Origin of the sequence: Roseovarius tolerans (genome assembly GCF_900109855.1) — a bacterium.
GTDB lineage: Bacteria > Pseudomonadota > Alphaproteobacteria > Rhodobacterales > Rhodobacteraceae > Roseovarius > Roseovarius tolerans.
In genome coordinates, this window is record NZ_FOBO01000013.1 from 1 (window position 1) to 57671 (window position 57671).

Annotated in this window: 51 protein-coding genes and 2 pseudogenes (1 of these 53 running past the window's edge); 18 read left to right on the forward strand and 35 right to left on the reverse strand. The window is 64.6% G+C overall.

Annotated elements, in window-relative coordinates:
* The 4 genes and pseudogenes from BMX04_RS12955 to BMX04_RS12965 form a co-directional block, all read right to left on the reverse strand.
* Positions 1-226, reverse strand: a pseudogene (locus tag BMX04_RS12955) (IS256 family transposase); the annotation flags it as partial.
* A gap of 447 nt (positions 227-673) precedes the next feature.
* Complete coding sequence (locus BMX04_RS19095; protein ID WP_139194553.1) at positions 674-1147, reverse strand: hypothetical protein; 474 nt, start codon at positions 1145-1147, stop codon at positions 674-676.
* 191 nt (positions 1148-1338) lie between these two features.
* Positions 1339-2505: pseudogene (locus BMX04_RS12960) on the reverse strand (Zn-dependent hydrolase); the annotation flags it as partial.
* 619 nt (positions 2506-3124) lie between these two features.
* Positions 3125-3766 carry a LuxR family transcriptional regulator gene (locus BMX04_RS12965; protein ID WP_074787157.1) on the reverse strand — a complete coding sequence of 214 codons (642 nt, stop codon included), beginning with the start codon at positions 3764-3766 and terminating at the stop codon, positions 3125-3127.
* A 227-nt stretch (positions 3767-3993) separates the two neighbouring features.
* Between BMX04_RS12965 and BMX04_RS12970 the strand changes: the two genes are divergently transcribed.
* The 5 genes from BMX04_RS12970 (at position 3994) to BMX04_RS12990 (ending at position 9399) form a co-directional block, all read left to right on the forward strand.
* Positions 3994-5199, forward strand: coding sequence for a pyridoxal-phosphate-dependent aminotransferase family protein (locus tag BMX04_RS12970; protein WP_074787158.1), 1206 nt, complete (start codon positions 3994-3996; stop codon positions 5197-5199).
* Between the two features lie 12 nt (positions 5200-5211).
* Positions 5212-6153, forward strand: a complete 942-nt coding sequence (locus BMX04_RS12975) for an HpcH/HpaI aldolase/citrate lyase family protein (protein WP_074787160.1) — start codon at positions 5212-5214, stop codon at positions 6151-6153.
* A 15-nt stretch (positions 6154-6168) separates the two neighbouring features.
* Positions 6169-7362 (forward strand): malate--CoA ligase subunit beta, encoded by a 1194-nt coding sequence (locus BMX04_RS12980; RefSeq protein ID WP_074787162.1) that lies wholly within the window; start codon positions 6169-6171, stop codon positions 7360-7362.
* Positions 7362-8243: a succinate--CoA ligase subunit alpha gene (gene sucD / locus BMX04_RS12985; RefSeq protein WP_139194554.1), complete on the forward strand. Its 882-nt coding sequence runs from the start codon at positions 7362-7364 to the stop codon at positions 8241-8243. The genes BMX04_RS12980 and sucD overlap by 1 nt, the downstream gene beginning before the upstream one ends.
* Before the next feature lie 106 nt (positions 8244-8349).
* Positions 8350-9399 carry a zinc-dependent alcohol dehydrogenase family protein gene (locus tag BMX04_RS12990; protein ID WP_074787164.1) on the forward strand — a complete coding sequence of 350 codons (1050 nt, stop codon included), beginning with the start codon at positions 8350-8352 and terminating at the stop codon, positions 9397-9399.
* Between the two features lie 288 nt (positions 9400-9687).
* Here the strand turns inward: BMX04_RS12990 and ndk are convergent, their stop codons facing one another.
* The gene (gene ndk, locus BMX04_RS12995; RefSeq protein WP_050663838.1) at positions 9688-10110 is read right to left on the reverse strand and encodes a nucleoside-diphosphate kinase; all 423 of its coding nucleotides are present in this window, start codon (positions 10108-10110) and stop codon (positions 9688-9690) included.
* Positions 10111-10245: 135 nt separating this feature from the next.
* Here ndk and BMX04_RS13000 point away from each other — a divergent pair, with 135 nt between their 5' ends.
* Positions 10246-12093, forward strand: a complete 1848-nt coding sequence (locus BMX04_RS13000; protein ID WP_074787166.1) for an ABC-F family ATP-binding cassette domain-containing protein — start codon at positions 10246-10248, stop codon at positions 12091-12093.
* Between the two features lie 77 nt (positions 12094-12170).
* Here BMX04_RS13000 and BMX04_RS13005 read toward each other — a convergent pair whose 3' ends face one another.
* Positions 12171-12491 carry a hypothetical protein gene (locus BMX04_RS13005; RefSeq protein ID WP_139194555.1) on the reverse strand — a complete coding sequence of 107 codons (321 nt, stop codon included), beginning with the start codon at positions 12489-12491 and terminating at the stop codon, positions 12171-12173.
* A gap of 165 nt (positions 12492-12656) precedes the next feature.
* Between BMX04_RS13005 and BMX04_RS13010 the strand changes: the two genes are divergently transcribed.
* A complete protein-coding gene (locus BMX04_RS13010) occupies positions 12657-13283 on the forward strand; it encodes a MarC family protein (RefSeq protein ID WP_074787170.1) in 627 nt (208 codons plus the stop codon).
* Between the two features lie 17 nt (positions 13284-13300).
* Positions 13301-13879: a retropepsin-like aspartic protease family protein gene (locus BMX04_RS13015; RefSeq protein ID WP_074787316.1), complete on the forward strand. Its 579-nt coding sequence runs from the start codon at positions 13301-13303 to the stop codon at positions 13877-13879.
* Between the two features lie 266 nt (positions 13880-14145).
* Here BMX04_RS13015 and rsmA read toward each other — a convergent pair whose 3' ends face one another.
* From rsmA to lptF, 6 genes are read right to left on the reverse strand one after another with little or no spacing between them, the layout of a single operon-like run.
* Complete coding sequence (gene rsmA, locus BMX04_RS13020) at positions 14146-14997, reverse strand: 16S rRNA (adenine(1518)-N(6)/adenine(1519)-N(6))-dimethyltransferase RsmA (protein WP_074787172.1); 852 nt, start codon at positions 14995-14997, stop codon at positions 14146-14148.
* On the reverse strand, positions 14994-15965 hold the full coding sequence (pdxA, locus tag BMX04_RS13025) for a 4-hydroxythreonine-4-phosphate dehydrogenase PdxA (RefSeq protein ID WP_074787174.1): 972 nt from the start codon (positions 15963-15965) through the stop codon (positions 14994-14996). Before pdxA ends, rsmA begins: the two co-directional genes overlap by 4 nt.
* Entirely contained in the window at positions 15962-17209 is a 1248-nt protein-coding gene (locus BMX04_RS13030; protein WP_175477365.1) for a peptidylprolyl isomerase, read from the reverse strand. The genes pdxA and BMX04_RS13030 overlap by 4 nt, the downstream gene beginning before the upstream one ends.
* Positions 17210-17214: 5 nt before the next feature.
* Complete coding sequence (locus BMX04_RS13035; RefSeq protein ID WP_074787178.1) at positions 17215-19386, reverse strand: LPS-assembly protein LptD; 2172 nt, start codon at positions 19384-19386, stop codon at positions 17215-17217.
* The gene (gene lptG / locus BMX04_RS13040) at positions 19383-20474 is read right to left on the reverse strand and encodes an LPS export ABC transporter permease LptG (protein WP_074787179.1); all 1092 of its coding nucleotides are present in this window, start codon (positions 20472-20474) and stop codon (positions 19383-19385) included. Before lptG ends, BMX04_RS13035 begins: the two co-directional genes overlap by 4 nt.
* Positions 20471-21598, reverse strand: coding sequence for an LPS export ABC transporter permease LptF (gene lptF, locus BMX04_RS13045; protein WP_074787181.1), 1128 nt, complete (start codon positions 21596-21598; stop codon positions 20471-20473). Before lptF ends, lptG begins: the two co-directional genes overlap by 4 nt.
* A 150-nt stretch (positions 21599-21748) precedes the next feature.
* On the opposite strand from lptF, the gene BMX04_RS13050 reads away from it, so the two are divergent.
* Positions 21749-23221, forward strand: a complete 1473-nt coding sequence (locus tag BMX04_RS13050) for a leucyl aminopeptidase (RefSeq protein WP_074787183.1) — start codon at positions 21749-21751, stop codon at positions 23219-23221.
* Entirely contained in the window at positions 23221-23679 is a 459-nt protein-coding gene (locus tag BMX04_RS13055) for a DNA polymerase III subunit chi (RefSeq protein WP_074787185.1), read from the forward strand. The genes BMX04_RS13050 and BMX04_RS13055 overlap by 1 nt, the downstream gene beginning before the upstream one ends.
* Before the next feature lie 102 nt (positions 23680-23781).
* On the opposite strand, the gene modC is transcribed toward BMX04_RS13055, so the two are convergent.
* The 4 genes from modC to BMX04_RS13075 form a co-directional block, all read right to left on the reverse strand.
* Positions 23782-24867: a molybdenum ABC transporter ATP-binding protein gene (gene modC, locus BMX04_RS13060; RefSeq protein ID WP_074787187.1), complete on the reverse strand. Its 1086-nt coding sequence runs from the start codon at positions 24865-24867 to the stop codon at positions 23782-23784.
* A complete protein-coding gene (modB, locus tag BMX04_RS13065; RefSeq protein ID WP_074787189.1) occupies positions 24867-25562 on the reverse strand; it encodes a molybdate ABC transporter permease subunit in 696 nt (231 codons plus the stop codon). The genes modC and modB overlap by 1 nt, the downstream gene beginning before the upstream one ends.
* A gap of 4 nt (positions 25563-25566) precedes the next feature.
* Positions 25567-26346 carry a molybdate ABC transporter substrate-binding protein gene (gene modA / locus BMX04_RS13070; protein ID WP_244888548.1) on the reverse strand — a complete coding sequence of 260 codons (780 nt, stop codon included), beginning with the start codon at positions 26344-26346 and terminating at the stop codon, positions 25567-25569.
* 62 nt (positions 26347-26408) lie between these two features.
* A complete protein-coding gene (locus tag BMX04_RS13075; protein WP_074787192.1) occupies positions 26409-26792 on the reverse strand; it encodes a winged helix-turn-helix domain-containing protein in 384 nt (127 codons plus the stop codon).
* 29 nt (positions 26793-26821) lie between these two features.
* Here BMX04_RS13075 and mnmH point away from each other — a divergent pair, with 29 nt between their 5' ends.
* Entirely contained in the window at positions 26822-27964 is a 1143-nt protein-coding gene (gene mnmH / locus BMX04_RS13080) for a tRNA 2-selenouridine(34) synthase MnmH (RefSeq protein ID WP_420876408.1), read from the forward strand.
* On the opposite strand, the gene selD is transcribed toward mnmH, so the two are convergent.
* Together selD and BMX04_RS13090 are read right to left on the reverse strand one after the other, a co-directional pair.
* Positions 27955-30147, reverse strand: coding sequence for a selenide, water dikinase SelD (gene selD / locus BMX04_RS13085; protein ID WP_074787195.1), 2193 nt, complete (start codon positions 30145-30147; stop codon positions 27955-27957). The genes mnmH and selD overlap by 10 nt on opposite strands.
* 166 nt (positions 30148-30313) lie before the next feature.
* Entirely contained in the window at positions 30314-30583 is a 270-nt protein-coding gene (locus BMX04_RS13090) for an usg protein (protein ID WP_074787197.1), read from the reverse strand.
* A 229-nt stretch (positions 30584-30812) separates the two neighbouring features.
* Between BMX04_RS13090 and gyrA the strand changes: the two genes are divergently transcribed.
* The 3 genes from gyrA (at position 30813) to BMX04_RS13105 (ending at position 36033) form a co-directional block, all read left to right on the forward strand.
* The gene (gene gyrA, locus BMX04_RS13095) at positions 30813-33509 is read left to right on the forward strand and encodes a DNA gyrase subunit A (protein ID WP_074787199.1); all 2697 of its coding nucleotides are present in this window, start codon (positions 30813-30815) and stop codon (positions 33507-33509) included.
* A 14-nt stretch (positions 33510-33523) separates the two neighbouring features.
* Positions 33524-34372: an NAD-dependent epimerase/dehydratase family protein gene (locus BMX04_RS13100; RefSeq protein ID WP_074787318.1), complete on the forward strand. Its 849-nt coding sequence runs from the start codon at positions 33524-33526 to the stop codon at positions 34370-34372.
* A gap of 149 nt (positions 34373-34521) precedes the next feature.
* Positions 34522-36033: a UDP-N-acetylglucosamine 4,6-dehydratase family protein gene (locus BMX04_RS13105; protein ID WP_244888549.1), complete on the forward strand. Its 1512-nt coding sequence runs from the start codon at positions 34522-34524 to the stop codon at positions 36031-36033.
* 280 nt (positions 36034-36313) lie between these two features.
* Here the strand turns inward: BMX04_RS13105 and BMX04_RS13110 are convergent, their stop codons facing one another.
* From BMX04_RS13110 to prfA, 6 genes are all read right to left on the reverse strand, one after another.
* Positions 36314-37780, reverse strand: coding sequence for a carboxypeptidase M32 (locus BMX04_RS13110; protein WP_074787201.1), 1467 nt, complete (start codon positions 37778-37780; stop codon positions 36314-36316).
* On the reverse strand, positions 37777-38925 hold the full coding sequence (gene ctaA / locus BMX04_RS13115) for a heme A synthase (RefSeq protein WP_074787203.1): 1149 nt from the start codon (positions 38923-38925) through the stop codon (positions 37777-37779). Before ctaA ends, BMX04_RS13110 begins: the two co-directional genes overlap by 4 nt.
* Positions 38926-38980: 55 nt before the next feature.
* Positions 38981-39724, reverse strand: coding sequence for an RNA methyltransferase (locus BMX04_RS13120; RefSeq protein WP_074787205.1), 744 nt, complete (start codon positions 39722-39724; stop codon positions 38981-38983).
* 165 nt (positions 39725-39889) lie between these two features.
* On the reverse strand, positions 39890-40519 hold the full coding sequence (locus BMX04_RS13125) for a DUF4167 domain-containing protein (RefSeq protein WP_074787209.1): 630 nt from the start codon (positions 40517-40519) through the stop codon (positions 39890-39892).
* Between the two features lie 229 nt (positions 40520-40748).
* Positions 40749-41594, reverse strand: a complete 846-nt coding sequence (gene prmC, locus BMX04_RS13130) for a peptide chain release factor N(5)-glutamine methyltransferase (protein WP_074787212.1) — start codon at positions 41592-41594, stop codon at positions 40749-40751.
* Complete coding sequence (gene prfA, locus BMX04_RS13135) at positions 41591-42637, reverse strand: peptide chain release factor 1 (RefSeq protein WP_074787214.1); 1047 nt, start codon at positions 42635-42637, stop codon at positions 41591-41593. Before prfA ends, prmC begins: the two co-directional genes overlap by 4 nt.
* Before the next feature lie 66 nt (positions 42638-42703).
* Between prfA and BMX04_RS13140 the strand changes: the two genes are divergently transcribed.
* On the forward strand, positions 42704-42991 hold the full coding sequence (locus tag BMX04_RS13140) for a hypothetical protein (protein WP_074787216.1): 288 nt from the start codon (positions 42704-42706) through the stop codon (positions 42989-42991).
* Here BMX04_RS13140 and BMX04_RS13145 read toward each other — a convergent pair.
* From BMX04_RS13145 to BMX04_RS13155, 3 genes are read right to left on the reverse strand one after another with little or no spacing between them, the layout of a single operon-like run.
* The gene (locus tag BMX04_RS13145; protein ID WP_074787320.1) at positions 42926-43327 is read right to left on the reverse strand and encodes a DUF1499 domain-containing protein; all 402 of its coding nucleotides are present in this window, start codon (positions 43325-43327) and stop codon (positions 42926-42928) included. The genes BMX04_RS13140 and BMX04_RS13145 overlap by 66 nt on opposite strands.
* Positions 43328-43356: 29 nt before the next feature.
* Complete coding sequence (locus tag BMX04_RS13150; protein WP_074787218.1) at positions 43357-43752, reverse strand: cell division protein ZapA; 396 nt, start codon at positions 43750-43752, stop codon at positions 43357-43359.
* A complete protein-coding gene (locus tag BMX04_RS13155) occupies positions 43752-44249 on the reverse strand; it encodes a hypothetical protein (RefSeq protein ID WP_074787220.1) in 498 nt (165 codons plus the stop codon). Before BMX04_RS13155 ends, BMX04_RS13150 begins: the two co-directional genes overlap by 1 nt.
* Before the next feature lie 213 nt (positions 44250-44462).
* Between BMX04_RS13155 and tkt the strand changes: the two genes are divergently transcribed.
* On the forward strand, positions 44463-46478 hold the full coding sequence (gene tkt, locus BMX04_RS13160) for a transketolase (RefSeq protein ID WP_074787322.1): 2016 nt from the start codon (positions 44463-44465) through the stop codon (positions 46476-46478).
* Between the two features lie 128 nt (positions 46479-46606).
* Here the strand turns inward: tkt and BMX04_RS13165 are convergent, their stop codons facing one another.
* The 6 genes from BMX04_RS13165 to BMX04_RS13190 form a co-directional block, all read right to left on the reverse strand.
* The gene (locus BMX04_RS13165) at positions 46607-47740 is read right to left on the reverse strand and encodes an ABC transporter substrate-binding protein (RefSeq protein ID WP_074787222.1); all 1134 of its coding nucleotides are present in this window, start codon (positions 47738-47740) and stop codon (positions 46607-46609) included.
* Positions 47741-47855: 115 nt separating this feature from the next.
* Positions 47856-48350, reverse strand: a complete 495-nt coding sequence (locus tag BMX04_RS13170) for a hypothetical protein (protein WP_074787224.1) — start codon at positions 48348-48350, stop codon at positions 47856-47858.
* A 71-nt stretch (positions 48351-48421) separates the two neighbouring features.
* The gene (locus tag BMX04_RS13175; protein ID WP_074787226.1) at positions 48422-49291 is read right to left on the reverse strand and encodes a sulfotransferase domain-containing protein; all 870 of its coding nucleotides are present in this window, start codon (positions 49289-49291) and stop codon (positions 48422-48424) included.
* Positions 49288-50121: a sulfotransferase domain-containing protein gene (locus tag BMX04_RS13180; RefSeq protein ID WP_074787228.1), complete on the reverse strand. Its 834-nt coding sequence runs from the start codon at positions 50119-50121 to the stop codon at positions 49288-49290. Before BMX04_RS13180 ends, BMX04_RS13175 begins: the two co-directional genes overlap by 4 nt.
* 104 nt (positions 50122-50225) lie before the next feature.
* Positions 50226-51344: a porin gene (locus tag BMX04_RS13185; RefSeq protein WP_074787230.1), complete on the reverse strand. Its 1119-nt coding sequence runs from the start codon at positions 51342-51344 to the stop codon at positions 50226-50228.
* Positions 51345-51561: 217 nt separating this feature from the next.
* A complete protein-coding gene (locus tag BMX04_RS13190) occupies positions 51562-52782 on the reverse strand; it encodes a pyridoxal phosphate-dependent aminotransferase (RefSeq protein WP_074787232.1) in 1221 nt (406 codons plus the stop codon).
* 163 nt (positions 52783-52945) lie between these two features.
* Between BMX04_RS13190 and BMX04_RS13195 the strand changes: the two genes are divergently transcribed.
* Entirely contained in the window at positions 52946-53833 is an 888-nt protein-coding gene (locus BMX04_RS13195) for a LysR family transcriptional regulator (protein ID WP_074787234.1), read from the forward strand.
* A gap of 123 nt (positions 53834-53956) precedes the next feature.
* Positions 53957-54820 (forward strand): DUF2189 domain-containing protein, encoded by an 864-nt coding sequence (locus BMX04_RS13200; protein WP_074787236.1) that lies wholly within the window; start codon positions 53957-53959, stop codon positions 54818-54820.
* Positions 54821-55091: 271 nt separating this feature from the next.
* Here the strand turns inward: BMX04_RS13200 and BMX04_RS13205 are convergent, their stop codons facing one another.
* Both BMX04_RS13205 and BMX04_RS13210 read right to left on the reverse strand, forming a co-directional pair.
* On the reverse strand, positions 55092-57185 hold the full coding sequence (locus BMX04_RS13205; RefSeq protein ID WP_083398185.1) for a capsular polysaccharide biosynthesis protein: 2094 nt from the start codon (positions 57183-57185) through the stop codon (positions 55092-55094).
* A protein-coding gene (locus BMX04_RS13210; protein ID WP_082237502.1) for a polysaccharide biosynthesis/export family protein crosses the window boundary here: on the reverse strand, positions 57095-57671 show its 3' portion. 572 nt of this gene lie beyond the right edge of the window; 577 of the gene's 1149 nt are visible here — the last part of the coding sequence; its start codon lies off the right edge, out of view — the gene reads right to left on this strand; the stop codon is at positions 57095-57097. Before BMX04_RS13210 ends, BMX04_RS13205 begins: the two co-directional genes overlap by 91 nt.

A 57671-nucleotide genomic window follows, 5' to 3' on the forward strand; every position in this document is an offset into this window, starting at 1 on the left:
TGCCAATCCCGGTCATAACCTCGCGCTCCGGCAGAAACCCGTGGCGCACCAAACGCTGGCGGCCCTCGTCGTCCAAAAGGTGCGCGTGACCGCCCATGAATTCGGACACCTCCGCGCGCACCGCAGTAGCCAGAAGTTCCTGCGCACCTGCTCGCAGAAGATCCGTCAGCGGATCAGGTGAAAAATCGCTTGGTTTTGCGAAGTCGATAACTGTATTCTTGGTCATGTGGCATATCCTTTTCTCAATGAGAATTGCGGCGCTTCAACAACGCCATGATATGCCGCCCATTCGGGCCGTCACCAACTTTCGGTTATAACTCTTGCTGTGAGCAAAAACGCTGTAGCGGATAGGTACAACCAAGTCTTAGTCATTATTCAATCTCCCCGAATAACGCGCCTGCATAATTTCGAAATCAACAGGCCTCCACAATGTGAACACATTATAGCCGAGAAGTTACCGCATTTTCGCAAAGAAAGAGGAATCCTGAGCAAACGACCCGAGTTTGCTCGGGATTGGGAAACAATCCAAATTCGAAGAAAGTATAACCCGCTTTTGTGAAACAGTTTACAGCGAATCGGCAGTGTTGATTGCTAAACATTGAGGCAATCTAGTGCAATCTTGTGCCTGTACTGTGAGACACCTTCTCCGCACGTAGTCATGTGATTAATCGCGTCAGCCCGAGACGTCACAAATGTATGCTACTTTTTTTCCATCATTTCCGAACCAAGTCGCCTGACCCGAACTTCTCTCAAGTGCAAATTTCCATCGGTAATCAAGTTTGTTGCCAATACCCTCTCCCGAATGAGCATTAAAATAGGCTCCTCGCTTTCCGACTGACGCCATCACTTTTCCCGCCTCATGATTGTGAGCGGTTTTCCAATCATTGGTCACGCCAATCAGTTCAGCCATATCGTCGTCACTGCCTAACCCCCAACCGCCTTGTGGTGCGCACGCCACCATTTCAGAGGAAAAACTTGCGTGTAGACAATGCAAAGCGACGCCGAATTGCGATGGTCTCCATAGCTCAAGCACAATTATACTGTCGTCCATCCCTCGACAAAGCACCTTCTCGTCGATGTTCTGTCCGCTGGCTAACGCATAGATTGGGGCGGTTGCCAATAATAAGGAAAGGCTCAACTTTTTCATCTGAAACTCCAAGTAAACCCGGCTTTAGCATGACGCCTGAGGATAATATGCCAACACCAAAATACGTTGAGCCAGGTCATTTTTGCGACGATAAATTTGCTTGATAAGAGCTACTGGCGATACATCCAGTTAATTTGGTCAGATGACCGCTCTGGCCCGCTTGGCCGACCTTTATGCACGCCGCAGCGAACGTCGGCATTCACGCGAAGCAACCCATCCTTGCACGGGCACATGATCATGGCCGTCGGGTAGATACCGTTGATGCGGCACGCATCATGCCCCGCCCCCGAGATGACATCCATATGCGCATGCCCGAGGCGGTCTGCCGCATCGCGAATGCGGTCTACGAGCCGTGCATCAAAAGCAGGAGGATCAAAGGCCCCGACGATCTCGGCACTGAACTTGACACCGATGTCGGCACAAAGACCCGGCGCGGTCTCGTTCAGCTCCGTGACCATCGCCTCCAACGTCTCGAGCACATGGCTTCGGAAATCGACGGTGAAGACCACCTTTTCGGGAATGATGTTGCGGCTGTTGGGATAGACATCGATATGGCCGATCGCACCAACTGCGTTCGGTTGATATTGCAGCGCTATTTCATGAACCAGCTCGGTTATCCGCGCGAGGGCGCGCCCCGCATTGCGGCGCATATACATTGGCGTTGATCCGGTATGCTGTCCCTTGCCTGTGACGGTACATTCGATCCAGCGCAGCCCCTGCCCGTGTGTGACCACTCCGATCGGCTTGCCTTCTTCCTCAAGAATTGGGCCCTGCTCGATGTGCAATTCGAAAAACGCATGCATCTCGCGGGCACCTGCGGGTTCGGAGCCTTTCCAGCCGATCCTCTGCAACTCATCGCCAAACCGCTTGCCCGCAGCATCTGTGCGGTCATAGGCCCAATCCTTTTCGAGTACCCCGGCGAAGACACCAGAGGCCATCATCGCCGGTGCAAAGCGCGATCCCTCCTCGTTGGTCCAATTGGTCACGACGATCGGGTGCTTGGTTTGAATGTCCAGATCATTCAGGGTGCGGATGATCTCCAGCCCGGCCAGCACGCCCAGAACACCGTCATACTTGCCGCCTGTCGGCTGCGTATCGAGATGGGACCCGACATAGACCGGGCGCGCATCCGGATCACCGCCCGCCCGGTGCGCAAACATGTTTCCCATGTCATCGACCCCGACGGTACAGCCCGCCTCCTCGCACCATTTCTGAAAAACGGCCCGGGCCTGACCATCCTCGTCGGTCAACGCCTGCCGGTTATTGCCGCCCGCAACACCAGGACCGATTTCGGCCATTTCCATGAGGCTTCGCCAAAGCCGTTCGCCATTGCTTTTCAGGTTTTCACCGCTTGCCATAGTCGCACCATCTCTTCCAGAGTTCTGAATTTGCTGGCTAGCATGCGTAAAAAAGTAAGAAGAACAACGTCAAAATGACCTTGCGGATCAACTCGCCGTCTGACCTCGGCACTATTGGGACAGGTTCACTCCCATGCCGTCACGATGACAGCACCCTGCGCCCCGAACCGTGCCCCCGACCGATTGTCGAGGGCCCGGAGATGGCGGTGGTGGTCGGCTACGGCGGGATCGACTGCGACGAATTCGGTCGCATTATCGTGCGCTTCCAACGGGATCTTGATGGCGCGCATTCGATGCGCTGCCGGGTCAGTCAGACCTGAGCCTCGCGCGGATGGGGCGGTATGGTGGTTTCGCGCGTCGGCATGGAGTTGATCGTCGAGCACCTGCAAGGCGCACCCCGCCACGCCGATCGTAACTGGCTGCGTCTATAACGGCATCAACGCTCCACCCTCCCCGCTCACAGAAGACGCTCGATCTGCAAAATCAAGTGCCATCATGGCGAAGCCTTCAACGAACTCAGGCCCACCGCCCATATCGGCTCCACGAACGCGCCTATCCGCTGCTGCGGGCCGCTCGGCCCGGTTGCGCGAGATGTTGGCAGCCCCGACCCGTCACCGCCTCAGTAGGTGCCCGCCACGTATTTTGCGATCGCGCCACCGCGCGAATTGACGTCGAGTTTCTGATAGATCGCCTTGAGGTAATATTTCACCGTATTCTCCGACAGGCCAAGCCGCGCGGAAATCTGGAAATTCGTCAGCCCGTCGACCAGCAGCCCCAGAATTTCGTGCTCGCGCCGGGTCAGGCTATCGCCCTGCTCGCCCATCAACCGCTTGAGGATCTCCACTGGCAACAGGCTGTGCCCTTCCACGAGGTTCCCCAGAATGCGCGGCAGGCTGGTCAGCACCTGCCCCATCATGCAGACCGCATGCGCCCCCGCCTTCACGGCCGTGCGGATAAACGCGAACTCGCTCTCCTCGGCCACCACCACCACCATCACGCGCGGATGATCGCGGCGCAGCGTCTCCAGAACCCGGCCCAGATCGGCATCTGCAAGCCGCACGCCCAACACCACGATGGCAGGACCGTGGCGCGCCCCCAAAGCTTTTCGCAGGCTGGCCAGATCAGTCGCGAAAGAGCCAAGCCGCACCTGCGCCATCTGTGCCACGAGCGACCCCAATCCCTGACAGACAATCAATTGCCGGTCGGCCACGATCACCTCGGGCACACCCTGTTCCGCGTCCTGAGCGGTCGCTTCCGTCATGTCTCGCACGGTCTCCTCCTCCGTAAGGATCAAGTAAGACCAATGAACACTCTGAAATCAAACAATTTTTCAGCATGCAACCGCATGCCGGGGCTGCCCCACCGGGTAGGGCACCCCTACCCGCAGGGGCACAACGCCCCCCGCATGGCCGCGCTTTCCCATGCGCGCGGGCATTACCGGGCAGACATGCGACAGCAATAAAAGGGGCAACCTGAGAGGAGGACCCCATGAACGGCAACACCCATCTATTCATCCCCGGCCCCACCAATATCCCCGAGGAGGTGCGTCGCGCGATGAACGTACCGATGGAGGACATGCGCGCCCCCGATTTCGGTGATTTCGTATCACCGCTGCTGGCGGATCTGAAAAAGGTGTTCCGCACCGAGACTGGCCGCGTCTTCGTCTTCCCCGGCTCCGGCACCGGCGCGTGGGAGTCCGCGATCACCAATACGCTCAACACCGGCGACCGCGTGCTGATGTCCCGTTTTGGCCAGTTTTCAATGCTTTGGGTCGATATGGCCGAGCGGCTCGGCCTTGATGTGGACGTGATCGACGTCGACTGGGGCAAGGGTGTGCCGGTCGAGGATTATGCCGCCCGCCTCGCCGCCGACAAGGGCCACACGATCAAGGCAGTGTTCGCCACCCATAACGAGACCGCCACAGGTGTCACCTCCAATATCGCCGCTATCCGTGCCGCGCTCGACGCCACCGATCACCCGGCGCTTCTCTTCGTCGATGGCGTCAGTTCCATCGGCTCGATCGAGTTCGAGATGGAGGACTGGGGCGTCGATCTTGCCGTCGCCGGGTCGCAAAAGGGCTTCATGCTTCCTGCCGGGCTTGGCTTGCTCGCAGTGAGCGAAAAGGCTCTCGCCGCCCATGAGCGCGCCAATATGCCGCGCTGCTATTTCAGCTTCGCCGACATGATCCGCCTGAACGACACCGGCTATTTCCCCTACACGCCCCCCACTCAGCTGCTGCGGGGCCTGCGCGTCTCGCTCGACATGCTGCTCGGTGCCGGGATCGAAAGCGTATGGGACCGCCACCACCGCCTCGCCTCGGGCGTGCGTGCTGCCGTCGCCGAATGGCAGGGCTGCCGCCTCGTGGCCGACGGCCCCGAATTGCACTCTGACACCGTGTCCGCGATCTACGCCCCGGACGGCATCGACGCCCGCACGGTGATCGAGACGGCGTATCACAAATACCAGACCTCGCTCGGCTCCGGCCTCGCAAAACTCGCCGGTCGCGCCTTCCGCATTGGCCACCTCGGGTCACTCAATCCGGTGATGCTCTGCGGCGCGCTGTCGGCCGCTGAAATGGCGCTCTGCGACGCAGGCGCGGCCATCACCCCCGGTCAGGGCGTGGCCGCCGCCCAAGAGGCGTTTCGCCAGACCCCCCCCCCGGTGCAGGCCCGCACTGCCATCCGCGCCGCGTAAAAGGATCACACAATGAGCTACACCCTGCACCCGCTGAAAAAGCAACGCCTGCAACGCTCGGAACTCGCCGTGCCCGGCTCCAATCCGACGATGATCGAAAAAGCGGCGGACTCGGATGTCGATTACATCTTCTTCGACCTTGAAGATGCCGTCGCGCCGCCCGACAAGATTCAGGCCCGCGCCAACATCGTTCAGGCCCTCAATGACATCGACTGGAAGGCCAAGGGCAAGACCATCTCGATCCGCATCAACGGGCTCGACACCCATTACATGTATCGCGACGTGGTCGAGATCGTCGAACAGGCGGGCCAGCACCTCGACACCATCCTCGTGCCCAAGGTGGGCGTGCCCTCCGATCTCTATACCGTAGAAACCATGGTCAGCCAGATCGAGGAGGCCATGGGCTTCACCCACCAGATCGGGCTTGAGGCGCTGATCGAGACCGCGCTCGGCATGGCCAATGTCGAGGCGATCGCTGCCGCCCCAAGTCGGCTTGAGGCGCTGCATTTCGGGGTGGCCGATTACGCCGCCTCGAACCGGGCGCGCACCGTGGTGATCGGCGGGCTCAACCCCGACTACCCCGGCGATCAGTGGCATTTTGCGCTGTCGCGCATGACCGTCGCCTGCCGCGCCTATGGGCTGCGCGCCATCGACGGTCCGTTCGGCGATTTCAGCGACCCCGAGGGCTACACGCTCAGCGCCAAACGCGCCGCCACCCTCGGGATCGAAGGCAAATGGGCCATCCATCCCAGCCAGATCGCACTGGCCAACGATGTCTTCTCACCCCCCGACGCCGAGGTGACCCGCGCCCGCCGCATCCTTGAGGAGCTCAAGAAGGCAGCCGCCGAAGGAAAGGGGGCCGCCAGCCTCGACGGCAAGATGATCGACGCGGCGAGCGAACGGATGGCCAACAACGTGCTCAGCGTCGCCGACGCCATAGCCGCCAAGGGATAAAGGGAGGAACATCTAATGGATATCCATGAATTTCAGGCCAAGGACATGCTCAAGCGTTTCGGCGTGCAGGTGCCGCGCGGCGGCATCGCCTACAGCCCCGAACAGGCGGTCTATCGCGCCTCGGAACTGTCGGGCGACAAATGGGTGGTCAAGGCGCAGATCCACTCCGGAGCGCGCGGCAAGGCGGGCGGCGTCAAGATCTGCAAATCCGAAAAAGAGATCAGCGAGGCCGCAAGCTGGATGCTGGGCCGGATGCTGGTCACCCATCAGACCGGACCCCAAGGCAAGATGGTCAGCCGCCTCTATGTCGAAGAGGCCACGGACATCGCGCAGGAAATCTATCTCGGCTTCGTGATGGACCGCAAGGAAGAGCGCGTCGTCGTTGTCGCGTCCGGTCAGGGCGGCATGGAGATCGAGGAAATTTCCTCGCAGGAACCGGAGTCGATCATCCGGTCCGTGGTCGATCCGGCGGTCGGCATGCAGAGCTTTCAGGCCCGCGAGATCGCCTTTTCCCTCGGCCTCGACGCGGCCCTCATCCCGCAGGCGGTCAAGACCATCATCGGCTGCTACAAGATGATGGAGGAAACCGACGCCAACATGGTCGAGATCAACCCTCTCGTCGTCACCGGCTCGGGTGAGATCATGGCGCTTGATGCCAAGGTCAGCTTTGACGACAACGCCCTTTTCCGTCGCCCCGAAATCTCGGAACTGCGCGACAAGAGCCAGGAAGACCCGCGCGAGACCTTCGCCAGCGATCGCGGCCTCAGCTATATCGGGCTCGAGGGCGAGATCGGCTGCATCGTCAACGGCGCGGGGCTCGCCATGGCCACGCTCGACATGATCAAGATGGCGGGCGGCGAACCTGCAAACTTTCTCGACGTGGGCGGCGGGGCCAGCCCCGAACGCGTGCTGATGTCGTTTCAGGCGGTTCTCAACGACCCCAATGTAGAGGCGATCCTCGTCAACATCTTCGCCGGGATCAACCGATGCGACTGGATCGCCGAAGGCGTCATCCGCGCGGTCAAGGAACTGGAACTGACCATGCCGCTCGTGGTGCGCCTCTCGGGCACCAATGTCGAAGAGGGCAAGCGCCTGATCGCCGAAAGCGGCCTGCCGATCCACACTGCCGAAACACTCGCCGACGCCGCCGATCTGGTGGTGCGCGCCTGGTCCGACACCAAACCCAACTCCGCGAAAGGAGCCGCATGATGGCCATTCTCATAGATCAGAGCAGCCGCGTCCTTGTCACCGGCCTGACGGGCCGCATCGGCAGCTTTCACGCCGAGGACATGATCAAGCACGGCACCAACGTCGTGGGCGGCGTCACCCCCGGTAAGGGCGGTACCAAGCATAACGGCCTGCCCGTCTTCAACACGGTCAAAGGAGCCGTGGCCGAAACCGAGGCCGACCTCGTGATCTGTTTCGTGCCGCCCCCCTTTGCCGCCGACAGCATCATGGAGGCAGCGGATGCCGGCATCACCACCTGCGTCTGCATCGCCGACGGCATCCCCGCGCGCGACATGATCAAAGTGAAACGCTACATGCGCCGCTACAAGGCCGAGCGCCGAATGCGCCTCATCGGCCCCAACTGCGCCGGGATCATCACCCCCGGCCAGGCATTCGCCGGTCTGATGCCGCCGCATATCTACGCACCGGGCCGCGTCGGCATCGTCGGGCGCTCCGGAACCCTCGGCTATGAGGCCGCAAGCCAGATGAAGGATCGCGGCATCGGCGTGTCGACCTCTGTGGGCATCGGCGGCGACCCGATCAACGGCTCGTCTTTCCGCGATATTCTCGAGCTTTTCGAGAATGATCCCGATACCGACGCCGTTGTCATGGTCGGCGAAATCGGCGGCCCACAGGAGGCCGAGGCCGCCGCCTATATCCGCGACCACATGACCAAGCCGGTCGCCGCCTATATCGCCGGTCTCTCGGCCCCCAAGGGGCGGCGCATGGGCCATGCCGGGGCCATCGTCTCGGCCTTCGGCGAATCGGCGCAGGAAAAGGTCGAGATCCTGTCTGAGGCCGGCGTCACCATCGTGCCGACACCCTCGTCCTTCGGCGAGGTGGTCGAGCGCATGGTCGCCTGATCCATCGAAAACCGGGGCTGTTCGCACCTTGCGGCGGCCCCGATCCGGCCTTGCCGCCACGCGCACCCCATCCTAGGCTCCGGCAAACTCCAGCCAAAGGTGCCCGATGCGCGCAGCCCTCCTCTCCCGCTACAACACGCCCACCGACATCACCGACGTCCCCGACCCCGCCTGTCCCCGCGACGGCGCGGTCATTGCCGTGCGCGCCTGCGGCGTCTGCCGCTCGGATCATCACGCGTGGAAAGGGGCCGATCCGGATGTCGAGCTGCCGCATGTGATGGGCCATGAGTTCGCGGGCGACGTCCTTGAAACCGGACCGGAATGTCATGCCTTCACCGTGGGCGAGCGGGTCACCGCCCCGTTCATCCTCGGCTGCGGCACCTGCCCCGATTGCCGAGGCGGAGAGCCCACCATCTGCGACCACCAACAGGTGATCGGCTTCAGCCAGTGGGGGGCCTTCGCCGAGCGCGTCGCCATCCCGCGCGCCGATTTCAATCTCGTGCGCCTGCCCGACGCCATGGAGTACGCCGCCGCCGCCGGCATGGGCTGTCGCGTCACCACCTCGTTCCGCGCCGTGGTTGACCGCGCAAAAACCCAACCAGGTGAATGGCTTGTCGTGCACGGATGTGGCGGCGTCGGCCTCTCGGCGATCATGATCGGGGCTGCCATCGGCGCGCAGGTTCTGGCCGTCGACGTCAATGACGAGGCGCTGACCCTCGCCCGCAGCCTCGGCGCCAACGCCGCCCTGAATGCGAGCGACGTGCCGGACGTGGGTGCGGCCGTGCGAGACGTGACAGGCGGCGGCGCGCATGTCTCGCTCGACGCGCTCGGGATCACCGCGACCTTCCACAACTCTCTGAAAAGCCTGCGAAAGATGGGGCGTCACGTCCAGATCGGCATGCCCCTCGGTCCCCACGCTACGCCCGACCTGCCGCTGCTCGATCTGGTCTATTCACGGCAGATCACCCTGCACGGCACCCGCGGCATCGGTGCGGACCGCTTCGCCGCCCTCTTCGATATGATCGCCGCAGGCAGGCTCGACCCCGCGCGCCTCGTGACCCATCGCATCGGGCTTTCCGGCCTCAACACGGCTCTTGCCGCGATGGACGGCTATACCGGCGCGGGCGTCACGGTGGTGGACGACATGACCGGCTAAGCCGCCTTGATTTCGCCACAATTCCGCCACGCCCATGCCCATTAACCCTGGTTTCCTGAAAGGATTATCCAAGGCAGGGGCCGGTCCCGCCGGTGGCCCTGTCCCATAAAAAGGAGCAGGCAGATGCCACAGGCAACATCCCCGAAGAGCGGCGCAAAAACCGCCCCGTACCCCCGGCCACCGCGTCAGGACCCGAAACCGATCTTTTGCGACTTCGCAAGCATATAGACACGGAAAAGGCCGCGATCCCATAAGGATGCGGCCTTTTCTTAAAGTATCGACCGAGGTTTAGCCGACCAGTTCGAGCCCCGAGAAGTAATAGGCGATCTCGGCTGCCGCTGTCTCCGGCGCATCCGAGCCGTGGACCGAGTTTTCACCAACCGATTCCGCAAATTCCGCGCGGATCGTGCCCGGTGCCGCATCCGCAGGGTTGGTCGCGCCCATCACTTCGCGGTTCTTGGCAATCGCGCCTTCTCCCTCGAGAACCTGCACCACGACCGGTCCAGACGCCATGAAATCGCACAGCTCGCCATAGAACGGGCGCTCCTTGTGGACCTCGTAAAAGACACCTGCCTGCGCCGGGGTCAGCTGAATGCGCTTTTGCGCGATGATGCGCAGACCGGCATCCTCGAACTTGGCATTGATCTTGCCGGTCAAGTTGCGCTTGGTCGCGTCGGGTTTGATGATGCTCAGCGTGCGTTCAACAGCCATTTCAGCCTCTTTTCAATTAAAATCACCGGTCCGGCCCCTTGCCCGACCTTGTTCGATCGCGGCTCCGATAGCATGAGGGGCACAGCTTGAAAAGCCGCGATTGACGGCGACGCGCGCTTGCGGCATGCGGGGGGCATGTTGCGCATTGATGATATCACCTATTCGGTTGCAGGCCGTACCCTGATCGAGCAAGCCTCGGCCACCATCCCCGAGGGCCACAAGGTCGGCATTGTCGGGCGGAACGGCACCGGCAAGACCACGCTCTTTCGCCTCATCCGGGGTGAATTGGCACTCGAAGGCGGGAGCATCACCCTGCCACCCCGCGCCCGCATCGGCGGTGTCGCGCAAGAGGTGCCCGGCAACGATGTCTCGCTGCTGCAAACCGTATTGAGCTATGACACGGAACGCACTGAACTCATGGCAGAATCCGACCATTCCAGTGATGGCACACGGATCGCCGAGATTCAGACGCGGCTCGCCGATATCGACGCGTGGAGCGCCGAGGCGCGCGCCGCGAGCATCCTAAAGGGCTTGGGCTTCGACGACGACCAACAGCTGATGCCCTGCTCCGCCTTTTCGGGCGGCTGGCGGATGCGCGTGGCGCTCGCCGGTGTGCTCTTCTCTACGCCCGACCTCCTGCTGCTCGACGAGCCGACCAACTATCTCGACCTCGAAGGCGCACTCTGGCTGGAAACCTACCTCGCGCGCTATCCCCATACGGTGCTGATCATCAGCCATGATCGTGGCCTGCTCAACCGCGCCGTGGGATCGATCCTGCACCTCGAGGCCAAGAAACTCACGCTTTATCAAGGCGGTTACGAGACATTTGCGGAAACACGTGCCGCCCGTCTCGCCGTCGCCGCCTCCGAGGCCAAGAAGCAGGATGCGCGGCGCGCCCATCTCCAGAGCTTTGTCGATCGCTTCCGCGCCAAGGCGAGCAAGGCCGTGCAGGCGCAATCGCGCCTCAAGATGATCGCCAAGCTCAAACCGATCACGACGCCGCAAGAAGCTGCACTCAAACGCTTTACCTTCCCCAAGCCCGAAGAACTCTCGCCACCTATCCTGCGGATCGAGAGCGGTTCGGTCGGTTATGATGGTGTCCCGGTTCTGCGCCGGCTCAACCTGAGGATCGACCAGGACGACCGGATCGCGCTCCTGGGGCGAAACGGCGAGGGCAAATCTACTCTTTCCAAGCTATTGTCGGACAAACTTCAACTGATAGAGGGGCAAGTTCACAAAGCCTCCAAGCTGCGCGTCGGCTATTTCGCGCAGCATCAGGTGGACGAGTTGCACATCGACGAAACCCCCATCGACCATATCCGCCGCCTGCGCCCCACCGAAACACCCGCCCGCCTGCGCGCGCGGCTTGGCGGCTTCGGCATCGGCGCCGAGCAGGCGGAGACAACGGTCGGTCAGCTTTCGGGCGGCCAAAAGGCGCGGCTCAGCCTCATGCTCGCCACGCTCGACGCGCCGCATATGCTGATCCTGGACGAACCCACCAACCACCTCGACATAGAAAGCCGCGAGGCGCTGGTGGAGGCGCTAACCGCCTATTCTGGCGCAATAATTCTGGTCAGTCATGACATGCATCTGCTCAGCCTCGTGGCGGACCGGCTTTGGCTGGTGAACAAGGGCGAGGTGCGCCCTTATGAGGGTGACCTTGACAGCTATCGGGCCATGCTGCTCACGGGTACGGATAGCGCAAAACCCGCTCCCAAACCCAAGATCGAAAAGCCCAAACGCCCCTCGCGCGACGCCGTCTTGAGACTGCGGCAGGAGGTGAAGAAGTGCGAGCAACGCGTTGAAAAACTGACGGAAATGGAAGGCCGGGTGGCCAAGAAACTGGCCGATCCCGCAATCTATGACGACGTGCACGGCGTGACCGAATGGCAAAAGAAATATGCCGAGATTGAGGATGGTCTGGCCTTGGCCGAGCGGCTCTGGATGGAGGCGCTCGAGCGTCTCGAAGAGGCCGAGCGCTAAAAGCCGCCTCGTCTCGGGCGCAGGTTCCGTTTCAAACACATGCCTCGCGTATGTTGGCCCCTTCTCCGTGGCCGGGGTCAATCCTCCCTCGGTGGGCTCTGAATCATGTAGATCACCCAGAAGAAAACACCCGCCAAAAGACCCAACACGCCCCATACGGCACCGTTGGCAACGGCAAAGCGAACGGTTTCACCAAATGTGACACCACCGTCGAACAAGTTGATCAGGATGTAGATCAACGGAACGGCAAAGAGGCCAAAGCCAGCGCCACCGGCGGCCCCGAAGAGCGCCCAAGTCATGTAGGAATTTGCGTTCATGTGCACGTCCTGCCTGTGGATTTCATCTTTCAATCGCCTCTTTTCACGAGCATCAGCGTCGTTGCCGCCGTCTCCCGTCATGGCAAGACAAGCTGCCACCCGCAGCGGGCGTCAGGATGCGCGCCCTGCCTTGGCGACACATAGCGACCATCGGGTAGAAGTCAGTAGATCGGGGAAACTTTTTTCGCGTGTATAACCACATTGCGCGCCATGGTGCACCGCGCAAAACCGCGATAGGCTGCTGCCATGGATACCGCATTCCTGATCACCGCCTTCGTCACGCTCTTCGTGATCATCGACCCGATCGGCATGACGCCGCTCTTCGTGGCGCTGACGCAGGGCATGGGCAACGCCCGCCGCCGCGCCATCGCGATCCGCGCCTGCATCACCTCGGCGCTGCTACTCATTGTCTTTGCGGCCTTCGGCGAGGCGGTGCTGGGCTTCATCGGCATTTCCATGCCCGCCTTTCGCATCGCCGGGGGGATGCTGCTGTTCCTCACCGCGCTCGACATGCTGTTCGAACGGCGCGGGCAGCGGCGCAAGGGTCAGGCCGATGCCGCCGAAGAGGATGAGGGCGACGATCCGTCGATCTTTCCGCTGGCCATTCCGCTCATCGCCGGGCCCGGCTCCATCGCCTCGGTGATCCTTCTTGCGGGACAGAAACCGGGGGTCGAGGGGCTGGCCATGGTGATCGGTGTGATGCTGTCGGTGGTGGCGCTGGTCTTCGTCATGTTCCTGATGGGCAGCCTGCTGGAACGCGCGCTTGGCAAGGTCGGGATCAACGTGGTCACGCGGCTTCTCGGCATGCTTCTGGCGGCCCTCGCGGTACAATTCGTGCTCGACGGGTTGCGCGGCTTTGGTCTGACGGGTTGAGCGCCTATATCGGGATCATGCAACAGATCGATTTCGCACATCTGACCTATCTGGTGATCCTCGGCTCGGTGCTGGTGCTGTGGTTCGTGGTGCAAAACCGCGATTCCATTGGCAAGCTGATGCAGCAGGCGCTGATCTGGGTGTTGATTTTTGTCGGGGCCATCGCGGTGGTCGGGCTTTGGGACGACATCCGCCAGACCGTGCGCCCGATGCAGAGCGTGGTGTCAGAGGACCGCATCGAACTGCCGCGCGCACAAGACGGGCATTACTACCTGACGGCGCAGGTGAACGGCGAGCCGATCCGATTTGTCGTCGATACCGGCGCGAGCCAGATCGTGCTGGGCCAGAGCGATGCGGAGCGGATCGGCATCGACACCGGGCGCCTTGCCTATCTGGGGCGGGCCTATACGGCCAACGGAGAAGTGCGCACCGCACCGGTGCGACTGAAGACCGTCGAGGTGGGCCCGGTGCGGCACGAGGATGTGCGTGCGGTGGTGAACGAAGGCGAGATGAGCGGCTCGCTTTTGGGGATGAGCTACTTGCAGCGGTTTTCCAGCATCGAGATCACCGGGGGCAAACTCGTACTGACGCGGTAAGAGTGTCGGCGAGGGTCGAAGAATAATTAGCCTGAAGCGGTCATTGAACGATCCTTAGAAGGTGCCACGTTATCGCAGGGCCGGGGACTGGCGATGCAACGCTCGTGGCCGGTGCGTTATGCCAGCCAAGTCATTGTAACTCCGACACGTTGCGCACCCTATCAAATCGCCAGGCCGCGGGACGGCCCGGCGATCGCGCGGCACCTTCGGTGCGTTTCGCGCGGGCAAGCTTCAAGGGTCCGCTCAAAGCCAAAAGCCCCCCACCCTCACGCCTCGGACCCGCCCGGCATACGCCGGGCAAGGGCGCAGAACCGTTCGAGGTCGACCGTCTCGGCGCGGTCGGTGGGTTGGATACCAGCAGCCAGCAACCGATCCTCTATATCCGGTGCGGCACCCTTGAGCGCCGCACGCAGCATCTTGCGCCGTTGGTTGAAGGCGCGCGCAACGACCTGTTCGAGGATCTTCGGATCCGCCGGATAGCGCGGCTCAGCCAAGGCCGTCAGATGCACCACCGCGCTCGACACCTTGGGCGGCGGGGTGAAGGCCCCGGGCGGCAAATGCATCACGATGCGCGGCGTCGCGCGCCACCCGGCCAGCAGGGCCAGCCGCCCGTAGGCTTTCGATCCGGGCACCGCCACGATCCGCTCGGCCACCTCGCGCTGGAACATCAGCGTCAGCGATTGCCAGAACGGCGGCCAGTCGCGCGGCGTAAGCCAGCGGATCAGCAACTCGGTGCCGACATTGTAAGGCAGGTTCGCCACCACCCGGATCGGCGGCGTCAGGTGTGCCAGCGGGTCGATGTCGAGCGCATCGCCGTTGATCACCTCCAGACGCCCCTCTGCGACCTCGGCGATCTCGTTCAGCGCGGGCAGGCACCGCGCGTCCTTCTCGATGGCGAGCACCCGGCGGGCACCTTCCAGCAACAGGCCCCGAGTGAGCCCACCGGGGCCGGGCCCGATTTCGAGCACATCGCAGCCCGAAAGATCGCCTGCCTGACGCGCGATCTTGGAGGTCAGGTTCAGATCCAGCAAAAAATTCTGCCCCAGAGACTTGCGCGCCGACAGGCCATGCGCCGCGATCACGCGCGCCAGCGGCGGCAGGCTGTCGAGTCCACTCATCCGTGACGTGCCCGGCCCATGGCCTGCGCCATGCGCAGCGCTTCGATGAGCGAGGTCGGATTGGCCATCCCCTGCCCCGAAATGTCGAGTGCCGTGCCGTGATCCGGCGAGGTGCGGATGAAGGGCAGCCCGAGCGTGACATTCACGCCCCGGTCGAAATCGAGCGTCTTGATCGGAATGAGCGCCTGATCGTGATACATGGCGATGGCCGCATCATAGCCCGAACGCGCCGCCGCATGGAACATCGTGTCGCCCGACAGCGGCCCGCGCAGATCGAACCCCTCGCCGCGCAACCGCTCCAGCACAGGGGCGATCATCTCGATCTCCTCCCGCCCCATGCGCCCGCCCTCGCCCGCATGCGGGTTCAGCCCGGCCACCGCGAGTCGCGGCGCGGTCAAACCGAAATCACGGATCAGGGCAGCATGGGTGATGCGGATCGTCTGCTCCAGCAGGTCGGCGGTCAGGACCTGCGGCACGTCATTGAGCGGGATGTGGATGGTGGCGGGCACGACGCGCAGCTGATCCGAGGCGAGCATCATCACCACGCGCCCGACCCCTGCCAGATGCGCGAGGTATTCGGTGTGGCCGGGAAAAGCGAACCCCGCCCCCTCCTGCAAGGCCTGCTTGTGAATGGGCGCGGTGCAAAGCGCAAGCGCCTCGCCCGCCTGCACCAGACCGACGCCGCGCGCGATCACGTCGATCACGGCTTGGGCCTGCGCGGGGTTCGGCGTGCCGGGGCTACGCACCCCGTCAAAGGCATGGCGCAGCACAGGCAGGGCCTGAGCGCAGGCCGCCCGCGCCTCGGCGGGGTGGTCGATCACCACATGCGGCGTCTCTGCGGGCAGATGCGCAGGATCACCGATCAGGAAAAACGGCAAATCTCCGCGCAACGCGCCCCATGCAGCCGCAGCAATTTCAGGGCCGATGCCGGACGGCTCGCCACAGGTCAGCGCGACCGGGGCGCTCACTGCTCGACGATCCGCGCCTCGGCGCGCAGTTGCTCCAGAAAGCCGTTGGCAAAAGACTCGATCCGCTGGTTGCGGATGAAGTTCGACAGATCCTCGACCGTGGGCTGCTCACCATCCAGCTTGGGCGTGCGACCACAAAGCATCAGAAAGACTAGCGTCTGCCCATTGGAGCGCGTGACATTGGCTGAACTTTCGCCGGGATCGAGCCGCGCCAGTTCCGAGGCGATGTCGGCGGGAATCTCTTCGGGGGCCTTTGCGCCGCGTTCCAGGACCTCGGGCGGCTGGCCTTGGGCCACACCGTAGAGGTCATCGCATGTATCGACCTCGGCGCGCACACGGGCCGCGCGTTGCAACGCCTCTTCGCTGCGCCCGCCCGGGATGTAGTAGGCGGCGTATTCAATGGCCGAGAACTCTCGGGGCGACACGGATGTCTCTTCGATGTCGCGCATGAAGAACAGCGCGAGCGCGCCTTCGATGGGCAGCGGGTCGGAGACTTCTCCGGGGGCAAGCCCAAGCACGATCCGGCGAAGGGCCGGTGGCAGATCCGAAACCTGTGTCCAGTTCATCCGCCCGCCGCGCCCCGCAGAGCCTGCGGCGGAATGCTGCCGGGCGAAGGCCGCGAACGCGCCCTCGGTATCCGCAGTGGCGATGCGCGCAGCAAGACTTTGCTGCGCCTCGGCCTGTTCGATGCTGCTGATCGGCAGAATGATCTCGGACAGCAGCACCCGCACCGAAGAACCACCGGTCAGCGTCCGCGTCGCGCGCTCCAGATCGTCCTCGCTGACAGAGACCCGCGAGGCAAAGCGTGCGCGAGTGAACTCCCGCCAGGTGATGCCCGCGCGCACGAACTCGCGAAACGATTCCTCGGAGACCCCCGATTGCCCGAGGGCGGCGATCATTTGCTCGGCATCCATGTTGGCGCGCGTTGCGAATTCCGCCATGCCGGTGCGCACCGCGTCGTCGTCGAGGGTGAGCCCTGCCCCGGTGGCGGCGTCGAGCTTGATCCGTTCCTCGATCAGTTGCTCACGGGCCAGTTGCTGCGGATCGCCGGGCGCGCGAAACAGGGTCAGCATGCGTGCGCGCTGCTGGATCTCGTAGCGGGTAATCGCCTGATCATTGACGAAGATGACCGGCGCGAACAGGTTTTGCGCCAGAGCCGGGCCCGATGGCAGCGCCCCGCCCATCAGGGCCGCGAGAAGAAGAGAGGCCACGAGGGCCGGTATGCGGCGAAGGCTGGGTGTCATTCTGATCAGTTCCTGCATGTCCGAGTAAAGCTCTTGTCCTGGGTCGCGGCGGAAAAACCCCGTAGTGCCACGGTAAAACCGATGTTGGTCTCGGGTTCAAGGATAGTCGATGAGGTGAAGCGGCGCGAGACGGAAAGCGTGATATCGACACATTCGTTGGTATATGTCAGTCCCGCCCCGGCCCGGACGCTGCGATCCGTGCTCGCGTCATAGCGCCATTCAGCGCTGGCCGTCCAGTGGCGGGCAAAGCGGTAGTTGCCCTCGATGGCCCATTCGGCAACGGTTGAATTGCGCCCCTCGCGCGGGTCCTCGGCAAGCCAGATATATGTTGCCCCGATATTGGTCCGGTCGTTCTGCCAACTTGCGCGTGCCTCGGCCTTGGTCGCATCGAAAATTTCGTCAAAAAGACCGCGCGCCGTCACCGCAAGACCAGTGGCATTGCGATACTGCCCGGCGACAAGCAGATCTGAGGTCTGATCGCGCAGGCCCGAAGACTTGGTAAAGGTGGGCGTACCGGTGGATTCTCGCAGGCGCTCATCACGGATCACCTGCCCGACCGCCAACCGCCCTTCCCAACCACTGGGATCAAAGCGCGCATAGCTGATGCCATAGGCACCGCTATAGCCACGCTCACGCCGATCCGGCGCGTTGAACCGCGAGATGTTGAAGAGGTTGCCCTCATCAAACTCGATGGCGGTGCTCTCATCCTGTGGAATATCCGGGTTCGACCCGCCCGACCAGGCCAGTTGCACCACCGGCTCTATGACATGCGTGACCCCAGAGACGGCGGTTTTCATAAACGGCCAGCGCAGCCGGAACGCCGCACTCGGGGTAAGTTCGGTGGCCTGGTCGTCTGCCGTCGTGCCGATCTGAGAAATTTCGAAATGATCGAGTGTCAGCCCGGTCTCGACATTGGCCAACAGACCCGCAGGAAGGACCCAGTTGCGCCGCCAGTCGAGGCTGGAGGTAAACCGCGACACATCCCGACCATCGGCAAAGCGATCCTGATCAGGGCCGTCAGTCACCAGATCAGAACTGCGCATATGGCCGTGGGCAACAGCGGTGAACCGCAATTCGCCGCCGAGACGCGATGGAAAGAACCGGCGCTCGTATTCGACATTTCCAACGCGCGACGGCAGCGTTGCGTTGCTCTCGCCGACGCGCAGCGACTTGAAATGGGTGATTGCCCCGCGAATGAACTCGTCCCGCCGGGCGCGCTCGACGGACAACTCGTTCTCAAGCCGGTCCTTGTCAGAGAAATCGTGGTCAAGAAGGAAGGTGTCGTCGCTGGTCAGTTTTATATTGAAGCGCAGAATGAAATCCTGCGGCAACTCGAACCGCCCCTGACCAAAGAGATACCCCCGTGTGTCCTCGGCGCTGAAATCATCATCCGAGATGGCCCCGTTGAACTCGATCTCGCCCCGGCGAAAGGCCTGACGGTAGCGCAGTTCGAGCCGTCGCGAATCCGTGGCCAGAAACGGCGCGACTGTCAGGTCCCGGTGGTCGTCGATGCGAATGAAATACGGCACCCGCACCCCCGTACCAAGGAGCGAGGATGTCACGAGTTCGGGGTTCAGAAACCCGGTCGCGCGCTCGAGCGTCGGATCGGGCATGCGTAGGCGCGGCAGGTAAAACACCGGGGTGCCCAGAACCCGAAGCTGCGCATTCTGGAAGTAAAGCTGCCGTTCCTGTTGATCGTGGATCATGCGCTCGGCCCTGATCTGCCAGAGCGGCGGACGCCCGCTTTCGCAGACCCGGCAAGAGGTGACGGACGCCTTGTAGAGCTGATTGAACCGCGCATCGGTGCGCCGCATCTGATTGGCCGAGAGTTGCAGTTGATCCTGCATGACGATCCGCGCGCCGCGCAGGATGCCGTTTGTGAGGTCCCGGTCGAGCGCGCCGCTATCGGCCACGACCACCGTGTTCTCCGCCTCGGTCAGGGTCATCGGCCCGACGATGCGCAACTGATCTGTGGCTCGGTCGTAGGTGATCTGTCGCGCGGTCAGGCGGCGGCCCTCATAAAGCGCCTCTACATTGCCGGTAGCAATCAATTGCTCATCGGCCGTGAGTTGCACATCATCGGCGATCAGCATTGCCGGATCGGGCGGTGCGTCCTGCGCCACAACCGCGCCCGACCAAATCATCAGCGCCGCGATAAGACCGGCAAACCTGCTCATCCGTCCTCCAGATGCAAGAGAATGCCAAGTGCCAGGAACATCGCCGCCAACGGTGGGGCCCACGCGGCCAGAAGAATGGGGATTTGACCATTCTCACCCAGGATATGCGCAAAATTGCGGATATAGTGCAGGCCAAAGCCCGCAAGCACCGCCGCCAGCACCATCACCCCCATATTGGCCCCCCGCGCATGGCGCATGGTAAAGGCCGCCGACATCAGAACCAGCGCCACGAGAAAGACCGGTTGCGCCATTTCGCTGTGAAACCAGACCGCGTATCGGCGCGCAGAAAAGCCCGCCTCCTCCAGCTCGGCTATGAAATCGGGCAAGTCCCAGATCGGGATGTAACGCGGCTTGCCGAAACTGTCGACGATGCGGTCCTGCGTCAGGTCGGACGGAATGGTCAGCGTCACGGCGCGCGTCGCCTCGGCCTCGGGATTGCCGCCGCCGGACAGGTCCCAGATCTTGGCATCCCGCAGGAACCATTCGCCGTCCCGAAGCTGCGCCGCGCCCGCGTTGATCCGCCTGACAGGCATGCCGTCGCGGTCGAAATCCAGAAAATTCGGCTCGTAGAGCGTGCCCAGATCGGAACTGGCGCGCAGGGCGAAGATCACCGTCTGCCCCTCGGGCCCGCCCTGGCGCAGCCACAACCCCTCGGACGAGATTGCGAGTGCTGCGGTTTCCGATCCCTGGTAAGAGTTCGACAGGTCGTGCTCGCGCTTGGACGTAGCAGCGACGATGGGATTGCCGATCGACAACCAGAACAGCCCGATCATCAGCGCCACACAGGTCGGTGCCAGCAATCCCCGCAACGCAGAGCGCCCCGAGGCGCGCAGCACCACCAGTTCAGACGAGCGCGACAGGCGCAGGAACAGGGCGGTCGAGGCGAGGATCACAACCAGCGGCAGTATCTCGTAATTGGCCCATGGCATCTTGAGCAGCACGACCCCGAGCACCTCCGAGAACGGCCGATCCGGCAGGTCGCTCAGCCCATCCATCAGTTCGATCAGCGCGATCAATGCCGCGAGCGACAGCGCCACACCCAGAAAGCTGGCCAGGAAACGGCGCGCAAAATAGAGTTGCAGGATCATGCCCCGGCCCCCGTCGCACGAGGCCGCATCCGTCCCGTGAGCCGCCGCAGGACGCCGGGATAAACCGCCAGCCCCAGCATCCCGATCGAGACCGCGCCGCCAAGAAGGATCGGCAGATACAGCAGGGGCCAGAGCGCGGCATTGACCAGCACCGGGGCGACGACGGCGCTTTCGACGATCTTTATCGTGACGAGAAGGCCAAAGGCGGTAAGCACCTGCCGCCACACGCCGAACCGACTGTAGCCGCCGACCAGCAGCGTGCAGAACCCCACGAGCGCCGCCACAATGCACATCAACGCATCGGTGATCCGGCCATGCAGTTCGGACATGACCAGCCCCAACTCGGTGCCCGTGCGCTCTGCGACCGCCGCGGGCGCGAGCAGCATGTCCAAGGTCGAGGCAAAGGCGACTTTGTTGAGATTGATCGCGTCATTGCTGACAAGCGCGCTGATATCATAAGAGAAATCATCGAAATGCGTGGTAAACAGGCGATTGCCCTCGCGCCGGATGTTCTGTGCCAGACCTGCCACCATCACCAACCGCGTGCCGCCCGCCTCCTGCACCAGATACGCGCGCGATGAGGTATAGGTGACCGCGCTCTCGGGATCGCGCCGGTCCGACAGGAACACGTCGCGCAATTCGCCCTCGGGCGTGATCTCGCGAATGTAGAATGTGATACCGGGGGCGGGGTGCAGGAATTCGCCCTCGGTCAACAGCTTGGCCGAGATGTTGCGCGACACCTCATCTTGGCGCAGGCGCAGCTGGCTCAAGCTGTTGGGGATCAGCAGATGTGCCAGAATCGACATCATCAGCGCGATGATCACGCCGAACACCAGCACCGGCCGGATCAGGCGCAGCGGCGAATAGCCCATGGCCTGCATCACCGTAAGCTCGCTTTCCGCCGACAGCCTGTGCACCACGTAGACCGCTGCCGCAAAGGCCGCGATCGGCAGAACGACACCGATCACCCCCGGCAGCGTGAGCGCCGTGAACTCCAGAAAAACCCAAGCGGGCTGGCCATCCCCGATCAGCCGGTCGAACATGCGCACCGCCTTGTTGATCCAGAAGATGGACACGAGAACGAGCGCAAAGAAACCGAACAAAACCATGAATTGCGACAGCATGTATCTGTCGAATCTGGTCACTCTTTTCCCCCACGGCAGCAGACTTGCACGGCAACCTAGCGGAATTGATTGCGGGGGAAAACTGCTAACTGGCCTTCGGCGACAAGCCGCGTTAGGTCTGGGACAACCAAGTGAGAGAGGAGCCCTTCGATGACCACCCCCGTTTCCGTTGCCTTCACCGAGATCGACCTCGATGCCGTCGCCACTGCCGAGGGCCGTGTTGCGGTTTGCGTCACCCCCGACGGCAAGCTCGATCAGGCCGCGCGGCGGGTGAACCGTCTGACCAAGGGCACGCTTGCGCGTATCATCGACAGCGGCACGCTGGAAAAGAAAAAGCCCGGCGATATCGTGACGCTGGCCTGGCCCGTGGGGCTGGCCGCCGAGGCGCTCGACATCGTCGTGCTGCCGCGCAACGCCAGCGTCGAGGAAAGCCGCCGCGCCGGCGTGGCGCTTGGCCGGGCCAAAGGCGACAAGGCGCTGACCCTTTTGGGGGGCGCGCTCAAGCGTCCGGTCGAGGTGGTTCTGGGGGCCGTGCTGCGGGCCTATCGCTTCACCGATCACAAGACAGGCGACAAGACCGAGGTCGGGCCGATCACCGTGATGGTCGCCAAGCCCGAAGAGGTCGAAGCCGACGCCACCCCGGCGCTCGCCGTGGCCGAGGGCGTGTTCTTCACCCGCGATCTGGTGAGCGAACCCGCCAATCACCTCACCACCACCGAATTCGCCAACCGCATCGCCGCGATGAAAGACCTTGGCCTCAAGATCACCGTGCTTGAGGAAAAGGACATGGAACAACTCGGCATGGGCGCATTGCTATCGGTCGGGCATGGCAGCATCAGCCCGACCAAGTTGGCCGTCATGGAATGGCAGGGCGGGCCCAAGGGCGAGACCCCTCTTGCGCTCGTCGGCAAGGGCGTGGTGTTCGACACTGGCGGCATCAGCCTCAAACCCGCGCAGGGTATGGAGGACATGACCATGGACATGGGCGGCGCGGGTGTCGTGGCGGGCGTCATGCGCACGCTGGCGCGGCGCGGGGCCAAGGCCAATGTGGTAGGCCTCGTCGGACTGGTCGAGAACATGCCTTCGGACCGCGCGACGCGCCCCGGCGATGTGGTGACCTCCATGAAGGGGGACACGATCGAGGTGATCAACACCGACGCCGAGGGCCGTCTCCTGCTCGCCGATGTGCTGTGGTATGCGCAGGAAACCTACAAACCGCGCGGCGTGATCGACCTTGCCACGCTCACCGGGGCCTGCATCGTGGCGCTCGGCCATGAGAACGCCGCCGTGCTGAGCAATGACGACGCGCTCTGCGACGCCTTCCTCAAATCCGCGAAATCCGAAGGCGAAGGCGCGTGGCGTCTGCCCCTCGGCAAGGCCTATGCGGACATGATGAAAAGCCAGATCGCCGACATCAAGAACTCGGGCGGGCGGCCTGCGGGCACGATCACGGCAGCCGAATTCCTGCATCGCTTCATTCAGGACGGCATGCCCTGGGTGCATCTCGACATCGCCGGCGTCGCCAGCATGAAGGCCGAGACGCCTTACGGGCCCAAGGGCGCGTCGGGCTGGGGGGTGATGGCGCTCAACCGGCTGGTGGCGGACATGCTTGAGAGCGACTGATGGGCGCGGCCTATTTCTATCACCTGACGCAGCGCCCGCTCGAGGTGACCCTGCCCCTGCTTCTGGGCAAGGCGCTTCAGGCGAGCTGGCGGGTGGCGGTGCGCGGACGTGATCCCGCGCGGCTGGATTGGCTCGATCAAAAGCTGTGGTTGGGCCCCGAGGACGGCTTTCTGCCGCATGGTCTGGCGGGCGGGCAGCATGACGCCGACCAGCCCGTGCTGCTGACCACTGGGGCCGAGCGGCCCAATGGCGCCGTCTGCGTGATGGCGGTGGACGGGGCCGAGGTGGCCCCGGACGAAGTGCAGGCGCTGGAACGGGTCTGCATCCTCTTCGATGGCAATGATACCGACGCGGTCACCGTTGCCCGAAGCCAGTGGAAAGCCCTGACAGCAGCGGGCTGTTCGGCGCAATACTGGTCCGAAGCCTCTGGCAAATGGGAGAAAAAGGCCGAGGCATGATCTGGCGGCAAGCCGTCATTCGATTGAGGCATCTGCGCGAGACGCGGCCCCTTGGCTACCGATGCAGGGATCGCTTCAACGACCGCCCCATGCCGGCCTCCCCTAGCCTGCAGCCCCCACATCCGCCTGCGCGACCGACACCGCCTTGACGACGACATGCACCTCGGCACCGGGCGCAAGGGCGAGCGCCGCCGCCGCGCGCCGGGTGATCCGGGCCAGCACGCGACCTGCCTTCGTGTCCACCGCCACGATGGCCCCTGGTCCCGCGCCTTCACGAACCGCCTGCACTATACCCGGCAACACGTTCAGCGCAGACAACCTCTCGGGCCGCCCGCGCGCCACAATCACGTCATGCGCGGCGATGCGCACACGCAACTCGACCCCTTCCGCCCGGTCCACGCGCGGCAGCCACAGGGCCGCGCCACAGGCATCGAGCTCGGATAACCCGTCATCGTGATGCCGTACCACGCGTGCCGCCAGCACGGCCCCCGCCTCGCGCGCACCAAGGGGCGTGATCGCGGGATCGCCCAGCACCTCCTCGGCGCGGCCCTGCGCCACCACGCGGCCCGCATCGAGTGCCACGACCGTCGTTGCCAGCCGCGCCACCTCGGAGGCCGAATGGCTGACATAGAGGATCGGAATATCCACCTCGTCGCGCAGCCGCTCCAGATAGGGCAGGATCTCGGCCTTGCGCGCCTCATCGAGCGAGGCCAAAGGCTCATCCGCAAGGATCGCGCGCGGTGCCGAGAGTAGCGCGCGCCCGATGGCCACGCGCTGTTTCTCCCCGCCCGAGAGCGCGCCGGGGCGTCGTGACAGCAGATCGCCGATGCCCAGCATCTCGACCACGCGGGCCATATCCTCGGCGCGGGCATCGCGCGGCGCGAACCATTGCCCGTAACGCAGGTTCTGCCGCACGCTCAGATGCGGGAAAAGCCGCCCCTCCTGGAAGATATATCCCAGCCTGCGCCGATGCGGCGGCAGATGCAGGCGCTGTGCCGTGTCACAGAGCACACGCTCACCGATGGCGATACGGCCAGTGCCGGGCCGGAGCAGCCCCGCCACGGCGTTGACGATGGTGGTCTTGCCGGAACCCGACCGGCCAAAGAGCACCGTCACTCCCTTCGGGGCCTCGAACGCCACATCGAGCCGCAGCGCCCCGAGCGTGTGGGTCAGTCGCACCTCCAGCATCAGCGCCCCCCCACCCTGGCCGCGACACGGCTTGCCACCGCCTCCGAGATCAGCAGCGCGCCCATGGCGACGGCAACCGAGATCAGCACCAGTTTCATCGCCGATCCCTCACCGCCCGGCACCTGCAGAAAGGCATAGATCGCCGAAGGAATGGTGCGCGTCTCACCGGGTATGTTGGAGACAAACGTGATCGTCGCGCCGAATTCACCCATCGCCTTGGCAAAGGCGAGAATCGCACCCGCCACGATCCCCGGAAGGGCCATCGGCAGCGTCACCGTCAGAAACACCCAAAGAGGCCGCGCCCCGAGCGTGGCCGACGCCTCTTCCAGGCGCGGATCCACCGCCTCAATCGACAGCCGGATCGCCCGTACCATCAGCGGAAAGGCCATCACCGCCGCCGCCAGCGCAGCCCCGGTCCAGCGAAACGCGAACACCACCCCTGCCTCGGCCAGAAGCCCACCCACCGGACCTTGCGTGCCGAAGGTCAGAAGCAGCAGATAACCCGTCACCACCGGCGGCAGCACCAGCGGCAGATGCACCAGACCGTTGAGCAATTGCTTGCCCGGAAACGACCAGCGCGCCAGCGCGTAGGCGGTGGAGATACCCAGCGGCAGGCTCAGCACAGTGGCCCAGAGCGAGACTCGCAGCGAAAGCGCCACCGCCTTCCATTCCTCGGGGCCGAGCCAATCCTGCATGCGCCTAGTTCGCGATCACGGCAAAGCCCTGCCGTTCGAAGGCCGCACGCGACTCGGTCCCGTGCAGGTAGTCGAGCAAGGCGGATTGCCCCGCACCCTCGCGCCCGGCGATGCCTGCCACCGGATAAAGGATCGGCGGGTGGCTGTCCGCCGGGAAGGTGCCAATGACCGTCACGCGCTCCTCGGCCACCGCGTCGGTCGCGTAGACGATGCCATAAGGTGCCTCACCCACCGCGACCAGCGCCAGTGCCGCGCGCACGTTGTCGGCCTGCGCCACGCGGGGGCCAACCGCCGCCCACTGCCCCAGGCTTTCCAGCGCCGCCTTGCCGTAGATGCCCGCCGGGACCGCCTCGACCAGTGCCATGGCGAGCCGGTCGTCGCCCAGCATCGCGGCAAGGTCCATTTCGGGGCCGATCTCGACCGGGATGGCAGCCGCATCGTGGGCGATCAGGACAAGGCTGTTGCGCAACAAATCGCGCCGCGTGCCCTGCGCGATCAGCCCGTCCGCTTCCAGCGCATCCATCCAGCCGGGATTGGCGGAGACGAACACATCCGCCGGAGCGCCCTGCTGGATCTGGCGCGCCAGCGCCGAAGACCCGGCCAGCGACACCGCCAGATCATGCCCCGTCGCGGCCTCGAAGCCGGTCTCGATCTCGGCCATGGCATTGGTCAGGCTGGCGGCGGCAAAGACGGTGACGGTCTCAGCGCGCGCGCCGGAGGAGCCAAGCGCGGCAAGGCCGACAGCAAGCGACAGGATGGATGAGCGCAAAACGTCAAACCGCACGAAAATTCCTCTTGGATATGCTTCTACAAACATATCGCTGAGGCGTTGCGCGCGATCAAGCGTTATTTTCCGAGAAACCTATCGGCGAGCAGGGACTGCAAGGCGCCGATCCGCGCCGCCCCGGCCTCGGCGGTGATCTCCTGCAGCTTGCGATAGTGCATCAGCACCGTTTCGCCTGTCTCGGTCAGGACCGCGCCACCGCCTTTGGCGCCACCACGCGAAGACGTCACCAGAGGCGCGTGAAATGCCGTATTCATGGTCTCTACCAGACTCCATGCGCGCTTGTAGCTCATCCCCATGCGCCGTCCGGCTGCGGCGATGGAGCCGGTCTCGCGGATACCCTCGAGCAGATCGGCCTTGCCCGGGCCCAGCATCGCATCCTCGCCAAACACGATGCGCAGACGCAGGCGGGGGGCCGTGGCCCCGGTATCTTGATCGTCGCTCATGCCGCTTTATGCCCCGTCCGCGTTCGGTCTTGCAAGACATATCGAAGGACAAGACCACCCGCAAATCCCCTTGCACTCGGGCGCGGGGCGGCGCATGGAACGTGCATGAACATCACCATCCCGTTGCCCTGATCATGCCGGTCACGCTCGACGGCCTCGGCGCGCTCGCCGCGCTGCCCTTTGACGAGATCATCGACGTGCGTTCGCCGTCGGAATTCGCCGAGGATCATATCCCCGGCGCGATCAACCTTCCGGTGCTCTCGGATGCCGAGCGCGCCCGCGTCGGCACGATCTATGTGCAGGAGGACAAGTTCCTCGCGCGCAAGATCGGGGCCGCGCTGGTGGCGCGCAATGCCGCCACGCATATCGAGGGGCCGCTGGCGTATCGCGGGGGCGGCTGGCGACCGCTGGTCTATTGCTGGCGCGGAGGGCAGCGGTCGGGGTCGTTCACCGTCATCCTCAAGCAGATCGGCTGGCAGGCGGACACCGTCGCGGGCGGCTATCAAAGCTATCGTCGCCTCGTGGCGGACATGCTCTACGAGCAGGATTTTCCGGCGCACGTGGTTCTGATCGACGGCGGCACCGGCACCGCCAAGACGCGGCTGCTGACACATCTTGCGGCGCAGGGCGGTCAGGTTCTGGATCTCGAGGAAATGGCGGCGCATCGCGGCTCTGTCTTTGGCCCGATCGCAGGCGGGCAACCGCCGCAAAAGGCGTTCGAGAGCACGCTTGCGGCCCACATTACGGCGCTCGATCCCGCGCGCCCGGTTTATGTCGAGGCGGAAAGCACCCGGATCGGGCGGATCAACCTGCCGCCCGCGCTCGCCCGTGCGATGAAGGCGGCAGAGGTGGTGCGCATCACCGCACCGATGGCGGCGCGGGTCACGCATCTTCTGTCGGATTACGCAGACCTGGTCGCCGATCCGGACTCGCTCGACACCATCCTCGGGCGGCTGGTGCGCTATCACGGGCATGACCAGGTGGCGGAGTGGCGCGCATTGGCCGCAACCGGCGATCTGGCGCGACTGGTCGAGTCGCTGATCGTCACACATTACGATCCGCGTTACACGCGCATCGCCGGGCCAGGACAAGCCGCGCCGCTTTGCCTGACCGACCTGGAAGAGGCGACGCTGGCCGCAACCGCGCGCCGCCTGATCACCGATCACGGCTGAGCAACACCCTGCAGGCGCACGCCCGGCGCGCCCTCTTCCATCTGTCCGATGATCGCCGCGTCATGGCCTGCCGCTCGCAGGGCGCGCAGCCGATCCTCGGCTACGTCAGAGGCCACCGCCGCAAGAAACCCGCCCGCCGTCTGCGGATCGTGCAGCAACGCGGCGCGCGCATCCTCACCGGCCCCGGTCACGAGGGCCGCGCGACGATTGGCCGCCCAGATGGTCGAACGCAGGCCCGTTGCTGCCAGCGCCTCCGCCCCGGAGAAGAGCGGGATCGCCGCCGGGTCGAGCACCGCGCCACAGTCTGAGGCCCGGCAGATCGCCCAGAGATGCCCGGCGAGGCCAAAGCCCGTCACATCCGTCATCGCCCGCGCGTCGGACAGGATCGCCGCCGCATCGCCCTGAGGGGTGGCCAGCACGTCCCAGAGCGCGCGGATGTCACCACCCCGCGCCTGCCCGCGCATCTCGGCGGCCAACAGCGTGCCCGAGCCGATCGGCCGTGTGAGAATTAGCACATCACCGGGCCGCGCCCCGGCGGTGGTGATCGCGTCGCCTTCCAGCAGCCCGGTCACGGTAAAGCCGATGCTCAGTTCTGCCCCCACCGTCGAATGCCCGCCGATGATCTCTGCCCCCGCTGCGCGCAAGGCATCGCCTGCCTGCTCCATGATCTCGGACATTCTGCGGGCCTGCAGCACCTCGGACATGCGCGGCAGGGTGATCGACACCAGCGCCGCCTGCGGACACGCGCCCATCGCCCAGATATCGCCCAACGCATGCAGCGCCGCGACCCGCGCCATCAGCCCGTGATCCATCGTAAAGCCACGCAGGTGATCGGTGGTCAGCACCTGCCGCACGCCGCCCAGATCGAGCACGGCGGCATCGTCGCCCGGCCCGGTCAGGATGTCGGGACGCGCGGCACCACCCTGCGCGGCCAGCATGCCCGACAGAACTTCCGGGGCCACCTTGCTGCCGCAGCCGCCGCAGAGCGGCTCTTGCGTCGTCTCCTCATTGAGTGCGGCGATGCGCGGCGCTTCCGGCTCGGGCATCTCCGGCAGAGGGTCGAACTTCGCCATGAACTTGCGGTCGATCCGGTCCTTCCAGCGCCACAGCAGCGGTGCCGCAAAAGCGATACCCGCTTTCTCGGCGAGGGCCGATGTGCGCCCCAGCGAGATCAGCTTGAGGTAATGGCGCTGCGGCAGGAAGGCGCGCAACGCCTGCCCGCTCAGCGCCGCGCGCAGGTTGTCGCGCAAGACCGGGGCGGCGCGCACGGCATAGACCCCGGCCTTGGGGCGCGGCGCGTGGCTCAGATGGGCGCAATCACCGGCAGCAAAGAGCGTCTCATGGCCCTCGACCCGCAGATCGGGCCCGACGCGCAGAAAGCCCGCATCGGTCACCGGCAGGTCCGACCCAGCCAGCCACGGATGCGCCCGCGCACCCGCCGCCCCGGCGACAAAACCCGCCGGGATGGGCGTGCCGTCGGCCATCTCGACGCCCGACCTGGAGATTGCGCGCACCTCGGCCCCGGTCAGCACCTGCACGCCGTAGCCCCGCAGCGCCGCCAGCAAACGCGCGCGCGCCACCGGGGCATCGGGTGCAATCTCGGCGGCGCGCTCGATCAGCGTGATCTCGGGCCGTGCGCCCGCACCCTGCAACCGGTGCGCCATCGCGAGCGCCAGTTCGATCCCGGCGATGCCGCCGCCGATCACCGCCGCCTGCGGCGCGGCCGCCTCCTCGGCCACCCTTGCGACGAAGCCGTCCCAGGCCTGCGCGAAGGGACCAAGCGGCTTGGCCGCCACGCCATGCGCGGCAAAGCCCGACAGGTTCGGCATGCCCGAATGGATGCCCACATCGACCGAGGCCACGTCGTAGCTGATGTCTCCGCGCCCGGCGACGGTGATGCGCCGGGCCTCTGCGTCAATCCGTGTGGCGGCCCCCACCACCAGCCGCGCACCGGCAAAGCGCGCCAGCTTCACGAGGTCGATCTCCAGTTCCTCGCGCCGGTAATGCCCGGCCACCAGCCCCGGCAGCATGCCCGTATAAGGGGCAACAGGATTGGGGTCGATCACCGTCAGCTGCGCACCGGGCAGTGGGTCCATCCCCCACATCCGCAGCATCAGGGCATGCGCATGTCCGCCACCGACAAGGACGAGGTCGCGCGACAGCGGTGCGGCGGATTGCATCATGGAACGGGCCTCCGGTTTTCGGAGACGGCATAGGGCATATCCGAGCGGGCGAAAAGTGCGACAACGCCACGGTCGTGAAATCCCTGACCCTGTCGCCACCGAAGCGCAGAGCGCATCGCCCCGCCGCTCCGCCTGAACAAACCCGGCCCGCGTCTCAATCCACCGGTTAGTGCAGGGTGAATTCGCCGGTCACGTTGCGCCATTCGCCGGGCGCGATCAGCTTGCGATGCGTGAAACGCACGGAATGCAGCGGCCCCTCGATCTCGCGCTGCCAGAATTCGATGAATTCGAACAGTTTCGGGTGATCCGGGGCCAGATCGTAATCCTGCCACAGATAGCTGTTGAGCACGCTTTGATAGTCGGGCATCCGGTAGAAAAATTCCGCCGTGGTCAGCCCGTATCCCTTGAGCATCAGTTCGGTTTCAGAGGTCTCCATATGTCTCTCCACTAACGGCCTGTGCGTCGATGATGCCCGAAAGAAATTACTTTTCAATAAAAACAGTATGTTGGCACTCGACGAGTGTGGCTGACAAATGCCGCCCCGCTGCGCCATTGCACCCCATATCATGGCTCTGATATAGTCGGTCCAACAATATGTAGCGCCAGATCACAGGACGGTAAAAAACGTGAGCGATACGCCTCAACCCCCTGAAAACACGGATGAAATGCCCCCCGCATATGACGGGCCCTCGGTTTCCATCACGCATGAGATGAAGACCTCCTATCTCGATTACGCGATGAGCGTGATCGTGAGCCGCGCAATCCCCGATCTGCGCGACGGATTAAAACCTGTGCACCGGCGCATCCTCTATGCCATGCATGAGGGCGGCAATACCCATGACAAGCCCTACCGCAAATCGGCACGCGCCGTGGGCGACGTGATGGGCAAGTATCACCCGCATGGCGATTCCGCGATCTATGACGCGCTGGTGCGCATGGCGCAGGATTTCTCGATGTCCCTGCCGCTGCTGGATGGTCAGGGCAATTTCGGCTCGATGGATGGCGATAACGCGGCGGCGATGCGTTACACGGAGGTGCGGATGGACAAGCCCGCCTCCTTCCTGCTGGCCGATATTGAGAAAGAGACCGTCGATTTTCAGGACAATTACGACGGCAAGGACCGCGAGCCGACGGTGCTGCCCGCGCGGTTCCCCAACATGCTGGTCAATGGCGCGGGCGGCATCGCCGTCGGCATGGCCACCAACATTCCGCCGCACAATCTGGGCGAGGTGATCGACGCGACACTGGCGCTGATCGACGATCCCGACCTTGGCAGCGAGGATCTGATCCAATACGTGCCGGGCCCGGATTTTCCCACCGGCGGCATCATGCTGGGCCGGTCGGGCGCGCGAAAGGCCTATCTGGAAGGGCGCGGCAGCGTTGTCATCCGTGCCAAGACCCGGGTCGAGGAGATCCGCAAGGACCGCTACGCCATCGTCATCGACGAAATCCCCTATCAGGTGAACAAGGCCACGATGATCGAGCGCATCGCAGAGGCCGCCCGCGAAAAGCGGATCGAGGGCATCGCCCATGTGCAGGACGAGAGCGACCGCAACGGTGTCCGCGTGGTGGTCGAACTCAAGCGCGATGCCACCGCCGAGGTGGTGCTCAACCAGTTGTTCCGTTTCACCCCGATGCAGACCTCCTTCGGTTGCAACATGCTGGCCCTCAACGGCGGCAAGCCCGAACAGCTGACGCTGCATCGCTTCCTGTCGCTCTTCGTGCAGTTCCGCGAAGAGGTGGTCGCGCGCCGCACCGCCTATGATCTGCGTAAGGCACGCGAACGCGCGCATGTGCTCTGCGGTCTGGCCGTCGCAGTCAGCAATGTCGACGAGGTGGTGGCCACCATCCGCTCGTCTGCCGATGCCGCCGAGGCCAGGAAAAAGCTGATGGAGCGACGCTGGCCCGCAGGCGACATCCTCGAATATATCGCGCTGATCGACGATCCCAGCCATCCAGCCAACGACGATGGCACCTATAACCTCTCCGAGGTGCAGGCCCGCGCGATCCTCGATCTGCGCCTGCAGCGCCTCACCCAACTGGGCGTCAAGGAAGTCACCGACGAGTTGCAGGACCTCGCGGGCAAGATCAAGGACTACCTCGCCATCCTCGCCAGCCGCGAACGGATCATGCAGATCATCCGCGACGAGTTGCAGGAGGTGCGCGAGCTTTTTGCCGTTCCCCGCCGCACCGAGATCGTGGATTGGTCCGGCGACATGGAGGACGAAGACCTCATCGAGCGCGAGGAGATGGTCGTCACCGTCACGCAGGGCGGCTATATCAAGCGCACCGCGCTCGCCGATTTCCGCGCCCAGAAACGCGGCGGCAAGGGCCTTAGCAGCATGGCCACCAAGGATGAGGACGTGGTGACCACGCTCTTCGTGGCCAACACCCATACGCAACTGCTGTTCTTCACCACTGAAGGCATGGTCTACAAGCTCAAGACATGGCGTCTGCCGCTTGGCGGGCGCACCTCCAAGGGCAAGGCCATCGTCAACATCCTGCCCATCCCCACCGGTGTCTCGATCGCCGCGATCATGCCGGTGGACCGCGCCGAGGAAGAATGGGACGACCTGCAGATCGTCTTTGCCACCTCGGCGGGCGACGTGCGGCGCAATGCGCTGAGCGATTTCACCAACGTCAAGCGCAACGGCAAGATCGCGATGGACCTGCCCGAGGGGGTGGAACTGGTGAATGCGCGGATCTGCTCGGAAGAGGATGACGTGATGCTGGTCACCGATTCCGGCCGCGCGATCCGGTTCCCGGTGACCGATGTGCGCGTCTTCAAGGGGCGCAAATCCACCGGCGTGCGCGGTATTCGCCTGCAAAACAGCGACCGCGTCGTGTCGATGTCGGTGATAGGCCATTTCGAGGCCACATCGGACGAACGCGCCGCCTATCTCAAGATGCGCCGTGCCGCCGCCGGTGCCCCTGACGACGAGGGGGCCGAGGACGAAGGCAATGCCGATGCCACCCTGAGTGCCGAGCGGTTCGAGGATATGCAGGCCGCCGAGAACCTGATCCTGACGATCACCGCCAACGGCTCCGGAAAACTGTCCTCCAGCCATGATTACCCGGTGCGCGGGCGCGGTGGCATGGGTGTCGCCGCCATCGACCGCGCGATGCGCGGTGGGCCGCTGGTCGCCTCCTTCCCGGTGACGCTGGAAGATCAGATCATGCTCGCCACCTCGCGCGGGCAGTCAATCCGCGTGCCGGTCCAAGGCATTTCCTTCCGCTCGCGCAGCGCGGGCGGGGTCAAGGTGTTCAACACCGGCAAGGGCGAAGAGGTCGTCTCGGTCGCGTGGATCGCCGAACAGGCCGAGGACGAGGACGAAGACGAGACGGCACCGTCGGAGGAATGAGCGGGGCGGGGCAGATGCAAGGCGCTGCCCCGGCCTCTCGCTGCCTGATCACCGGGGCGACCGGCCGGCTTGGCCGCCTGTTGCGCGCGCTCTGGCCTGCTGAGGACAGCCCGCAGCCCATCTGGCTCGCCCGGCGCGGCGATGCGGATATCCTCTGGCCCGGTGCAGATGCCCCCCTCCCCGACCTGCCCCCCTGCGCGACGGTGGTGGCGCTCTGGGGGCAGACATCGGGCGACGCGCAGACCCTTGCGCAGAACGTGGGCCTCGTGGCGCAAGGCGTGCGGCTGGCCCATGCCTGCGGGGCAAAGCGCGTGTTTCATATCTCGACCGCCGCGATCTACGGCCCCGGCCGCGCGATGCATGAGACCCGCAGCCCGACCCCGATCAACGCCTATGGCAGCGCCAAGCTGGAGATGGAGCGCGCCATCGCCGCCCTGCCCCGCGACGGTCTGCGCCATGTGATCCTGAGATTGGCCAACGTGGTGGGGTCGGACAGTCTTGCCCCGGCATTGCAGCACCCCGAACGCGGTATCACGCTCGACCGGTTCGCAGATGGTGCCGGACCGCGCCGCAGCTACATCGCGCCGGGCGATCTGGCGCGCGTGCTGGCCGGGCTGGCGCGGCTGGCCCCCGACACGCTGCCCGATACCCTCAACATCGCAGCGCCCGCGCCCGTGGCGATGGAGGATCTCGCACAGGCCGCGGGCTGCCAAGTGATCTGGCGCGCCGCGCCGCCCGAGGCGCAGGCAGAGGTCTCGCTCGATACCGCGCGGCTGGCGCGGCTCTTGCCGGACGCGTTGCACCATGTAACCCCCCGCGAGATGCTCGCCGATTGGCACAGCGCCCAGGGTCGCATCGCCTGACAGGCAGGCTCATGCTTTGGTCACATCCTTCACATCCCCACCGGATTCGGTCACGGCATGGTGAGAGGCATTGCCCCAAGACCCGCGCAAGGCCTATTATTGCCTGATCTGCCCCGCATATTGGGGGGTGTTTTCCTGCGGAGACGACCATGCCCGACCGGCTGACCCGCCTTCCGCGCCCCGGGCGAGGGCGTATCCTGCACGCGGTGATCGAGGCGGCGCTGATGCTGTCGGCCCTCATCCTCGCGGCGCTGCTCACTGGTGACGCGCGCGCACTCGCCGCATGGGGTCTCTGGGCGCTTCCATTGATGTTGATCGCGGCGGGGCTGGGCAACGCGCTCGACCTGCACCGCGCCACGCCGATCCGCCACCTCACCAGCGACATGGGACGGATTGCCCTTGTCTCAGGGATCGCAAGCCTCACCGGCATTCTCCTCTCGGCGGTGATGGCAGCCGGACTATCGGCACGGCTCTTCATCACGGCGGGCCTCGTGTATCTGCTCATATCGGGCGCGCGCCACCTCTGGCGGCGGCATGACGGCGGGACACGTCCCACCGGCCGCGCCGTCGATCCCGCGGCGCTTCTGGGGCGCGACGCCCTCGAGAACGAGTTGCCGGATGTGAACGACGTCTATTCCGGGCGGCGCATTCTCGTGACCGGCGCGGGCGGCTCCATCGGCTCGGAACTTTGCCGTCAACTGGTCCAATGCCGCCCCACGAGGCTGATCCTGATGGATCACGGCGAACATGTTCTGTTTCAGATCGAGCGCGAACTGCGCGACCTTGCCCCGGATCTGGAGATCATCCCGATTCTCGGCTCGGTCTGCGACGCCGCCCTCGTCAATGTCCTGATGCGCGCCAAGAAAATCGACGTGGTGCTGCACGCGGCCGCCTACAAGCACGTGCCGCTGGTGGAATCGAACGCCATCGAGGGGATGCGCAACAATGTTATCGGCACCCGCACCGTCGCCAATGCCGCGCGCGAGGCTGGCGTCGAACGGTTTATCCTCGTCTCCACCGACAAGGCGGTGCGCCCGACCTCGGTGATGGGCGCGTCGAAGCGGTTCGCAGAGATGATCGTGCAGGATCTTGCCACCCGCTCGGACAAAACGCGGTTTTCCATGGTGCGTTTCGGCAATGTGCTTGGCTCTTCGGGCTCGGTGATCCCGGTCTTCGCCGATCAAATCGCGCGCGGCGGGCCGGTTACGCTGACCCACCCGGAGGTGACGCGCTATTTCATGACCATCCCGGAGGCCGTGCGCCTCGTGCTTCTCGCGGGCTCGTTCGCCCGTGACGGCGATGTCTTCGTGCTCGACATGGGCGAACCGGTCGCCATTCAGGACATCGCGCGCCGGATGATCGAGGCCTCGGGCTATAGCGTGCGCGACGCAGCCAATCCGCGCGGCGATATCGAGATCGAGATCACCGGGTTGCGCCCCGGCGAAAAGCTGCATGAGGAATTGCTGATCGGCTCGGACATGCTGACCACACCGCACCCCCGCATTCTGCGCGCGCAGGAGGGGCACCTGTCGGAGATCGAGCTTGCCAAGGCGCTCAAGTCACTGTCCGAGGCGATCGAGACCCGCGACGTGACCCTGCTGCGCTCGATCCTCGCGCAGTGGATCGAGCAGGTCGAGGCGGATGAGGCGGTGAACGATTGAGGCCGCTCGAGCAGTTGGGATTGGCCTGAAGCGGACATAGCACCCCGCCAAAAGGTGCCGCGTGATCGCAGGGCCGGGGACTGGCGAAGCAACGGTCATGGTGGGTGCTTTATGCCAGCCAAGTCATTGTAACCTCAACACGTTGCGCACCCTATCAAATCGCCAGGCCGCGGGACGGCGTCATGCCGGAGGCATGCCTCTGGCATGGCGATCGCGCGGCACCTTCGGTGCGTTTCGCGCGGGCGGTGCGTATGTCCGCTAAAGGCCTAAACCTACCCCCTCAAAGCCCCCCGAATTTCTCCTCGAGATACTCCAGTAGCGGCTCCGCCGTGGGCTCCGCCCCGCCGCAGGCGCGCGCGATCACCTCGGCGGGCGCGAACCGCCCGCCATGCACCTGCACCTTTGAGCACAGCCACGATGTCGCTCCGCCCAGATCGCCGCGCGACAGATGCACCTCCAGATCCGGCACCGCCCCGCGCATCGCCCGGTACAGGCACCCGGCATAGACATTCCCCAGACTGTAAGTCGGGAAATAACCGAACAGCCCCACCGACCAATGCACATCCTGCAACACCCCGTTCGAGGCCCGATCCACCGCATAGCCGAAATCGGCTTCGAACCGGTCATTCCACGCGGCCTCCAGATCATCCGTCGACAGATCACCCGAAATCAGCGCCTTTTCCAGATCGAACCGCAGCATGATATGCAGGTTGTATTGCACCTCATCCGCCTCGGTGCGGATATACCCGCGATGCACCCGGCTGACCGCGCGGTAGAAGGTCTCGGCCTCGTCCAGCCCGAACTCACCGAAGGTCTCACGCATCCGCTCGAACAGCCAGCCGGTATAGGCGCGGCTTCGCCCCAGCTGGTTCTCATAGATCCGGCTCTGGCTTTCATGCACGCCCATCGACACGCCCTGCCCCAGCGGCGTCAGGCGATACTCGGGGTCGATGCCCTGCTCATAACAGGCATGGCCGACCTCGTGGATCGTCGAATAGAGGCAGTTGAACGGATCATGCTCGCTCACCCGGGTGGTGATACGCACATCGTCGCCGCTGCCAGAACTGAACGGATGCACCGCCATGTCGAGCCGCCCGCGCGCAAAATCATAGCCGAAATTCCGCGCCAGTTCGCGCGAGAGACGCAGTTGCGCCTGCTCGTCGAAATGCGCATCGAGCGCGGGCCACTCGCGCTCCAGCGCGCGGGCGCGCAGATCGACCAGCCGGGGCCGCATCTCGGCAAACGTCGTATCCAGTCGCGTCGCCGTCATGTCGGGCTCGAAATCGTCTATGAGGGCATCATAGAGGTCGCGCCCCCGCGCCACCGCCGTCGCCTCCTCGCGTTTCAATCGGATCACCTCGGCCAGCACCGGCGCGAAGGCGGCGTAATCGTCGCCCGCGCGCGCCTCGGCCCACTGCCCCTGCGCGCGGCTGGTCAGTCGCGCCAGCGCCACCGCCAGATCGCCGGGCACCAGCATCGCGCGGTCATGGTCGCGGCGGATATGGCGCAGTTGCGCGCGCGCCACCTCGTCGCTGACCTGAGCCTCGGCCTCGGCCAGCAGATCGCCGCGCCGGGGATCACAGCGCCGGGCGTGCAGCACCGCCTGCATCGCGCCCGACTCCTCGGACCGTTGCTCGGCCGCCCCGCGCGGCATCATGGTTTCCTGATCCCAGCCCAGCCGCCCCGCGACCTGCGCCAAGGCTTGCGTCTCGCGCTCCTGCGCCATCAGATCGTCATAGGCCGTCATGCCGTGCCCCCCCGAATGGATGTGGCGCGCGGATACTGGCTCAGGAACCGCGCCCGCAGGATCAGCACCCAGAGCACCACTGCCACGAATTGATGCGCAATCGCCAGTTGCCATGGCGCGATATAGAGCACCGTCATGATGCCCAGAACGATCTGCAACAGCAGCACAACGAACATCGCGGTGAACGCGCCGCGCGTGATGCCATGCGCGCTGCGCCGACCGCGCAACCAGACCACCACGGCAAACGCCAAGAGCAGATAGCCGCTCACCCGGTGGATGAACTGCACGGTGCCGGGGTTCTCGAAGAAGTTCCGCCACCGCGGCGCAAGGTCCATCATGTCGGGCGGCAGGATACCCCCGGCCATCAGCGGCCAGTCGGTATAAGTTCTGCCTGCGTCGATCCCCGCCACCAGCGCGCCCAGCAGGATTTGCAGAAAGGCGAAGTGCATGAGACCGGTGGAGAGGCTGAAAAGCTTGGCCTCACGCCCGCGCCGGGCCTGCATCAATTCCCGCTCCTCGCGCCCAAGCGCCATCACATACCAGGCAATCAGACCGAGGATGACGAAGGCCAGCCCGAGATGCGTGGCCAGCCGGTATGAGGCCACGGCGATCATCTCGCCCGACAGACCCGAGGACACCATCCACCAGCCGATCGCGCCCTGCGCCCCGCCCAGCGCACCAAGGCCCAGCAGACGCCCGGTCCAGCCCTTGGGGATCTGGCCTGCGATCAGAAAACCGAAAAAGCCCAGCGCCCAGACCAGCCCGATGACCCGGCCCAACTGCCGATGGCCCCATTCCCACCAGTAGATCACCTTGAACTCGGCAAGGCTCATTCCCTTGTTGAGCAATTCGTATTGCGGGATCGCGCGATACTTGTCGAATTCCTCCTGCCAGACGGCCTCCGACATCGGCGGCAGCGCGCCGGTCACCGGCTTCCATTCGGTGATCGAGAGCCCGCTATCGGTGAGCCGCGTGAGCCCGCCCACCGCGATCATCACCACCACCAGCGCAAAGAGGATCATCAGCCAGATGCGGATGCCACGCCGCGCGCCGCGCCGCCCGGAATCGATCATGCCACCCTTGGGGGCCTGCTTGGGGGCCTCAGTGCCGCCCACCTCTTCGAAAATACTGCGTTTCCCGCTCATATCCCGCCTTTCAGACTTTGACCGCATGACAGCTTAGGTCGCGGCCCCTCCCGCTTCAACCGCGCTCCTTCCAGCGGACCATCTGCCGCAACACGCCATGCAGCATCTGCACATCGGCGCGGGTCAGCGGCATCCGGCTCCAGAGGTTGCGCAGGTTGGTCTTCATGCTTTCGGCCTTGTGCTCGGGGAAAAAGAACCCCGCCTCGCCCAGCCGGTCCTCGTAATGTTCCGCCAGCTTTTCGATCTCTACCTGTTCGGCCCAATCGGACTTGGCCATGTCCATACGCTCATGCACCACCTCGCCTGCCGCGCGCTGCCACTCATAGGCGGTCAGCAGCACGCATTGCGCAAGGTTGAGACTGGCGAACTCCGGGTTCACCGGCACGTTGATGATCGCGTTGGCCCGCGCGATATCGTCATTCTCCAGCCCGGCGCGCTCCGGCCCGAAGAGCACGGCCACATTTTGCCCCTCGGCGATCTTCTCAGCGGCCAGCGCCATCGCGCGTTCGGGGCTGAAGACCGGCTTGGTCAGGCCCCGCGCCCGCGCCGTGGTGGCAAAGACATAGGCGCAATCGGCCACGCCCTCCGCCGTCGTCTCGACCAGCTGCGCCTCGTCCAGAAGCCGCCCCGCGCCGCTTGCCATCGCGACCGCCTTGGGGTTGGGCCAGCCATCGCGCGGCGCCACGATGCGCATCCGGTCGAGGCCGAAATTCCACATCGCCCGCGCGGCAGCCCCGATATTCTCGCCCATCTGCGGGCGCACGAGCACGAAGGCGGGCTGCGGTCGGTCACTGGGCATCGGCTCTCTCTTTTCCGGATAGGCGGCGCGCCGGGTTTAGGACAGGGCCGCGGCACTGAAAAGCCCCTGCCCTTCATCTTTCTTAAAATACTCATGCCAAACCCAAGCAAAAGGGCGCGCGCCCTGACCGGCCGCGCGCCCTTTGACTGTCGATCTCTGGATCGTCTATTCGGCGGCTTCCGCCGGGCCGCCGGAGGAGCCATCCTTAGCCTCGCCGCCCTGCGCCTGACCGTCGCCGCCCTCTGGTTTGGCAGGCTTCTTGGCGCGCGGCTTGCGCGGGCGCTTCTGCGTGGCGGGCTTATCCTGGCTTTCCGGTGTCTCCACCAGTCCGCTCTCGCCTTCATTGCCGCTGTCGATCACGTCGGGTTGAGCGCTGCGCGACGGATCGGGCTGCGCCTGACGTGTTTCCTGAGCGCCGCTATCCGTTTCATCGCGTGCAGCACCACCGTCGCGTCCACCGTGAGGGCGATCGCCGCGATCACGGTCGCGGTCGCGGTCGGCCTGACGGTCGCGGTTCTGACGCTCCTGCTCTTCGCGGCGTGCGTCCTGTTCCTTCTGCGCCTCGCCCAGCATGCGCAGGTAATGCTCGGCATGCTGCTGGAAATTCTCGGTTGCGACCCGGTCGCCCGACAATTGCGCATCGCGTGCAAGCTGATTGTATTTCTCGATGATTTGCTGCGGCGTGCCGCGCACCTTGCCCTCGGGGCCGGAGCTGTCGAAGACCCGGTTGACGATATTCCCGACCGAGCGGTTGCGGTTCGGCTTGTTCCGCGAACGTGACTTGGATGATCTCATATTTTTGCAGTCCAGCCTTGTGGTCAATGCGTCGCTTGCTCCGACTGGCGCGTCTGTGCGCCGAAATGTGTCGGATCGGACATGTATTGGCTTGGCACCAAGCGGGACCGCCCTTATCGGGCATCCGCCGTCTTGATGTCTTTCAATAAACACGCCCAATCGCAGCGCACAAGAGGAAAGCACGATTTTTCTTCGATTTGCGCGGTTTTTGGCGGTCAGACCGCGCAAATCAGCCGATATCGACCGGCCATCTGCCGATAACCACGCGGTCGCGTCCGTCGAGATCGGGCAGCACGCCCACCTCGGCAAAGCCCGCCGCGCAAATGATATCGCGCACCGGCGCGCCCTGCTGCCAGCCGATTTCCACCGCGATGCGCCCACCCGGGCGCAGATGCGCCCCGGCACCCGACGCGATTGCGCGATAGGCCGAGAGCCCGTCGTCGCCATCGGTCAGCGCGCCCTCGGGGTCGTGGTCGCGCACCTCAGCGCTGAGACCCGGCATCTCGTCCACCGCAATGTAAGGCGGGTTCGAGACGATCAGATCAAACGCGCCCGTGACCTGCGAAAACCAGTCAGAGCGGCGAAGATCAAGCCGCGCGTCCACCCCATGCCGCGCCGCGTTGCGCGTGGCCACCTGCAGCGCCGCCGCGCTGATATCCGTGGCCACGCCACGGGCCTTGGGCCACTCTGCCAGGAGCGTCACCGCGATGATCCCGCTGCCGGTGCCAAGATCGAGCAGCCGCGCCGGGGCCGGGCCGCGCAGCACCTCGGCGATCAGGCATTCGGTTTCGGGGCGCGGATCAAGCACATCCGCCGTCACCTCAAAGCTGCGCCCCCAGAACTCGCGCCACCCGATGATCTTCGCCACCGGCGCGCGCGCCACGCGCCGCGCGACCATCTTGTCGAACCGCGCCACCGCCGCCGCATCGAGATCATCGCACAGATGCAAGGTCAGCCGGTCACGCGGCACCTCCATTGCCACGGCCAGCAACGCGCGCGCATCACCCGCCGCACCCTCGATGCCCGCTGCCTGCAAGGCCCGCGTGGCCGCAATCAGGGCGGCCTGCGCGCTCACGACATCTCGGCCAAAAGTGTGGCCTGCGCATCCGCCGTCAGCGCGTCGATCACCTCGTCGAGATCGCCCTGCATCACCTGATCGAGCTTATAGAGCGTCAGGTTGATGCGATGATCGGTCATCCGCCCCTGCGGGAAGTTATAGGTGCGGATGCGCTCCGAGCGGTCACCGCTGCCGACCTGCGCCGCACGGCTGGCCGAGCGTTCGCCGTCCACCCGGCTGCGCTCCATGTCAAAGAGCCGCGACTTCAGCACATCCATCGCGATCTCGCGGTTGCGGTGCTGCGACTTCTGGCTGCTGGTGACCACCAGACCGGTTGGAATATGGGTGATCCGCACCGCCGAATCGGTGGTGTTCACGTGCTGCCCGCCCGCGCCCGAGGAGCGCATCGTGTCGATGCGCAGATCGTTCGGGTCGATCCGGATATCGACATCCTCGGCCTCGGGCAGCACCGCGACGGTCGCGGCAGAGGTGTGGATGCGCCCGCCGCTCTCGGTCTCGGGCACGCGCTGCACGCGGTGGACGCCGGATTCGAACTTAAGCCGGGCAAAGACGTCCTCGCCGCCCACCCGCGCCACCAGTTCGCGCAAGCCCCCCAACTCGCTCCATTGCTCCTCGATCACCTCGAAGGACCAGCCCTGTGCCTCCGTGTACCGCTGATACATGCGCATCAGGTCAGCGGCGAACAGCGCCGCCTCGTCGCCGCCGGTGCCGGGGCGGATTTCGAGGATCGCGGCGCGATTGTCGGCGGCGTCGCGCGGCAGAAGCGCCAGTTGCAGCGCCGCCTCCATCGCGGGCAGACGCGCCTCCAGTTCCTCGATCTCGGCACGGGCCAGATCGCGCATTTCGGCATCATCCAGCATCGCGCGCGCGCCCTCGATATCCGCCAGGGCCTGCCGGTAGGCGCGGATTTCCTCGACGACGGGGCGCAACTCGGCATATTCGCGACCCAACTGCGCGATATCACCGCCGCCCTGCGTCATCTGCGCCTCGATATACTCGAAACGCTGCGTGATCTGTTCCAGTCTGTCCAAAGGCACCATGGGGCTGATCCTCTGTCCCATCCTTGTGACTTGGTCAAGGGCGCAAAGCTGTGATATCTTCATGCGATGAGATTGCTCTGGCCCCTCCTCCTCCTCGCGGCCACGCCCGCGCTTTCGGATGCCACCATCGGCGGCAAGACCGTCGAATGCTATTGCACCGATACCAGCGGCGCGCGTGTGGAGATGGGCGAGATGATCTGCCTGCGGGTCGATGGCAAGATGTTCATGGCCAAATGCGCGATGTCGCTCAACGTGCCGATCTGGCGCAAGGTCAGCGATGGTTGCCTGTCATCCAGCCTGACCGAGCCGGTAGAGCCAACGCTCGATACGGGCGGCGTTCACGCCCAGATCTGACTTGCCAAAGCGCAGCCGTCCGTAAATCTCCAGCATGTCGTCGCTCTGCCGCACCGTGGTGTAATCGGGAAAGCCGAACACCCGGCTGCGGGTGACATAGGTAATCATGCCCTGATCCACGCTCCCCGCCAGGACCCGCGTGCGGGCCGTGTCGCGGATGATCGCATCCAGCGTGGCCAGATCACCCTCGACGCGGCGCATCGCGCCGCCCTCCAGATCGCGATCCGTCACACTCTCGGGCATCTGGTGCCAGCGTGCCGGATCGGACGGGGCCAGCCGGACAAAGGCCAGCGCCGCCGCGATCAGCACCACAAGAAGAACGGCCAGCAGCTTCATCATCCTACCCCCGGTGCCACTCACGGGCCTCAGCCAGCGCGCGCACCGTCCACCGTTTCGGCCAGTGCCTCGGCACGCGCGGCGATCTCGGCCAGCGTCTCGGTCACCTCCTGCGGCACCACCGGCACCTCCACGCGCTCTGCCTCGGGGGCGGGCGCGTTGCGCAATTGATCCAGTTCCGCCTCGCGTTCTGCCAGCTTGTCCTCGGCGGCGCGCAGCTTGTCCTGCAAGCCTGCGGTCTTGTCGGCGAGCATCAGCCCCGCCATCAACAGCATCCGCGCCTCGGGAATGCGCCCGATCTGCGCAGCCAGAACCGAGGCCTCCTCGTCCAGCATCTTGGCGGCGGAATGCAGGTAGTGCTCTTCGCCCGCCTGACAGGCAACGTCGAACATGCGGCCACCGATCTCGATCTTCACCTCGGGCATCACGCGTCCTCCGTCTTGGTTGCGGTGTCGTCCCCGGCCTCGGCGATGACCTGCCCCAGTTCGGTCAGCACCGCCTCGACCTCGTCGCGGTCTGCGGCGCGGGCGGCCCGCAGGCCTTCCAACTCGGCCAGCATGGACTTGTTGATCAGATGCGGCTCGGCGACGCCCGCCTGATGCGCCTCGCGCAGGGCCTGATTGTTGTCACGCAACTGCTGGTTCGCCTTGCGCAGCGATTGTAGATCGGCATCGAGCTTGCGCAGGCTGTCGGACTGCGCGCTGCGCGCGGCCTCCAACTCGGCCTCGCGCGCCTCGAGCCGTTCGCGCAGCGTGCGCACCCGCTCTTCAAGCTGGGCATTCGCCAGCTTTTCGTCCTCGATATCCTGACGCAGCTTGACCATTTCGGCCGGATCGCCCGCAGCCTCGCGCCCGTCCAGACCCTTGGTGATCCGGTCCAGCGCTGCGGTGATCCGCGCCTGCAACTCGTCTATCTGGCTCATCTCCTCGATCCCTCGCTTGTCTTGGCCCGGTTGTCTGACGAATCGCACACCGGACCGGTTTTGATCAAGTCTAGCCAAAACCGCAGGGAAATGCGCGTCCTTTGGCACGGTTGCACGCCGCACACCCCCCTGACGCGCCGCGCGCGCTTGATCTTCTGTGTCGGGCTGGTATGCAGCGACAATCTGTTGCCACTTCCAAAGGATGCACCCCCCGTGGATATCGCCGCCCTGCGCTCTGCCAACCCCGATCACTGGATGAAGGCCACCGCCATTCGCGCGCTGACCCTCGACGCCGTCGCCGCCGCCAATTCCGGCCATTCCGGCATGCCCATGGGCATGGCCGACGTCGCCACCGTGCTGTTCGAGAATCACCTGAAATTCGACGCGGCCAACCCCGACTGGCCGGATCGCGACCGGTTCATCCTGTCGGCGGGCCACGGCTCGATGCTGCTCTACGCGCTGCTCCACCTCACCGGCTATCAGGACATGACGCTGGAGGATCTGCGCAATTTCCGTCAATGGGGTGCCAAGACGGCGGGCCACCCGGAATACGGCCACGCAAAGGGGATCGAGACCACCACCGGCCCGCTCGGTCAGGGCATCGCCAATTCGGTTGGGTTCGCCATCGCCGAAGAGGCCCTGCGCGCGCGGTTCGGCAAGAAGCTGATGGATCATCACACCTATGTAATCGCCGGTGACGGCTGCCTGATGGAAGGCGTGAGCCAGGAGGCGATCAGCCTTGCCGGACGCCAGGGTCTGGGCAAGCTCATCTTGCTGTGGGACAACAACAACATCACCATCGACGGCACCGTTGATCTGGCCGACCGCACCGATCAGGTGAAACGCTTCCGCGCCAGCGGTTGGCACGTGCAGGAAATCGACGGCCATGACCCGGCGGCCATCGACGCCGCCCTGACCGAGGCCAAGCGCACGCGCAAACCCTCGATGATCGCCTGCAAGACGCATATCGCATTGGGCCATGCCGCGCAGGACACCTCCAAGGGTCACGGCGCGCTGACCGATGCCGATCAGCTCAAGGCGGCCAAAGACGCCTATGGCTGGCCGCATGGCCCCTTCGAGGTGCCGTCGGATGTGAAATCCGCATGGGAGGCCATCGGTAAACGCGGGGCGGCGGATTACGCCGACTGGCAGGCACGACTGGCCGAGGCCTCGGCGCAGCGTCAGGCCGAAATCGAGCGCATCTTTGCCCGCAACGTGCCGTCGAAACTCTCGGCCCGGATCAAGGCGTTGAAAAAGCAGGTCAGCGAAGAAGCCCCCAAGGTGGCCACCCGCAAATCGAGCGAGATGGTGCTCGAAGTGGTCAACCCGATCATGCCCGAGACCATCGGCGGTTCGGCGGACCTGTCGGGCTCCAACAATACCCGCTCGGGCGACATGACCGTGTTTGACGAAGGCAACCGCAAGGGCCGTTACATCCATTACGGCATCCGCGAGCATGGCATGGCGGCGGCGATGAACGGCATGGTGCTGCATGGCGGCATCCGCCCCTATGGCGGCACCTTCATGTGCTTCACCGATTACGCCCGCCCCTCGATGCGCCTCGCCGCGCTGATGAAGATCCCCACCGTTTTCGTCATGACCCATGACAGCATCGGACTGGGCGAGGATGGCCCGACCCACCAGCCGATCGAGCATCTGGCGATTTCGCGCGCCACGCCCAACACCTGGGTGTTCCGCCCCTGCGATACGGTCGAGACCGCCGAGGCCTGGGAACTGGCGCTGAATTCCAAGGAAACACCCTCGGTCCTGTCGCTGACCCGTCAGGGCCTGCCGACGCTGCGCCGCGAGCACAAGGCCAAGAACCTGACCGCCCAGGGGGCCTATGTTCTGGCCGACGCGGAAGGAAAACGTCAGGCGATCCTACTGGCGACGGGTTCCGAGGTCGCCATCGCGATGGCCGCCCGCGACATCCTGCAAGAGGCCGGGATCGGCACGCGCGTCGTCTCGATGCCCTGCTGGGAACTCTTCGAAGAACAGGACGAGAGCTATCGCCGCCGTGTTCTGCCCGCGGGCCCGGTGCGCGTCGCGGTCGAGGCGGCGATCCGCTTCGGCTGGGATCGCTGGCTCTATGGCGAGCGCGGCAAACGCGAAAAAGGCGAATTCGTCGGCATGCACGATTTCGGTGCCTCCGCCCCGGCGGAAGTGCTCTACGAGAAGTTCGGCATCACCGCCGAGGCCGTGGCCGAAAAGGTCAAGGCACTGCTCTGAGTGTCAGGGGGGCGCATATGGATTGACGCCCCCTTCCCGGCTGACATCGCCGCTGCGTTTCAAGCCTCACACACGAAAAAGGCCCGGGCATGGACCCGGGCCTTTTTATCAGCAGGATGCGCCTGCCCTTACATCTTGCAGTCCGCCGCATAGGCATCCGCGTGATCCTCGAGCGCCACGCCAATGATCTTGTTGGTGAACACGTCGCCCTCCTTGATCACCTCGCGCACATAGATGTCCTGCACCGGGTGGTGGTTGGGGCCAAAGGCGAAATCACCCCGCGTGCTGTCGAACTCCGCCGCTTCCAGCGCCGCTCGGAACGCATCCGCGTCCGAAACATCGGCCTTCTCCATCGCGGAAATCAGCAGGTTCGCGGTGTCGAACCCCTGGCTTGCGTAAAGCGAGGGCAGACGGTCATATTTGGCCTGAAAGCTCTCGACAAAGGCGGCATTGGTCGGATTGTCGATATCCTTCGACCATTGCGAAGTATTCACCACGCCAAGGGCTGCATCCCCCACGGCCTGCAGAATGCCCTGATCAAAGCTGAAGGCGGGACCAACCACCGGCAGATCGACGCCACTGTCGGCATATTGCTTTAGGAACGAAATCCCCATCCCGCCGGGCAGGAAGAAGAACACCGAGTCGGCCCCGCTCGCACGGACCTGCGCGATCTCGGCGGCGTAATCGGTCTGACCCAGTTGGGTATAGATCTCACCCGCCAGTTCGCCCTCATACATCCGCTTGTAACCGGTCAGGGCATCCTGCCCTGCCGGGTAGTTGGGGGCGAGGATGAAGCTGTTCTTGTAGCCCGCATCATTGGCATAGGCCCCCGCCGCCTCGTGCAGGTTGTCGTTCTGCCACGCGACGTTGAAATAGTTCTGGTGGCAGCCCTTGCCCGCCAGCGCCGACGGCCCGGCATTGGGCGAGAGATAGAACTTGCCCTGCGCGACCGCCCCCGGCACCACCGCCATGGCGAGGTTCGACCAGATGATGCCCGTCAGCACATCGACCTTCTCGGCCTGGATCATCTTGTCCGACAATTGCACCGCGATATCGGGTTTACGCTGATCGTCCTCGATCACCACCTCGATGTCGTCACGGCCCGATTGCTCCACCGCCAGCATGAAGCCGTCGCGCACGTCGATGCCGAGGCTCGCCCCGCCACCCGACAGCGTGGTGATCATGCCCACCTTGACCTCGGCCTGCGCGCCGATGGCGGCCAGCGACATGGCCCCGGCCATGGCGAATGTTCTGAATGTCATATGTCCGTCTCCCTGGATGCAGGCGGGTTGCACCCCGCCCGGTCTCTGCGCCCCTCATCGGGGCGTCACTCCTTGCATCCCACAGGTTTGGACAAAGGTCCAGATGTCAGCGGCGTCAGGATCCGCCAGCGCCAGGGCCGGACGGCACGAAACTCACGGTAAATCCACCCATTTCGTCGATTTCGACATGCACCACCTGCCGGGGCAGACGTACCACGGCACGCTGATCGGCCTGCCAAGGCTGATCAGTCAGTACACACCCGGCCTCTTGGCCGCCAAAATCGGCCCTCGGGGGCACTTCCTGCATAAACCTCAGACCACGCACCACCGCGCCGCCGGCGATCTCGACAGAGCCTGTATCAAGAACCTCCTTGGCCTTGCCCTTGGTCAGAACTGATTGTTGCTTGCTCTGGGCCCAGACCCCGCACACCATGGTGCGGCCTTGGTTTTCCTGCAAATCCACCGCAACGGTCAGTCCCCCGCCGCTGTCATAGCTGCCGCCCGACAGCACCGGATCGCTCCCAAGGCGGGCCACGGTCTGCGGTTCTGTCGAGACACTGCACGCGGTCAGGAAAACGCCTGAGGCAAGGACTATGGCGGTTCGCATCATGGTGGCCTCCAGAAGTTACAATGCATAGGCGTAGAGATATGCATCCCATGCGAAATTGCAAAGCAGCCCGTTCACGCCGCTCCAGCGAAACGCGCTGTCTCCTTCAGCATCTCGGGGTAGAATTTCTCCAGCGTGGGCAGGAACGCCTCGCGAATGCGGCCCACTTGCGCAGGCGTCAGATCATCGCGCCAGACCCCCGCCTGCCCCTTTGCAAAAAACGCCTTCATCTCTGACGGCTTCTCCGCAAACCCATGTTTTTCCTCGAATTTCTTCATAGACTCGAAATTCGTGGCTTTCACGGCGCGGGCCAGCTTGGGCTTGTCCACCGGCATGCGAAAGAATTGCTCAATCAGCCCGCGCATCGCTTTTCCGGTATTGGCCAGCATATCCTCGTAGCGCAGCACATGGCGCGGCAGACCGGGGGCCGAGGTCCAGCTATTGACGTGATCGTCCCATCGGCCAAGCGGCTCGAATATGCCGGCCGCGGTGCCCGCCATGGAATCCGGGTTCATCATCCGGTCGATCGCGGTGTCCAGATCACAGGCCTGATGCCGGGCAAAGGACGGGGCCAGATCGAACGGGTTGCGCATGATGTAGATCGCGGCCGCGGTCACCTCGGGCGGGATAAGATCGTAGTCCCCGACGCGCATGGTCTGGCAATGGGTCTTGACGAAATGATGGTTCGGCTTCGACCCCGCGATCAGGCGCAACGCCTTGGGCCGCATCTTGAGCCACTCCTCGATCGTGGTGCCGGTATACTTCCCACCGGCGGCGGCATCGAAAAAGTCGCTTCGGACATCCCCGGTGGTGAAATCGCGCAGGTTGTTGAGGTCAGGCACCTGCCCCGGCGGCATGAAATAATGCGCCAGCAGGCTGCGCATCCACGTGTTGCCGGACTTGGGAAAAGAGGCCAGCCAGATAATTCGGCGCAGATCACTCATTCCAAATATCCGTGTTGTTTCATGACCTTGCGATGCGTATGCTTCATCTTCTTGACAAGGCGCGGCTCAAGGTCGGTCTTCCATTGATCCTTTTGTCCCTTGGCGAAAAAGCGTTCGCTTTGCTGCGATTTCTCGACGAACCCCTGCTTTTTCTCCTGTTCCGACAGTTCCTTGAAGCTGGAGAAAAGAATCGCACGGTCCAGCCGCGCCTCGTCTACCGGCATGCCCAAATGCTCCACCACCTTGGTGAAACACGTCTTCGGATCAACCAGCATGTCCTCATAGCGCAGCACGAGAACGGGATAAGGCGATTTCCCGGTGGTCCAGCTGCGCACATGATCGGACCATGAGCGCATGAATTGCGTCACTGTCTCTGCATCCGGCGGGTTGGCGTTGTCCGGATGGCTGACGGTATAGACCGCCTCTTCGTGGCTCATCCCGTAATGGCGCGCGTAGGACAGCACCATGTCGAGCGGGTTGCGCAGGATATAGATCGCAGAGCGCGTGAGTTCATCCGGAATAAGCGGCACGTCCCGTGCGACCACCCGCGCATTATGCGTTTTCACGAGGTTGATATCGGCGTTGTTCGCCACGATCCCGCGCAGCACGAGCGGGCGCAGATTCAGCATATCCTCGATATTCGCTGGATCAATTGGACTCTGCGCGACCATCCGATACATCTTGGTGATCGAGTCGCCAAGTGCTACGTGATAAGACTGGTTAATAGAGACGGGCTCTGTGGCGTTGGCAATATAGTTGGCCAGAAAAATCCGCGTCCAAGTATTTCCCGACTTGGGATAGGACGCCATCCAGACGATACTTTTCTTCATGCTCCGGGACGCCCGTCTTTTGCTGGGTAAATTTCCATGCGCACAAATAAAAGCGGCGGGGGGTAATGTCACCCCCCGCCGCCAATGTTTTCAGATCACGTGGATCAGAAGCTCAGGTTGATCGCGGTTGCGACCACGTCGCCTTCGATCTTCCCACCAGTATTACCGTCGGTGGTTTCCTGATTGAAGTAGTACACGTCCCAGCTCACGCCAGCACCGAGGCTGCGCGACGCGGCCAGCTTGATGACGTCGTAGTCGCTGGAATCGACACCAGCACCGTTGTCGACTTCACCGAAATAGCCTTCGAGACCAACGGTCCAAGGGCCCGCGATGTCATATGCAACACCGACGCTCAGGCCCTCCTGATCACCAACGCCACCAACAGCACCGTTGTCATTCTCAGCGTAACCCACACCGAAGGTGAAGCCGCTGACGCTGATCGCTGCACCAAGACCCCAAGTTTCGGGATCGGACACGCCCGCAACGTTAGAATCACCCGTGCCCCAACGGCCACCGAGGTCAATGTCAACGCCGTTGAACGACTGGCTGTAGCTCACACCAACGTCGAAGATGTCGGTGATGTTAGCAGCCGAATTAAAGTCCACCGGCGCGTTGTTCGACGCGTTACCAGCGTTGCTGGGCGCGTAGGACACACCAAGGGTCAGGCCGTTGAAGGACGGCGTGAAGTAGGTGATGCGCTGCACATCGTTGTTGCCGCCAACTTCAGTGTAGGACGACAGAGCCGCCTGACGGAAGCCGCCCGAACCGGTGACCGGAACGAAGGCCGAGGTCGAACGCGAGTTGATCGCCATGGAGCCAACCTGCGGCGCTGCAACCATCGAACGGTAGCCGGCCGAGTTCTCGGAGCCGAGGTCGATGCGGCCCAGCGTGTCGCTGGAGATGGTGACATACGATTCGTCGATGCCGTCTGTACCGCCGCCGCCGTTCAGTGCTTCCATCTGAACGTTGAAGCCGAAGGTCATGCCGTTGTCGAGCGTGACGGAGGGCGAGAAGATGATCTCGGAGTTTGTGAAGATGTTCACGCCATCATTGTCGACGCCAGGAAACAAAGCTTCATTAGCAGCATTGCGGTCGATGCTCGAGATACCGACGTGAGTGTTTGCGAAACCGCCCCAGTCCAGGTTCCATTCCTGGGCCGATGCCGGTGCGGCCATTGCGACGCCGAGTGCAATCGCGCTGGTGCTCAGAATTTGCTTTTTCAAGGGTGTCCCTCCTCATAAGCAGGTTTTTCGGATCCGCCGCACCAGTCATTGGACACGGCTTGGGCTATGAAATGCGCCAAGAGGGCCCAAACTGTCAACGCAACCTCCCCCGCTCTCGGGCATCCTGCCGGAGATGTGACGTCAAAACCACACCCCCGTTGCACAGGCCCTGAATGCTCGATGTGCAGCGAATAAAGCGCGCCGCGCCATCCTTTTGTTATGAAACGATTTGGCCCGCGCGCGATGCCGCCCCGGCCGTTTGCCCCGAAAGCGGCGCGGCATGCGCCACGATTCTCTCTATTGCGTGGTCGAATTGCGACTCGGGCACCGTCAGCGCGACCCTGACCCAGCCGTCCAGCGTGGCCCCGAACGACGCCCCCGGCATCACCGCCACGCCGGTCCGCTCAAGCAGGTCGAAGGCGTAATCCGTGCCGCTCATTCCGGTGGCCGAGACGTCGATCATCGCGAACATCCCCGCCTCGGGGCGATTCACCCGCAACCCGGTTGCCCGCTCCAGCCGGTCCGCCAGCCGCGCCGCGCGTGCCGCGAATCGCGCCCGCATGCCAGGAGCCACCTCCGATCCGGCGCGGATCGCCTCTTCGGTCATGTCCGCCAGAAACGGCTGATTCCCGAACAGCATCACCTCCGAGAGCGGCAGCAGCGCCTCGGTGAAGGCCTCCGGCCCGACGCACCAGCCGCTGCGAAACCCCGGCGCGGCGTGGCTCTTGGAAATCGACGAAACCGCGATCACCCGATCCGCCAGATCGGGGTCGGCAAGCGGAGAGGTGAAGTGCGCGCCGTCGAACACCATTTCCTCATAGACCTCGTCAGAGATGATCCACAGGTCATGCGCCCGCGCGACCGCACCAATTGCGGCGATATCCCCGGCGGTCAGAATCGCGCCGGTGGGGTTGTGCGGGGTGGTCAGCAGAAGCGCCCGCGATTTCGGCGTGACCCGCGCGGCCAGATCCTCCGCCGCCATGCGAAAGCCGCGTTCGGGGCGCAGCGGCACGGGCACCATCGTGGCCCCGGTCGAGCGAATGACGCCTTCGTAGGTTGCATACATCGGATCGCCCACCAGCACCTCGTCGCCCGCCTCGGCCAGCGCGCACATCACGGCATAGAGCGCGGTCTGCGTGCCGGGAAAGCACATCACCTGATCGGGGCCAAAGGTACGGCCCCGCGTCGCGGAATACCGCTCGGCCAACGCGCGGCGTAGCCCGATCTCGCCGCGCCCGTCGGAATAGCCGGTGCGCCCGGCGCGCATCGCGCGGGTCGCGGCCTCGGTCAGGCTGTCGGGCGCGGGCACATCCGGCTCGCCGATTGTCAGGCGGATGACGTCGCGCCCCGCCGCCGCCATTTCCGCGGCGCGGAAATGCAACGCCCATTTCGCCCCGCCCTGCCCCGCAAGCCGCTCCGTGACCGTCGAAAACCGCATGGCTTGCCCCTTTTTCCTATCGTCTGCGCCGCGGGCAACTTGGCGCGCGCCATCCCCCGCCGCAAGCCGAAAGACCGGCGCGCACGGGCATGGACTTTCGTGCGCGCAGGGCACAGACTTCAACCAGAATGACGCTACCCCCGCGAAATCAAGGCAGGTTGAAATGTCCATCAAGATCGAGATGCTCCGCTGCTTTCGCACCGTGGCCGACCATGGCAGCCTCGCCGAGGCCGCCGCCGTGCTCGGGCGCACGCCCTCGGCGGTGTCGATGATGCTCAAGCAGTTCGAGGATCATATCGGCGCGCCGCTCTTCGAGACCGCGCGCAAATCGCGCCTCACCCCGCTTGGCGATCTGGTCCTGCACGAGGCCGGGCGCGGGCTGTCGCATTTCGACCGGACGCTGGCGGCCATCGAGGGACTGTCGCGCGCCGAGCGCGGCCATGTGCGACTCGCGGTCACACCCTCGGCGGCACAGGTGATCATGCCGCCGGTGCTGGAGCGGTTCCTGCGCGAGCGCCCCGGCGTGCGGATCGACCTCACCGACAGCGATTCCGCCACCGTGCAGCAGGAACTCATGGCCGAACGCGCCGATATCGGGCTGGCCAGCCTGCCGCCGATGCCGGGGCTGGAGCGTGATCTGCTGCTGACCGACGCGTTCGGTCTGGTCTGCCGCGCCGACGACCCGCTGGTCGAAACATGGCCCGCAGAGGGCTGGACCGCACTCGGGGGCGCACCGTTCATCGCCAACGGGCTCTGCCAGTATATTTCCGACCCCGACTTTGCGCCGGTCCTCTCCGCCGCGCCGCTGATGGTGCGCAACACCGCCTCGATCCTGAGCCTGGTGCGGGCGGGCGTCGGCGTGACGGTGCTGCCGGAACTCACCGTGCTGCCGGGCTATCGCGATCTGGCCTTTCTGCCCCTGCCGGGCCCGGGCGCAAGGCGCGAATTGTGGATGGCGACACAGCCCGCGCAGCTGATGACCCCCGCCGCCCTTGTGCTGGCCGAGGCGATCCGCAACGCCCATCCCGCCACCGCGCGCCGCGACGCCTGACAGGTTGTAGCCGGATTGTGAACTGGCCGTGGGGCACATGCGTGCTACATTGTCGCATAGAAGGGTGCGACGGGGTCGGGCCCCTCCCGGCCCGCGCGCGCCGCGATGAAAGGGAGGCCAAGCATGACACGAACCATCGGAAACCCCCTCAGCTGGATGGCGGATGCCGCCTTTGGCGCGGGCCGACACGCCGGTGCAGCCACTGACGCGCTGCGCGGCACGGTCAGCGCCCCACCGCAGGTGCGTCGCCTTACCCTCGAAGATCTGAAATCTGCCCTGCGCAAGGGGCTGGACGATTTCACATCGCTGCGCAGCGACGTCATCTTCCTGATCGCGATCTACCCGATTCTCGGAATCGCACTGTCGCTGGTTGCCTTTCACATGGCGCGCCTGCCGATGCTCTTTCCACTGGCGGCCGGGTTCACGCTATTGGGGCCGATGGTCGCCACCGGCCTCTACGAGATGAGCCGCCAGCGCGAGGCGACCGGACAGGCCGGCTGGGGCGCGGCATTTTCGGTGATGACCGCCCCGGTGATCGTGCCGGTGCTGGTCCTGGGGATGGTGCTGATGGGCATCTTCATCGCCTGGATGTTCGCCGCGAGCGTGATCTACAACGCCACGCTCGGGCCGCAGCCGCCTGCCTCGGTCGGCGGCTTTCTCGGCGATGTGCTGACCACCGCACCGGGCTGGACGATGATGGTGCTGGGCGTGGGCGTGGGGTTCGTGTTTGCCGGGGCGGTGCTGGTGCTCAGCATGATCTCGTTTCCGATGCTGATCGACCGGCGCGCCGGTGTCACGGTGGCCGTGCTTACCTCGGTGAAGGTGGCGCGGGAAAACCCGCGCATCGTGGCTATCTGGGGGCTTCTGGTGGCCGTGGTGATGGTGCTCGGCACCCTGCCCGCCTTTCTGGGCCTGGTGATCGTGCTGCCGGTTCTGGGCCATGCGACCTGGCATCTCTATCGCGCGGCGGTGCCGGGAGAGGCGTGACGCAAGAGGGTCTACCGAGGTTGAGAATGGGCTGAAGCGGACATGGCACCCCGCCAAAAGGTGCCGCGTGATCGCAGGGCCGGGGACTGGCGAAGCAACGGTCGTGGTGGGTGCTTTATCCCAGCCAAGTCATTCTGAACTCAACACGTTGCGCGCCCTATCAAATCGCCAGGCCGCGGGACGGCCCGGCGATCGCGCGGCACCTTCGGTGCGTTTCGCGCGGGTGGTGCGAAGGTCAGCTCAAGACCAATAGCCCCCCTCTTTGAGCCATCTACCGCCACCAATGCGCGTGGGTCGCAAGCGCTCCCTGCAGCTTGGCCAGCAGGCGGTTGCCGCGCCCACCACGCGACAGCGGACCATGCGCGAGGCGCTCGACCACGATCTCGACCGGGCAGGCGCTGCCTGTCACGGGGTCGAAATAGCGTGGATAGTCGATCAACGTCGCATGCACCAAACCCACCAGCGAGAGCCGCGCCCGGCGGCGTGGTGGCACGCGGCCCAAATCGCGTGTCAGGCCCCACCCCGCGTAGAACGGCGCACCAGTCGTGGTCACCGCCACGCCGCGCAAAAGCGCCTCGAACCCCAGAAGCGAGGTCATCGTCCAGACCTCCTGCACCGCGCACAAAAGCGCCGCAGGATCACAGTCGGTTATGGTCATGTCCGCCAACCCCTCCGCCTCCATCGCACCGGGGCGCAGACCGGCCTCGACATCCGGGTGCGGCTTATAGAGGATCACCGCGTCCGGATTTTCGGCGCGCACCTTTTGCAAAAGCGCGAAGTTGCTGCGCACGTCGCCCGCCCCCAAGCGGATCGAGGCGTCGTCCTCCACCTGACCCGGCACCAGGATACGATGCCCCGGCGGCAGGTCGGGCGCGGCGGCCCCGAGGTTATACTTGCTCAGCCCGTCGCGGATCAGCGCCTTGATCAGCGCTTCGGCGCGCAGCGCCTGATCGGGGCGCAGAACCGCACGTTCCGTGATCAGCCGTTCAAGGCGGCTCTCGCGCGACGGATCGTAGTAGATCCCAAGATCATCCAGCACCAGCGACAGGGGCGGCACCAGATCGGCCCCCAGCCCGCGCGAGCGCAGAAAGCCGTCCTCGACGCGCACCGCGCCCTCGGGCCCCGCCTGCGAGGCCCAGACCATCGCGGGGCGATCCGCCCGTGCGGGTTTATCAAAGCTCAACCGCCTGTGTCGGCCGAAAAATCGCTGCAACGGCGCGCGTTTCCAGAGGCGCATGCCATACGCGTCCCAGCCGTGGCGATCCTCGCGCCAGGCGCGGGTCTCTGCGGCCAGCGCCTCAATCGCCGTCTCGGCCTCGCATAAGCGGTCACGGTGCGGATCATACCAGGTGGGATAGAGCAGCATCGTCCCGGCGAAGAGTTGCGCCTTGCTGAGGCTGCGGCCCCGGCGCGACAAGGCGTGAGGGTGGCGGTCCTCGGTCAGGCCCCAGCCGGCGTAGAGCGGCTGGCCAAAGACCTGCGGGCGGTGCCCCGCATAGATCGCCTCGAACCCCAGCTGCGAAGTCACGCAATAGACAGCGATAGCCCCCTCCATCAGCGCCCATGGGCTGACCGGATCGGTGAAAAGCCGCACCCTGTCGCTCTCATCGGCGGTCGAGAAATAGCCGCCGCGATGGCCCTGCGATGTCTCGGGATGGGTCTTGATCAGGATGCGCGCACCGGGGTTTTCCTCCTGCGCCCAATAGAGCATTTCGCGAAACGTGTTGGCATCCGCGCCACCATGGATGACCGAGGCGTCGCCCCGCGTCTGGTCGATCACCAGCACGTAGCCCGGATCAGGACAGGACAGCGCCGGATCAATGCCGGTATATTTCGACAGATGCGCCTCTTGCATCCGGGCGATACCGCCGCGCGCGCGGTCCAGCAGCGCGGTGTCGTCAAAGGGATGCGTCGCGAGGATATGTTCCAGATCCGATGGCCCGCTCGCATCGAAATAGATGCCCCGGCTATCGATCACCAACCCCATAGGCGGACTGCCCGCACGCCCTGGAAAAAGCGAGCGCAGGAACGCATCCTCGATACGCAAGAGCCCGGCGCCGGTGCGCGCGGCCATCGCTTCGCCCCGCGCGGCATAGGGGCTGCGCCCCCAGACCGCGATCAGGTCATCCGATGTCGGCACCCCGAGGCGCAGGTCATACCCGGCCAATGCCAGAATGCGCCGCACCCGCGCCTGTCGCAGAAACCCCGCGTTGAAATAGAAAACCCGCCGGGAGGAGTGTTCCCCCCCGGCGGGTCGATGCGCGTGTGACTGCGTCAAAAGTCCCCTGAGAGGGTGCTGGATGCCGTCGAGACAGAGCCGATCGCCCCCAGCGTCCCGGTCAGCGCGGCAATGACCTTGGACCATTGCGTGAACGGTGCCTCGGTCACATAGATCGTATCGTCGTCGCGGACCGCGAAATCCCGGGCCATGAACATGCCGTTGGGCTTGGTCAGGTCGAGCACGTAGACCAGACGCTGCGCGCCCACCAGATCATCGCGTCCAAGCACCTGGTTCGCGATCTCCGCCGGTTCGTTGCGCAAGACGAACAGCCCGCGCGGATCGGCCGCCGATGTGGTCAGGCCACCGACCTGTGCAATCGCTTCGAGCGCGCTCAGCGTCTGGGTGTCGAACGTGACGCGCGCCTGCGTGCCGGTGGCGCCCAGCGCGGTATAGGACCGGGTATCGGATTCCACGAGAATGCGATCACCGCCGCGCAGGGCGATGTCGAAATCCGGATGCTTGAACAGATCCTGGAACCAGACCTTGGAGCGCTGATCGCCACGAATGACGGTGATCTGCGCCACTTCCGGTTCAATCGCGATGCCGCCCGCCGCCGCGATCATCGCCGAT

Coding starts and splice junctions, on each gene's coding strand:
- BMX04_RS12980 (WP_074787162.1), top strand. CDS start 6,169: ATGGATATCCATGAATTTCAGGCCAAGGACATGCTCAAGCGTTTCGGC.
- BMX04_RS13170 (WP_074787224.1), bottom strand. CDS start 48,350: ATGATGCGAACCGCCATAGTCCTTGCCTCAGGCGTTTTCCTGACCGCG.
- BMX04_RS13200 (WP_074787236.1), top strand. CDS start 53,957: ATGACACGAACCATCGGAAACCCCCTCAGCTGGATGGCGGATGCCGCC.
- BMX04_RS13055 (WP_074787185.1), top strand. CDS start 23,221: ATGGGCGCGGCCTATTTCTATCACCTGACGCAGCGCCCGCTCGAGGTG.
- BMX04_RS13030 (WP_175477365.1), bottom strand. CDS start 17,209: ATGACACCCAGCCTTCGCCGCATACCGGCCCTCGTGGCCTCTCTTCTT.
- BMX04_RS13010 (WP_074787170.1), top strand. CDS start 12,657: ATGGATACCGCATTCCTGATCACCGCCTTCGTCACGCTCTTCGTGATC.
- BMX04_RS13120 (WP_074787205.1), bottom strand. CDS start 39,724: ATGCCCAGTGACCGACCGCAGCCCGCCTTCGTGCTCGTGCGCCCGCAG.
- sucD (WP_139194554.1), top strand. CDS start 7,362: ATGGCCATTCTCATAGATCAGAGCAGCCGCGTCCTTGTCACCGGCCTG.
- BMX04_RS13090 (WP_074787197.1), bottom strand. CDS start 30,583: ATGGAGACCTCTGAAACCGAACTGATGCTCAAGGGATACGGGCTGACC.
- BMX04_RS13105 (WP_244888549.1), top strand. CDS start 34,522: ATGCCCGACCGGCTGACCCGCCTTCCGCGCCCCGGGCGAGGGCGTATC.
- BMX04_RS12970 (WP_074787158.1), top strand. CDS start 3,994: ATGAACGGCAACACCCATCTATTCATCCCCGGCCCCACCAATATCCCC.
- rsmA (WP_074787172.1), bottom strand. CDS start 14,997: ATGAGTGGACTCGACAGCCTGCCGCCGCTGGCGCGCGTGATCGCGGCG.
- BMX04_RS13075 (WP_074787192.1), bottom strand. CDS start 26,792: ATGAGCGACGATCAAGATACCGGGGCCACGGCCCCCCGCCTGCGTCTG.
- BMX04_RS13150 (WP_074787218.1), bottom strand. CDS start 43,752: ATGCCCGAGGTGAAGATCGAGATCGGTGGCCGCATGTTCGACGTTGCC.
- BMX04_RS13100 (WP_074787318.1), top strand. CDS start 33,524: ATGCAAGGCGCTGCCCCGGCCTCTCGCTGCCTGATCACCGGGGCGACC.
- BMX04_RS13140 (WP_074787216.1), top strand. CDS start 42,704: ATGAGATTGCTCTGGCCCCTCCTCCTCCTCGCGGCCACGCCCGCGCTT.
- BMX04_RS13145 (WP_074787320.1), bottom strand. CDS start 43,327: ATGAAGCTGCTGGCCGTTCTTCTTGTGGTGCTGATCGCGGCGGCGCTG.
- BMX04_RS13000 (WP_074787166.1), top strand. CDS start 10,246: ATGTTGCGCATTGATGATATCACCTATTCGGTTGCAGGCCGTACCCTG.
- lptF (WP_074787181.1), bottom strand. CDS start 21,598: ATGCTGTCGCAATTCATGGTTTTGTTCGGTTTCTTTGCGCTCGTTCTC.
- modB (WP_074787189.1), bottom strand. CDS start 25,562: ATGCAGGATTGGCTCGGCCCCGAGGAATGGAAGGCGGTGGCGCTTTCG.
- BMX04_RS13190 (WP_074787232.1), bottom strand. CDS start 52,782: ATGCGGTTTTCGACGGTCACGGAGCGGCTTGCGGGGCAGGGCGGGGCG.
- ndk (WP_050663838.1), bottom strand. CDS start 10,110: ATGGCTGTTGAACGCACGCTGAGCATCATCAAACCCGACGCGACCAAG.
- BMX04_RS13165 (WP_074787222.1), bottom strand. CDS start 47,740: ATGACATTCAGAACATTCGCCATGGCCGGGGCCATGTCGCTGGCCGCC.
- BMX04_RS13110 (WP_074787201.1), bottom strand. CDS start 37,780: ATGACGGCCTATGACGATCTGATGGCGCAGGAGCGCGAGACGCAAGCC.
- BMX04_RS13175 (WP_074787226.1), bottom strand. CDS start 49,291: ATGAGTGATCTGCGCCGAATTATCTGGCTGGCCTCTTTTCCCAAGTCC.
- modC (WP_074787187.1), bottom strand. CDS start 24,867: ATGCTGGAGGTGCGACTGACCCACACGCTCGGGGCGCTGCGGCTCGAT.
- lptG (WP_074787179.1), bottom strand. CDS start 20,474: ATGATCCTGCAACTCTATTTTGCGCGCCGTTTCCTGGCCAGCTTTCTG.
- ctaA (WP_074787203.1), bottom strand. CDS start 38,925: ATGAGCGGGAAACGCAGTATTTTCGAAGAGGTGGGCGGCACTGAGGCC.
- BMX04_RS19095 (WP_139194553.1), bottom strand. CDS start 1,147: ATGAAAAAGTTGAGCCTTTCCTTATTATTGGCAACCGCCCCAATCTAT.
- BMX04_RS13180 (WP_074787228.1), bottom strand. CDS start 50,121: ATGAAGAAAAGTATCGTCTGGATGGCGTCCTATCCCAAGTCGGGAAAT.
- BMX04_RS13015 (WP_074787316.1), top strand. CDS start 13,301: ATGCAACAGATCGATTTCGCACATCTGACCTATCTGGTGATCCTCGGC.
- BMX04_RS12975 (WP_074787160.1), top strand. CDS start 5,212: ATGAGCTACACCCTGCACCCGCTGAAAAAGCAACGCCTGCAACGCTCG.
- BMX04_RS13155 (WP_074787220.1), bottom strand. CDS start 44,249: ATGAGCCAGATAGACGAGTTGCAGGCGCGGATCACCGCAGCGCTGGAC.
- gyrA (WP_074787199.1), top strand. CDS start 30,813: ATGCCCCCCGCATATGACGGGCCCTCGGTTTCCATCACGCATGAGATG.
- BMX04_RS13035 (WP_074787178.1), bottom strand. CDS start 19,386: ATGAGCAGGTTTGCCGGTCTTATCGCGGCGCTGATGATTTGGTCGGGC.
- prfA (WP_074787214.1), bottom strand. CDS start 42,637: ATGGTGCCTTTGGACAGACTGGAACAGATCACGCAGCGTTTCGAGTAT.
- BMX04_RS13195 (WP_074787234.1), top strand. CDS start 52,946: ATGTCCATCAAGATCGAGATGCTCCGCTGCTTTCGCACCGTGGCCGAC.
- BMX04_RS13125 (WP_074787209.1), bottom strand. CDS start 40,519: ATGAGATCATCCAAGTCACGTTCGCGGAACAAGCCGAACCGCAACCGC.
- BMX04_RS13005 (WP_139194555.1), bottom strand. CDS start 12,491: ATGACGGGAGACGGCGGCAACGACGCTGATGCTCGTGAAAAGAGGCGA.
- selD (WP_074787195.1), bottom strand. CDS start 30,147: ATGATGCAATCCGCCGCACCGCTGTCGCGCGACCTCGTCCTTGTCGGT.
- BMX04_RS13050 (WP_074787183.1), top strand. CDS start 21,749: ATGACCACCCCCGTTTCCGTTGCCTTCACCGAGATCGACCTCGATGCC.
- BMX04_RS13205 (WP_083398185.1), bottom strand. CDS start 57,185: ATGGTCCAAGGTCATTGCCGCGCTGACCGGGACGCTGGGGGCGATCGG.
- BMX04_RS12990 (WP_074787164.1), top strand. CDS start 8,350: ATGCGCGCAGCCCTCCTCTCCCGCTACAACACGCCCACCGACATCACC.
- BMX04_RS12965 (WP_074787157.1), bottom strand. CDS start 3,766: ATGACGGAAGCGACCGCTCAGGACGCGGAACAGGGTGTGCCCGAGGTG.